The sequence below is a fragment of the Bacillus salacetis genome (genome assembly GCF_003581585.1).
GTDB classification, from domain to species: Bacteria; Bacillota; Bacilli; order Bacillales; family Bacillaceae_B; genus Rossellomorea; species Rossellomorea salacetis.
Window position 1 is genome coordinate 1 of the sequence record NZ_QXIR01000040.1, and the last position, 44185, is coordinate 44185.

The following is a 44185-nucleotide window of genomic DNA, read 5'->3' on the forward strand; positions in this document are numbered from 1 at the left end:
CCAGCCCCTCGGGGTCATAAGCCAATCCGCCAAGAAGGGAAAGAACACCCTTCCCGCCGGCTCGTCTTATGCCTGTCGGGTCTGATCAGGCCGCTTCCGCCTTAGTTCTCAAAATTGAAGAAATTACCTGAACAGGCTTACGTTTTTTAATAGGTTAAATGGGTATTTAATTATTAGAGAACAGCAGTATCAATAACAAATCTGGAGGGTTTTTTAATCATGGCAAACAATAATAATGATTCCAACAACCGCAGCGAGTATTTCGAAGATCGCGCAGGCACTGATGAAGCACGCTATCATGTCGTACCACATGATGAAGAAGGCTGGGCGGTGAAAGAAGAAGGGAAAGATGATCCGGTCTACACAGCCGGCTCCAAATCTGATGCAGTTGAAGAAGCGAAACAGAGAGCTAAAGATTCAGGAACCATGGCTTATATTCATAGTGAACATGGACAAATTGAAGAACAGGACAATTACACAGACGAATAAGATATTACAGAGAGGGACGGAATCGCTGATGATTCCGTCCCTTTCTAATTGTACAGTCGCTTTTCCTTTGTGAATCTTAAAGATTCACTTTGAGGAGATGGAAGGAGTAAAATATATTTAAATGAAAAAAATTAAAAATATCCCTTTACCTTCACGCGGCGTCAATGTGTAATGTTAAAGGTGTCAGGAGGTGACATCATGGAATACACGGTTAAGAAGCTTGGCGGACTCGCTGGGGTCAGCACACGTACATTACGATATTATGATGAGATTGAACTTCTTAAGCCGGCAAGAATAAATTCATCAGGATATCGAATATACGGGGAACAAGAGGTCGACCGCCTGCAGCAGATTCTCTTTTACAAAGAAATGGGAGTCGAACTGGAACAAATAAAGGGAATCCTTGACGATCCTGCCTTTGACATAGCAAGCGCTCTTGATGACCACAGGAAAAAACTGGTGGCTAAGCGTGAGCAGCTGGAAAGATTGATAGACAATGTTGAAAAAACAATCGCTGTGAAGAAAGGGAGATTGACTATGACAGATAAAGAAAAGTTTGACGGCTTCAAAAAGAAGCTGATTAAAGAAAATGAGGACCGATACGGAAAAGAAATCAGGGAAAAGTATGGTGAGGTAACTGTAAATCAGTCAAATGCCAAGCTGGAAAAAATGTCGCAAGAAGATTTCGAACAAGCGAACAAGCTTGCAGAGGAAATCCATTCAGTGCTTGCTGAAGCTATGAAAACTGGTGATCCAGCTAGTGCATCCGCTCAGAGAGCAGCACAGCTGCACAAGGAATGGCTGATGTATTATTGGTCTCAATATAGTAAATCCGGCCATGCAGGCCTGGGTGATATGTATGTCTCTGACGCTAGGTTTAAGGCTTACTATGACAAGGAACAAGAGGGAGCCGCTGAATTTCTGAGGGATGCAATATATGTTTTTACCGGAAAAACGCAATAAACCCCGGCATGCTTCTGTCTGAAAGAGGACATTCAGAACTAAATCCTTCTCTCTAAAAACCGTATCATTTTAGCTGCCAATAGTAAACAATTGAAAAAACCGAACTTTTTAGAGGCTCTTTTTTAGAGCTTTAGAAAAAGTTCGTTTTTTTCTTTATGCCCTGTTCAAAAGGCTGTTTTCGCATATATTGTTGCTTTCGGAAAAATCCCAGGTGCTGGATTTTCCCCCCTATATTCAAAGGTTTTACTCTCGAACATGAACGAGCAGCTCTTTTCTTCCCTGCTCACCGGGGCTTTTACGACGATTTACCAGTACTATATTTGAAATTTATAGTGAATAGCAACAGAGTTTACGAAAAGAGCCTTTCAAAAAGATTATCGCTAAAGATCCTTAGTCGACTACAATTCTTTTATCCGGCCACCTTTTTTGATCAATTAACATAAATAGAGAAGGAGGTCTATTTCAGAAAATTCCACCTATTAATACAGCATGAATTCTAGTACTATAGAATTAGGACATTAAGGAAAGGAGGCAGCAGTGATGAAAACCGAAACTGAATCGGTTATAGTTCAACATATTAGTGAGAGCAGTATGAAAGCGGTGTTGAGCTGGTTTGAAAAAAATAAAGGTTCTTTATATAAACTGGGATGGTTATACCTTAAGGAGACTTCCGCCATTCAAGAGGCTTTTTACCAAACCATTCTGAAAGTTCATGAGGATGCCAGGTACATAAGAGAGACTGAAGAGTTTGATTCATGGGTCACTGAGAAATTTATTAATGAGTGCCGCTCAAGGACATCTGACACAACAATCCAGTTTGCAGATATCGGGGACGAGGTGCTGAACAGTCTAGATAAATTGCCTTCAGCCGAGAAAGAAGCGATTTCCCTTATATACATAAAGCCGATGCCTGTTGAAGAGGCAGCTAAGGTGCTTAAGTTATCAGTTCATGAATTGAATTCACGCTTGTCCCGAGGGATTGGCACATTAAGCAAAGAGCTAAATGAAGATGTTGTGTTAGAAGGTTGTGCTGAATATAAGGATAGATTCATTGAATACTTGGGAAAGATGCTTAATAGAAGAGAAAAGATAGATTTAGAGATACATATTTATCATTGTCAGGCATGCCGGAAAAATCTATCCATTTTCCAGGAGATTATTTTCTCTTTGGAGAGAAGCATGGATGAATTGATGATTCCTCCTGAGTTTATGGTGAAAGTCAACGAGAAGGTAGCAGCCCACGAAAGAATGAAGAGGGAAAAAAGTAAAAAGAGGAGCAGGATGGGCTTGACGGCTGCCGGGTTGCTGACTTTCATGATTTGCACAGGTTTTGTCACTGGCGGATTTACAAGCATCTATTACTCCTGGATGGGGTGGACCCAGCAGGAGGATCAAGAAATCCTTTCTTACTATAAGGAAGGCATAAGTGAACCGCTGAATCTTGAGCAGGAAAGCAATGGAGTGAAAGTGAAAATCAAAACCGCCGTAGCCGATGATATACAGACACTCATCTACTATGAAGTAGAAAGTATGAATGATGAAAATCAATATTTCATCAACATGCCGGATGGGGCACGTATAGAGAATGAGTATGAACTACTGGACCAGCAGGCAGATCAATTATTTTATAATCCTTATGAACAAGGACTGTCCAATGATGAAAATGGAAAAGTTTTCAAAGGAAAGATCAGCCTGGCACCAATCACAAAAGACAGCGGAACAATTGAATTAAGTTTAATGAGGCTACAGGAAGCAATAAATGACCAGGAAAACCAGACAAACTTTAAATATTACCAGCAGGAATTTGTTGAAGGAAAATGGGACTTCGATATTCCAGTTACAAAGCATGAATCCACTGTGTATGAAATCAATAAGGAAACAGAAATCGAAGGAGTGCCATTCAGGATTGATAAATTGAAGCTTGCCCCTTCTGCGACTATATTGGAATACAGCTTTAAACAAACACAGGAAGAGCAAATGATAGAACATGTCACGCTGAAAGCGTTGGCGACAAAGGATAAGAGTGTTAAGGCGGATTTATTCGGAGGAGGGAGATTTGTGAATTCTTCCGGCGAATGGCTCTCGCTTCAATCAAAATTTGATTCTCTTTACTTTGACCGGCCAGAAGAAGTCGACCTTTCTTTTGATTCGTTGAATGTTTTTGTAGAAGATAAGAAGTCGATTGAAATCAAAGGGGCGGACCATTTCCCCCAGACATTTGAATATCAGGGGAATGAACTCTCAATCGATAATATCGTAATGGGAAACCCGACCAGATTGTACATCAAGGATGAGTATACTGCAAACCGCAAGTATGAAAGCATTCAGTTCAATGTGGTATCAAATGAGGGGCTTCAGTCATTTGGAATAGGCATTGGTGGAGAAGGCATCCTGGTCGATAAAGAAGGAAATACTTTTAAACCTGAAGAATATCCATTTACATATGATGAGGTGGAACAACCCCGCTATTTCAATATAAGTCATGAGGTGGAACTTCATCACGATAATTCCGATGAACCGCTGACCCCCAAAACTTTATTGATTGAGGGATACAGAACAACAAAGTACATTGAAGACAGTTTAAAGATCCCATTGGATTAGTGGGACAGGTCTTTAAGGGGGATTCTTTTTTTGGAGGTATATCAATGAGATCAGAAGAGGAAATGATGGAGGTAATTCTTGAAGCAGCCAAAGGTAATGATCTTGTTCGCGCTGTGTATATGAATGGATCAAGAACCAATCCGAATGTGCGAAAAGATATCTTTCAGGATTACGACATCGTTTATGTAGTGACAGAAACTGCTCCTTTCATCATGGATAAAAAATGGCTTGAATCATTCGGGGAAATGCTTATGATGCAAGAGCCGGATCAAAATGATCATATGTCAGGAGAAGATAAAGATTTTACAATGTCATACGGTTATCAGATGCTATTTAAGGATGGCAATCGGATCGACCTGCAAATTCAATCAATCGAATGTGCGTCAGAAAGGTTTCTAAGCGACAAGCTCACTATTCCGCTTATGGATAAGGATGGGATTCTTCCTTCTATAGAAAGTCCGACTGACCGACAATATCATGTGAAGACTCCAACAGAAGGGCAATATTTCAGCTGCTGCAATAATTTTTGGTGGTGCCAGCAGAATACCGCAAAAGGCATATGGCGGAACGAACTGCCATATGCCCGGTTTATGTTTGAATGTGTGATAAGACAAGAACTTGATGAAATGGTTTCATGGTGGATTGGCATAAGAACAGATTTTCAGGTTTCAGCTGGCAAACTGGGTAAGTACTTCAAGGATCACCTGCCGGAATCCTATTGGAATATGTATATATCAACCTGCTCAGATGGGAATTATCAAAATATGTGGGATGCTTTATTTACAGCAGGCAATCTGTTCCGTATGCTGGCGAGGGAAGTAGCGGAGTCCCTTTCATATAGATATCCAGAAGAGGATGACCGAAATATGTCCGCTTACTTAAATCGGGTTCGGACGCTGCCTGCAAATGCCGAAGTCATTTTTTGAGAAAGCTTTCTAAAGGGGATATTCGTAAACTTTTCTGCTTTTAATAATAGGCTCTTTTCGTAAACTTTGTTGCTATTCATTATTAATTTCAACTAATATCCTGGTGTATCGTCGTAAACACCCCGGTGTGAAGGAAAGAAAAGAGCTGCTCGTTCTTTTTCAAGAGTAAAATCTTTATATACAGGGGAAAAATCCGGTACCTGGGATTTTTCCAAAAGCAACAATATATGCGAAAACAGCCTAATAATTATATGGAGTATGGGGGGATGATATGATGACACCGCCGAAGCATATCGTTTCAGCAGCTGCTGTGGTTGTGAATGATAGAAATGAAGTTTTATTAATTAAAGGTCCCGGACGGGGTTGGGAAATGCCTGGCGGCCAAGTCGAAGAAGGCGAGTCATTAAAGGAAGCTGCCATCCGTGAAACAAAAGAGGAGTGCGGCCTGGATATTGAAGTGACTAGGTTTTGCGGGATATTCCCGAACGTCAGCGCCTCGATATGCAACACACTATTTCTTGGTAAACCGGTAGGGGGGGAATTGACTGTTACCCCCGAAGCTTTGGAAACGGGTTTTTTTCCTATTGAGCAGGCAATGGAAATGGTGACCTTTCTCAATTTCAGGGAGAGAATACAATTTTCCCTGGACGAAAATATGCAGCCTTTTTACGTGGAATTTTAGAAAGCCCCCTGAATGGTTACGTACAAAGAAAGAGGCACATTCCTGGAAGGTTTTGTAGCTGGCTTGGGATGTTTTCACAGCTTTGGAGCTGAGGCAATGTGTACAGGTCAGGGAGGTGTCTGATCGGTGAGATCGGAGGTTTTATCGAAGACCTTTTAGCAGTGGGAAGAAGTATAAAAGAAGCCAATGGAGAGTGAGAAAAGAAATGACCTTTCCAGTTATTGAAACAAGCAGATTGATTCTAAGAAAACCCACACAGGAAGATGCAGAAGATATGCTTGTTTATCTTGCTGATGAAGAAGTCGTAAAGCATATGGGCTTGGCCCCATTCAACGGGGTTGAAGATGCTCTATCTGAAATCCAATGGTACGATTCCATCAGAAGGGAAGGCAGCGGAATAAGATGGGGAATCATCCTCAAAGAAAGCGGGAGAATGATCGGAAGCTGCGGTTTTCATAATATGGATACGGCCCATTTCAGGGCAGAAGTTGGATATGAATTAAGCAGAGATTGCTGGGGTAAAGGGATAGCCAGCGAGGCATTGGGGGCAGTTTTGAGATTTGGCTTCGAATATTATCGGCTCGAGAGGATCCAGGCCCTTATTGAACCTGAGAATGCACCATCACAAAAACTTATAGCAGCAAAAGGATTCATTAGGGAAGGACTGCTTAGGCATTATGAATATACAAATGGCAAGTTTGATGACCTTTATATGTATTCATTATTAAAGAATGACATGAACTTCCTTGATTAGCAAACCCTCCAGGTTTTATCAATTTTTACTGGGGTAGAACAAAGGGACGGAGGAGGGTTTGAATGGATACTATCCTTTTTGGTTTTTTTTTGGCGGCTTATGTCGGACTTTTTCTATATATTACTGCCGCTTATAAAAAGTTCAAGGTCAACAGCTCTGCCATTCTGATTCCGGTGGTGCTTGGGCTTGTTTATGACAATACCATCATATCAACGGGGAAGTTCATTGGAGAAGGGACACTGTTAGAGAATTTAAACTTGGTACGATATTGGCTGCATGCATTCTTTACGCCTTTGCTCGTCCTATTTGCATGGAAGACATTAGAGCAGGCCCATATCGGCTGGGCTGATACTAAATGGTTCACCATTTCGGGCATACTTGTCACGATAGGGTTAGTCATATTAGAGCTTGTTACAGAAGTGTTTGGCCTGGTTGTCAGTCCTGAATGGGAATACGGCGTTCTTACTTACAGCAGTACTGATGCTTCTGGGGGTCCGCCAATTATGGTATTGATTGTGTCACTTATACTCTTTATTTCTTCAATCATTATTTGGCGCAAGCAGAAATGGGTTTGGTTCTTCATCGGTTCAGCCGCAATGATTGCCGGAAGCGCGGTGCCGCTACCGGTTGAAAGCGCTGCGGTCACAAACTTTTTTGAACTAGGACTGCTGATATCCCTCGCAGCCACCGCTGTATTTCAAGGAAAAAACAAGTGATGAGTTAGAAATTCACCTGACAGAGTTGGAGAGCGAATGCTACTCCTGCTCTGTCTTTCTATTTGCTTGCATGTTTAATCATGCAAGCCATCCACGGATCATACTTCGCTTTTGCTCAAATACAGCGATCGTTTCAGCTCAGGGTCTCTTTTCAAACCGCTCTTTTGTTGTTAATTTCTTGATTTCCAAAGGAAAGGATTCCATATTGGCAGTTCGTCCTTTATACTAGATAAGTATGCTTTCTGGCAAGTATGTAATTATACTTCAAAAATAAAACTTGATATATATCGCTATACCTTTGCATGAAGGAGGAAGTTGAATTGAAAATTGAAAAAGGTGAAATCATAGAAGCACAAATTCATCGCTTGGATGATAGAGGGGCCGGGCAGGCGGTTGTCTGGCGTGAAAATGAAAAGGGAAATATCGGAAAGTTAAAGTTGACCATTCCCCGCACACTGCCAGGAGAAAAGGTGAAAGTCGCAGTGGATGAACCTTTGAAAAGAAGAAGGAAGGCCATTCCGGAAGAAATCCTTGAAGCACATCCTGAAAGAACGGCTCCGCCATGCCCCCACTTCGAACGCTGCGGCGGCTGTGTATGGCAGCATTTGAGTTATGAAGGGCAGTTACAGCAAAAAACAGATCATGTCAAAGAGGCAGTTTCATCTCAAGGGTACGATCCTGCTCTAGTCTGGGATACAATCGGCATGGAGAACCCATGGCAGTATCGCAACAAAATGGAGTTCACTTTCGCGCCGGATGGTTCTCTGGGCCTGCATGAACAAGGAAACTTCCGAAAAGTCATTTCTTTGGAAACCTGCTTGATTGCCAGTGAAGATATGGTTGAAACAGCAATGGAAGTTGCTGAATGGGTTAACGCTCATGGTTTGAAAGGTTACGATAAGGATACCCATGAAGGATTGCTTCGGCACTTGATGGTAAGGCAATCATTTGCCACCGGTGAAATCATGCTGGGCCTATTTGCTACAGAAGCACCGGCAGGTAAATTAAAACAAGCTGCAGCTGACTTGGTGTACCGTGTAGAAGAGAAATTCCCGAAAGTAAAAAGCTTGTTATGGCTGGAAAACAGGGACTGGGCAGACAGGACTCAATCTGAAAATACTCATATTCTTTCCGGGCGTGACTATATTTATGACGAGATGGATGGTTACCGCTTCCGTCTTTGGTTTGACACGTTCTTCCAAACGAATCCTGTTCAGGCGCAGAAACTGGTCGACCTTGCCATAGAAATGGGGAAACCAAAGAAGTCGGAAAAAATGATCGATTTATTCTGTGGGGTTGGAACATTCTCTCTTCCGTTTGCAAACAGGGTTGGAGAGCTGGCCGGGATTGAAATCGTCGAAAGTTCCATAGAGTCAGCAAAGCGGAATGCAGATGATAATGGAATTCACAACACGACCTTCCTTGCGAAAGATGCAAGAAAAGGAATAGACCAGATCCTGGAGACATTTGGTACACCTGAGCTGCTGCTGCTTGACCCCCCTCGTTCAGGCGCCGGTGGAAAGGTCATGAGGAGAATCGGCCGTTCCCAACCAGAGCGGATTGTCTATGTATCTTGCAATCCTGACACATTCGCAACGGACATTAAAGAATTAGAGCAATTCGGATACACTTTGAAAGGCGTTCAGCCGGTTGACCTCTTTCCTCACACAGTCCATGTGGAGTGTGTGGCAGAGCTGGTCCGTGATAAATAACAAACTTGACACCTGCATTCAATGCAGGTGTTTTTCAATACTGGATTTAGGATTGCAGACAATTGTGGACTTTGCAATAATTGAAATCATCAAGGATGGGAGGGGTTATATGCTGAGATATAAAACTATTGATTTGAAAAAGGATGAACGGATTGTAACAAGCTTTAGAAAAGATTCATTTGCCATCAGTTTTAATGAAACCTCAGGATTTGAGAAAGCAGGGTATGTGCAATGGTTAGCCGGGAAAATCAAGGAATTTCCCGACGGATTTGTGATGGTCGATGAAGGGTCTGATCCAATCGGCCAGCTTGAGTTGTCCATAAGGGAATACGAAGGCAGGCACATCGGGTATGTACATTTATATTATTTGAAATCTGAATACCGGCGAAGAGGACTGGGTAATGAGATTCACCAATATGCTCTTCAATCTTTCAGGGATCACGATGTTCCAGAATATCACTTAAGGGTCTCTCCGAATAATGTGCAAGCGAAAAGATTCTATGAGAAAAACGGGATGATTGAGATAGGGCCTGAGATAGGTGATAAAGTTGTCAGGATGAAAGGGGAAGTTGAAAGATGAAATTCTATGTTGCTTCCAGCTTTCAAAATATTGAACAGGTCAGGTATTTCAGCCGGGAACTAACCAAAAGGGGTTTCTTCCATACATATGATTGGACAGAAAACATAAGAGCTTCGACTCTGGCAGAACTTAAACGAATTGGAGAGGAAGAGAAACGGGCTGTCAAGGAAGCGGATGTGGTCGTCATTTTGCTGCCTGCCGGGAAGGGCAGCCATATCGAGATGGGCATGGCCCTTGCTCTGAATAAAAAAGTCTACCTCTATTCTCCTAATGAAGAAGTGAAAAATCCGGCAGAAACCAGTACCTTCTATTTTCTCCCGGAAGTAGAAAGGTGCTCTGGCAGTCTGGAGGATTTGATAATAACGATAAGCTCATACAAGTATTAGAGAGTAGATTGCTTATAAAGAGATATAAACATGAGTAGTGGTTCTTAATCCTTTTAAAAGAAGGTACACCTTATTTTTTCAGAAGTAGTCGCTGTGTGTGAATCTACCTTTAGTATTAACGTGTCTTTTTGGCCAGAGCAGTTGAGCTATATGGAGAAAATCAGCATTGATTGATGAGGAGAAACAATTAACTTACAGGCAGTTGAATGATCAAGCGAATCAGCTGTCCCAAAGGTTCCAGGAGCTAGGCCGCGTATCTTGCTCCAAATACAATAGAAACGCTCGAAGATTTTTACATGGTCTTTAAGGTTGGCGGGGGGATGACTCCCTTAAACACTGGTTTAAAACCTGCGGATAATAAATTCAACTTGAATCACAGTGAAAGCAAGGTTCTATTCGCAAATGAAGAACTTTACCTGCTGGTTTCTCCTGTCTTATTCAGAGGATGAGATAATACAGTTCAGCACAGAAAAAATGGCAAACTTCAAAGCTCCAAGAGGAATCACTTTTGTACATGAACTGCCAAAAACAGCTTTGGGGAAAATTCAAAAAGCCGTCATCCGAAAAGATTTTTGGAAAGGAAGCGGCCGAATGGTCAACTGATTGTTTCCTTGAATGAAAAACAGTATTTGCTCTTATTCTATTAATATGGAATAAAAAAATCCAGGCTGGACGTCCAGCCTGGATTTTTTCTTCTTGATTTAATGTATCTGGCGGTATACTCCGATGACTTTACCTAAAATCGATACATGGCGCAGGATGATAGGATCCATAGAAGAGTTTTCAGGCTGAAGCCTGAAGAAATCCTGTTCCTTGAAGAAACGTTTGACCGTTGCTTCATCTTCTTCTGTCATGGCAACGACAATATCCCCATTATTCGCGGTTTGCTGCTGGCGGACTATTACATAATCCCCATCGAGAATTCCGGCTTCTATCATACTATCTCCCATGATCTCAAGCATAAAAACCTGTTCATCGGAAGGGGCAAGGTGCTGAGGCAGTGGGAAGAATTCCTCAACATTCTCAACTGCCGTGATTGGCTGACCTGCTGTGACCTTCCCGATCAGAGGAACATTGACAGCGGTCTGCCGCGGAATGGAATCTTCTTCAATATCCAATACTTCAATAGCCCTTGGCTTTGTTGGGTCTCTTCTGATCAAACCTTTGCTTTCGAGTCTTGCAAGATGACCGTGTACCGTTGAGCTGGAAGCGAGTCCAACCGCCTCGCCAATTTCCCTTACAGATGGGGGATAACCCTTCAATTTGACTTCTTGCTTGATATATTGAAGGATATCCTGCTGCCTTTTTGATAATTTTGTCATTTATTCCACCTCTAGACCGATCTTTTGTTCCCATTATAGCATGACTCACAAGGTGATACAAACATAAGTTCGAATAATTGTTGACACCAAACGAATGTTCGTATTATACTTGGATTAACAAAAGCGAACAAACATTCGTGCGGAGGTAATGGTATGCTAGTTTCTATCTGGAAGAATTATTCGTATGTTATCCTGCTAATGGGATTAGTGGTCGTCATGGGAGCAGTTGCATTGATTAATGCAGGTGGAACGGACTCTTATCATCAAGTAACAGTCCAGGAAGGAGACTCGCTTTGGACAATTGCGGCGGAACTGTCTGATGATTATGATATGTCTACAAATGATTTGGTAGAATGGGTAAGTGAGAAGAACAACCTGGCCACTGATATTATCAAGCCTGGTGACTCATTGATTGTACCAGGCGGAGAAGAACTCCATATCACTGACAACAATATTGAACTTGCAAGCGGAAAAGAATAGGAGTTTGATTTATGAGAGCAGCAATCTATTGCAGAGTCAGCACGAAGAAAGATACACAGGAAACCTCCCTTCAAAGACAGGAGGAGGAACTTCTTAAACTGGCTGGTAATTTTAATTTTGAGGTAAAGCATATCATAAAGGACCAAGCGAGCGGGTATGAATTGGACAGGGATGGTGTCCTTGAACTGCTGGACCTCTTAAAAAGGGAGGGAATAGAAGCAGTCCTGATTCAGGATGAAACCCGTATTGGAAGGGGAAATGCCAAGATAGCCCTCATCCACTGTATCATGAAGGAGGGAGTCAAAATCTTCAGTATATCCCATAACGGTGAACTTCATCTTTCTGAATCCGACTCTATGGTCCTCCAAATTGTCAGTATGGTGGAAGAACACCAAAGAAAGCTGCATAATCTGAAAATTAGACGCGGAATGAGAAGGGCTGTTGAAAAAGGATATCAACCCCACAGGAATCTGAAAAATAGGGGTAACGGAGAAGGTCGTGAACGAATAGAAGTCCCTGTTCAGGAAATCGTCAGATTAAGGAATAATAAATTGACCTTTGCAGAAATTGCAGCTACATTAAGGGGCTTTGGATATAATATCTCGAAAGCGACTGTACACAGAAGGTATCAGGAGTTTGTGAACTCTGCTGAAGAAGCCTGAAACTTGTATTTTTCCCCTATTTCTAGTAACATGTCGATATTCAATCGTTAATCCTGCATCGATTTAAGCACTGATTCTATTCTAGTGCTTTTTATAGTACGACAAAAAGGAGAGGGGAAACAGGTTATGCTTTCAAAGGAAAAAATGATTCGGATCAATACTCTCGCAAAAAAAGCAAAAGCAAAAGGTCTTACACCAGACGAAGCCAAGGAACAAACCAATTTGCGAAAAGAATATCTAGAGACTTTCAGGAGCTCCATGCGCTCCACCATTGAAAATACAAGGATGTTTGATCCTGAAGGAAACGAAGTAACTCCGGAAAAGGTAAGAGAGATCCAGAAAAATAAAAAGCTTCATTAATAAGAATTAACCAATTGGTAATTGATAAACATGCATTTTTTGCATGTTTTTTTATTTATCCCAATTATTCAGCATCAAATAGGGTATTAGGGCTATGAAAAGGAGCATTCTAAAAGATGTAACATAAGGTTCAGGAAAGATATTATCATGCAGGTGAAAGTTTATTCGAAAAAAATTCGACGAATTTTATAAGACCGGAAAATAATTTTCGTTCTTAAGAAAAGGCTTTCAAATCAATGAAGTAAACGTTTTCAAGGTTTAACCTTGGGGTTTTACAGTAAACAAATCAGTTGTATAAACCGGGTAAGAATATTAATATTAACAAGTAGTAACTGAAAAAAGGAAGGATGTTGATTAATGTTTGATGTAACTGATCAATTAGCCATTAATACAATTAGGACTCTTTCAATAGATGCTATTGAAAAAGCGAATTCCGGCCACCCGGGAATGCCGATGGGTGCCGCACCTATGGCTTATGCTCTTTGGTCCAGGGTAATGAACCACAATCCAAAGAATCCAGAATGGTATAACAGAGACAGGTTTGTTCTTTCAGCAGGACATGGATCTATGCTTCTATACAGTTTGTTGCACCTATCTGGTTATGATGTTTCCATGGATGACCTGAAGCAATTCAGGCAATGGGGAAGCAAAACACCTGGACATCCAGAATATGGCCATACTCCTGGAGTAGAAGCAACAACTGGCCCTCTTGGACAAGGACTTGCTATGGCAGTGGGAATGGCAATGGCCGAACGTCATCTTGCTTCTGTTTATAACCGGGATAACTATAATGTAGTGGATCATTATACATACAGCATTTGCGGGGATGGGGACCTCATGGAAGGCATATCCTCTGAAGCGGCATCACTTGCTGCTCATTTGAAGCTTGGCCGTCTGGTTGTTATGTATGACTCTAATGACATCTCATTGGATGGAGACCTGGATAAGTCTTTCTCTGAAAATGTAGAAGGCCGTTTTAAATCATATGGTTGGCAATATATCAGGGTCGAAGATGGAAATGACACGGAAGCCCTGACTAAAGCCCTTGAAGAATCTAAAATGGATAATGAGCGTCCGACCTTAATTGAAGTGAAAACAGTGATTGGTTATGGAGCTCCAAATAAATCCGGTAAATCAGATGTACACGGTGCACCGCTTGGTGAAGATGAGATGAAACTGACGAAAGAAGCCTACAAGTGGACATTCGAGCAGGATTTCCATGTGCCTTCTGAAGTGCAGGAACGATTCCAGCAGCAAATTGTTGATGCAGGACAGAAAAAAGAACAAGAATGGGAAAGCTTATTCTCTCAATACAAAGAAAAATACCCTGAACTTGCAGCACAGTTTGAGTCTGCAATGAAAGGTGAGCTTCCAGAGGGATGGGATAAAGAGATTCCTGTTTATGAAGAAGGCAAAAGCCTTGCAAGCCGTGCTTCGTCAGGGGAAGTGATGAATGCCATCGCAAAGAATATGCCTACGTTGATCGGCGGATCGGCTGATCTCGCCGGCTCCAACAAAACAATGATCAAAAACCAGAAAGATTTCACGCCTGAGTCATATGATGGCCGCAATATCTGGTTCGGTGTCCGTGAATTCGGGATGGGTGCAGCCATGAATGGTATGGCACTTCATGGAGGAGTCAATGTATTTGGCGGTACATTCTTCGTATTCTCTGACTACTTAAGGCCGGCAATCCGTCTTGCGGCTTTAATGGGGCTTCCTGTAACGTATGTCTTCACGCATGACAGTATCGCTGTGGGAGAAGACGGTCCTACACATGAACCGATTGAACAGCTATCTTCACTGAGAGCGATGCCAAACCTTTCCGTTATTCGTCCTGCAGATGGAAATGAGACTGCAGCAGCGTGGCGCACAGCTTTAACATCAAAAAACAAGCCGACGGCGCTTGTCTTAACGAGACAGAACCTGCCTACTTTGAAAGGCACTGACGCTAAAGCCCAATCAGGAGTTGAAAAAGGTGCATACGTTGTTTCGCCTGCAGGGAAAGAACAGCCTGATGCGCTCCTGCTTGCTTCTGGTTCCGAAGTCAATCTGGCCGTGGATGCTCAGGCAGTACTTGCAAAAGATGGGATTGCCGTTTCAGTGATCAGCATGCCATCATGGGATCGTTTTGAAGAGCAATCCAAAGAATATAAAGAGTCAATCATCCCTAAATCTGTTAAGAAGCGTCTTGCAATTGAAGTGGCTTCACCGCTTGGTTGGGATCGTTATGCTGGTGATGAGGGTGATATCCTTGCTATTAATGGATTTGGTGCTTCAGCTCCGGGAGAAAGAATTATGGAAGAGTACGGCTTTACTGTTGACAACGTAGTTTCACGTGTAAAAGCTTTACTAGAGAAATAAACTTAAAAAAGTACTTGAAAGCTGCTGTTTTTCAGCAGCTTTCATTGACTTTTAAATTTGTAAACGCTTTCGACAAAAATAGTGATTTTTTTCAACAGTTTTCTACAATCTTACCTTCGAGGGTTCTTTATACTTGGTAAAAAGGACAGGCTTTGGGGAGGAAGAGAAATGAAATTCTACCGACTCTACTGGATAGAAAATGAAATTGCTGATTATTTTTATGGAAGAGAGCGATCTTTTTTTAATTTGTTTCGAGAGAGCGGGTCAGCAGATGGTCCTTTGCGAGAAGTAATTAAGTCGCAAATAAACTATATTACACGCTGCATCCCTTTTTTGCCTTTTAATCGAGCCATTTCACAAGCTCTGGCATCTAAGCGGGAATTCAAGCAAAGTGAAAATCAATTTCATATTGAGTCTTCCTGCGGGCAGAATACAGCCAAAATACGTTTGCTGGACAGATATATAGAGGTAGAGCTGCAGGGACATAGCAGTGATTGGGATGCCTATATCTTTGAAGTGTTAAGAAAGCTTGATGGCCGGCTTTTTGCCATTGACATAGAAAATGAACAGTTTGGCTGGCTCAAACCGATAAAAGTCAGGAAATTTATTTGAAAAACATTCGTGGACATAGAAATTTTTAATTAAATTATTGTATAATCTTTCTTGGTTTAGTACACTTTTATAAGGACAACATGAAGGAGGAAATAGAACTATGCTTTGGCAATTCATTCTAGTCGGTGTTCTGGCTGCATTAGCTGGGGTAGCGCTAGGATTTTTCATCGCTCGTAAATATATGATGAGCTACCTGAAGAAAAATCCACCAATCAATGAACAAATGTTAAGAATGATGATGATGCAAATGGGGCAGAAACCTTCCCAGAAAAAAATCAATCAGATGATGAACGCAATGAACAAACAGCAAGGAAAGTAAAATCCCATAACCATATAAAGGTTGATTAGTGAAAAGGGAAGTTCTTGCTTCCGGATTGCTACATCTTTCTTGTTTGAAATCATTCAATTTGGTTACTTTTTTACTCTATAAAGAAGAAGGCCGCTTTTTTCAAAAGGAAAAGCGGTCTTTATTATTGTCTCCTGCCGTTCGTTAAGATTTTTTTTACTAGTCACAGAAAATCGGCACAGGCAGCGGAAGGGAACTTGTCAGGTGTTCCAGGCTCTCATTTAAAATGCCCATCTGAATGTCCCCTAATAATTTCCCCCTGAATATATTACTTATAGCGACTAATTCCCTAGTTTCGTTTCTTTGGTACAGGGAAATATAAGTATATCTTGAGATTGACCCCCTTTTTTGACCCCTCCCGTTAACGGAAGGGGTCCTTTTTATTTGGCTCTTTTCGAATACTTTGTTGCTATTCATATAAATTTCAAATTCAATCCTTGTAAATTGCTTAAAAACCCCGGTGAGCAGTAAAGAAAAGAGCTTCCCGTTCTTTTTCGAGAGTAAAACCTTTGAATACAGGGGGGGAATCCGGCACCTGGGATTTTTTCGAAAGCAACGATATACGGGAAAACAGCGTTTTATTCAGTTGTCTTCAGCCTGTTGTGTATAAAGGGAATTTCAGGCAGTACTGATGCTGAAGTGAGCCTATTGCTTGAATAAATCCTGCAATTATATTATTTTACTCTTAAATAATACAGTGGCTGGTCAACACCGGTCTTTTTTTGTGCTAAAATAATGGTCGGAGGGAGACCTAAATGAAAAAACGATTAATTGCAACAAGTGCAGGACTGCTGTTGGTATTATCCGGGTGTAACTTCTTAGGTATGCCTGGAAAGCAAGAGAACGAAAACACGAATCTGGTTACACAGCAGAGTACTTCTGAGAATGAGACAAATGAGTATTTGCGATATAAAGTGAAATCTTCTGTTTTCAGTGAAAATAGAGAATTGATTACTTATCAGGTGAATAACCGTGTGGACATGAATGAAATCGAGACAGGTCTTATGAGTATTTCAGAAGAATACTTTCCTGCTGATGAATTCATTTATCAGGAAGGACAGTATCTGAATGGAATCAGCAGCTGGATCAGGCGGAAATCAAATGATGAACTGGGCTTGAATCCTGCAATCGAAGTAACCGAGGATATGGGATGGGAAAAAGTAATGGAGCTCAGTAAAGATCATCCTATGTATCTCGGATATGTCCATGAACAAAACTATGTCGATCAAAAGGGAAATATTAAGGGCTTATCAATCGGCCTTGCCATGAAGTCAGTCGATTATATATCCGTGAATGACAATATGGGTTTAAGGCACTTCGATACTAAAGAAATAAGTGAAAAGAAAATGGTCAGTGAAGGCAAAAAAATGGCAGAAACAGTCATTAAACGGGTAAGGGAAAACGAAAAACTAAGGAATGTACCAGTTGTCATTTCCCTCTATCAACTTGAAAAGCAAAATAGTGTGCTTTCGGGTTCGTATTTCACCTATGCCTACTTGGATGGAAATGATAAGGGGATAAAAAAATGGCGTGACGTGGAAAAGAAAGATTATCTGTTCCCTTCGGATGAAGCGGAAGAACACGACCGGGTAGTGGCCAACCGATTTAAAGGCCTGGAAGAAGACATGAACTCCTTCTTCAGTGACAGGACGATCCAATTGGTGGCCAAGGGAACCTATATTGAGAGTGATCTTCAGAAAATGGTCATCAATGTAAACACAGACATGGCCAAGTACGGGGAGATCGTCGGATTTGTCCAGGCGTTCACACCTGAAATTCAGGATTTCTTCCCTCATGAACCAGTTTATATTTATGTGAAAACACCAGAAGGGACAGCTGCTACAGTCCTTATAGAACCAGAAGAAGAACCGGTTGTCCATATCCATGACAGTGGAAGCTGAAGAAAAAACGTGCCTGGCAGCACGTTTTTTCTTTTGGTCCGATTAAAGAAATCCTGTGGCATTTCATCTGATTATCCGATTTTTTCAGGCTTTTGGGAAACAATTCATTCAAAAAGCTTTTATTTTATTTTCTATTTTTGAAAAATTTGCTAAAATTAAGAGTCGCAAAATTTTTCGGGATTCGGAGGAAATCATCATGAGAGTCTTTCTTGATTTAATGTGGTTTTTTAAACAAGAAAAAAAGTCCTACCTTACAGGGATTGCTGTCCTGTTGGTGGTTGCTGTGCTTCAGCTGATACCGCCAAGAGTGATAGGAATTGTCGTTGATAGCATTAAAGAGGGGGAGTTGACATCCGGCATACTGCTGAAATGGGTCGTGATCCTGGCGGCTGCGGGAATAAGTATGTACGGGTTGAGGTATATTTGGAGAATCATGATTTTCGGTTCTGCTGTGAAACTTTCAAAATTGCTTCGAAACAACCTTTATCATCATTTTACTAAGATGACCCCATCTTTTTATCAGAAAAGGCGGGTCGGGGATCTGATGGCCCACGCAACAAATGATCTTCAGGCGATTCAAATGACAGCCGGGCAGGGTGTTTTGACCTTTGTCGATTCACTTGCTACAGGCGGGTTCGTGATCATTGCCATGGCAGCTACAATCAGCTGGAAACTGACATTGATAGCGCTGATACCCATGCCGTTCATGGCTTTGCTGACAAATTATTACGGAACATTATTACATAAGCGATTCCATAAAGCGCAGGAAGCATTCTCTGACTTGAATGACAAAACCCAGGAAAGCGTTTCGGGTATTAAGGTCATCAAGACTTTTGGGCAGGAAAAGGAAGATATCGAATCTTTCCGGGAGCAGTCAGAAGATGTCGTCCAAAAAAATATTTCCGTTGCCAAGGTCGATTCTTTATTCGACCCGACCATTTCCATCATTGTGGGAATTTCTTTTTTTCTTTCTGTAGCTTTTGGTTCCCGGTTTGTCATCTCGGGTGAATTGACAATTGGTGAACTGGTCTCCTTTACAACCTATTTGGGTCTGTTGATTTGGCCGATGCTCGCTTTCGGCTGGCTGTTCAATATTGTCGAAAGAGGCCGTGCGTCCTATGACCGGGTGGCAAATCTGCTTGCTGAAAAAGTGGAAATCGATGACACCCCTGATGCCTTGAACATCAAGCCGACAGGAGATATCCAGTTCAATATTGACCAGTTCACTTACCCTGACGAAGATGAACCTGTGCTGAGGAATATCCACTTTACTTTAAAAAGGGGAGAAACGCTTGGTGTAGTCGGCAAAACCGGATCAGGAAAAACGACATTGCTTAAGGTATTACTAAGGGAGTTTGAAGGTTATGAAGGTGAGGTCCTATTCGGAGGGCGTCCAATTAAAAATTACAAGCTGGAAAAACTAAGAGAATCTCTTGGTTATGTGCCGCAGGATCACTTTCTGTTTTCCGCAGCAATCTCTGAAAATATTGCATTCACCAATCCAATGGCAGATAAAGGAACAATTGAAAAAGCTGCATCATTGGCTCACATTCACCAAGACATTGAGCAATTTACAGAAGGGTATCAAACGGTTGTCGGTGAACGAGGGGTTTCACTGTCAGGGGGGCAGAAACAGAGGATTTCCATCGCACGTGCCCTCATGATGGAACCGGAAGTCCTGATTCTTGACGATTCATTATCAGCTGTGGACGCAAAGACAGAGGAATCGATTCTAAAAGCACTCAAAGAAAACCGGGAAGATAAAACCACTATTATCACCGCTCATCGATTAAGTGCGATTCAGCATGCGAGTTTAATTCTCGTTTTGGATAATGGGGAGATCACAGAGAAGGGGACGCATGAAGAATTGATGAGAAATGAAGGATGGTACAGGGAGATGTATATGCGCCAGCAATTAGAAGAACTAGTGGAGCATGGAGGATGACCGTATGGAAAAAACAAAGACAATGTCAGCAAAAGAACAGCGTCATGTATTAAAGAGATTAGTAAAGTATACGATCCCGCATAAGAAGTCGATATTGGCGGCGTTCTTCCTATTGGCCCTGACGACACTTGGAGACGTCCTTGGCCCCTATCTCATCAAGATATTTATCGATGACCACCTGACTCCAAGGAATTTCCCATATCAACCTCTGGTCTGGCTCGGAGCAGGATATATCGGTATTCAAATAGCTAATGTCGTCATTTCTTATTTTCAATTGATGAAATTTCAGGAAATTGCCTTGAAGATCATTCAGCAGATGAGGGTAGATGTCTTTTCAAAGGTGCAGAACCTGGGTATGAGATACTTTGACAGGACACCAGCCGGAGGCATTGTATCACGGGTGACAAATGATACTGAAGCTATCAAGGATATGTTTGTAAGTGTACTTGTCAGTTTCATCCAGGGAAGCTTCCTTATGATCGGGATCTTCAGTGCGATGTTCATTCTGAATGTTAAATTGGCCCTATTCTGCCTGTTCATCCTGCCTGTATTGTTCATGATCATTAGAACCTACAGAAAATACAGCTCCATCTTTTATCATGATTTAAGGGAGCGGTTAAGCCAGTTGAATGCCAAGCTGAGTGAGTCACTCCAGGGTATGGCGATCGTTCAGGTATTCAGACAGGAAAAGCGTCTGAGAAAAGAATTCGATGACATTAATGAAGAGCATTATAAAGCGGGGATGAGGAATATCAAGATGGATGGTCTGCTGCTTAGACCGGCCATTGATTTAGTATATATCTCAGCCCTGATACTGGTTTTATCCTATTTTGGGATCAGCTCGTTCAACAACCCGATTGAAATCGGAGTGTTGTATGCTTTCATCAACTACCTTGACCGATTCTTTGAGCCAGTCAACAACGTCATGTCCAGGCTTTCCATGTTCCAGCAGGCAATCGTTGCCTCTTCACGTGTCTTCACGTTGCTGGATGAAACAGAAGAGACTCCTGGCCAGACGGGGGAAGTGGCGGGAAGCATCACTGATGCAGAAATTGAATTCAAGAATATTACATTTTCATATGATGGAAAAAAAGATGTCCTTAAAAATATTTCCTTTACTGCAAAGCCTGGAGAAACGGTCGCATTGGTCGGTCACACAGGGAGCGGGAAAAGTTCGATCATCAACCTGTTGATGAGATTTTATGAATTCAATCATGGAGATATCCTGATCGATGGACATTCAATAAAAGAGTACCCAATGGAAGAACTGAGGGACAAGGTAGGTCTGGTCCTTCAGGATCCGTTCCTGTTTTATGGAACTGTCGAGGATAACATCAAGCTGCATGCCGCTAACATGACGGACGAGGAAGTGAGAGAGGCAGCGGAATTTGTTCAGGCTCATACTTTCATTGAAAAGCTTCCGGATGGGTATGAACATAAGGTAGTCGAACGAGGGTCGACCTTCTCAAGCGGCCAGCGACAGTTGATTGCCTTTGCCAGAACCATCGCAACCAATCCGAAGATTCTCGTACTGGATGAAGCTACAGCAAATATCGATACAGAAACGGAAGATGCTATTCAGCAGGCCCTGGCCAAGATGAGGCTAGGCAGAACAACTATTGCCATTGCACACAGGCTGTCCACCATACAGGATGCTGATTGCATTCTGGTTCTTCACCAGGGGGAAATTGTTGAAAGAGGGAACCATCAGGAACTTCTTTCGCAAAAAGGGTTGTACCATAAAATGTACCTCCTTCAAAATGGTCTTGTAGAGGGTATTGAAGATGCTGTAAGTTCCTAAAGAAGGAAGGCAGCCGTTGTCTTTTATTGGGTTAGTTAATTAGCTTAAGGTGTATAGGCTACTAAGGCATAAATCCCTAGGGATGGATTTTACGGAAAAACTATTGTGCCTGGCTGGGAATTCCATCTGCATAGCGGAAGCGAGAGGAAAGCTGTCGGCAGCGTATACAACTGCATGTAAAGATAGGAAGCAATAAGAATCGCTGAAATTCTGCTTTTGAAAAGGCTCTTTTCGTAAACTTTGTTGCTATTCAATAAAAATTTCACTTAATATGCTGGTATATCGTCGTAAAAACCCCGGTGAGAAGGAAAGAAAAGAGCTGCTCGTTTTTTTTCGAGAGTAAAACCTTTGTATACAGGGGAAAAATCCGGCACCTGGGATTTCTCCGAAAGCAACAATATAGGCGAAAACAGCCTTTGAAAATGAGGAAGCTTTGATTTTCCGGCGGGGTCCGAAGGTTTCTAACATTATTTTAGAAGTGCGGCATTTTTTGTAAACCGGGATTTTTCAAGTGAGTAAGGGCATTGTTTTTCAGGGTTCATTTGAATCGAGTTCAAGAAAAGAGCAATATAAAAAAGGCAAAAGCGTTAAATCGCTTTTGCCTTTTTTCAGGGCTGCTTTACTTGGCAACCAATGATTTTGATATGGATGATGTTTTAATGAATTTCCGGTTATAATGATTCAAAAGAGTATCAAGTTCTTGACTGTATTTTATAGCCAGAGGTGAATTAAGGCCATTTACAGCTGCAATATCTATTAACTGTGCGCGTTTATTTTCGATTCGATCAAGGAGCTCTTGTTTACACATGGCCTTAAGTCCTTTCTTGAAGAGTTTTCTCTTTTTCTATTTAATTCTATTCCTTATTCTGCTAATAATTGTAACTGATATATAATAGTATAGCGAAAAGTAACTGCCAATGAAAGAATTATTCACATTTTTTATGAAAAAAGTAAAGAATTGTAAAGTACCTTCATAATAAAAGTCTGTCATAACAGTCACCCTGCACCTGCACAAATTGTTCACAGGAGTGTAACACCAATCAGTTAGGAATGTCTGATACAATAAAATAACTAATAAAACTTTTAGGAGTTGGACTTATGGGTGATGTAAATATCTTTTTGGCATTCGGCGCGGGGTTCCTGAGTTTCATATCACCTTGCTGCCTGCCGCTCTATCCTGCATTTCTTTCATACATAACCGGGATGTCAGTAAGCGACCTGAAAAATGAGAATGTTAAGCTTCAAAAAAGGAGTTTAATCCATACCATTTTATTCCTGATTGGATTTTCCTCCATTTTTGTAGTACTGGGTTTCAGTACTTCCTTTCTGGGCAACATTCTATTTCAATATGAGGATATCATCCGCCAAACAGGTGCCATATTTATTGTCATCTTCGGTTTGATGGTCATTGGAGTGTTCCAGCCTAGGTTCCTCATGAAAGATCGGAAATTTGAATTCAAAAACAGGCCAGCCGGCTATATTGGTTCAGTTTTGATCGGGATGGCATTTGCTGCCGGTTGGACGCCTTGCACCGGCCCTATTTTGGGAGCCGTCATTTCCCTTGTCGGAACCAATCCCGGCTCAGGTATGCTGTACATGATTTCTTACGCGCTGGGCTTTGCCATCCCGTTTCTCGTCTTATCATTCTTTGTGGGCAGGATGCAGTGGATCCGAAGAAACAATGCAAAGATCATGAAGGTCGGCGGTTATATCATGATTGTTGTCGGAATCATGCTCTTCTTTGACTGGCTCACTGCAATTATCATTTTCTTCAGCAAAATCACTGGAGGCTTTACTGGTTTTTAATACAGGCTTTATCCGGATTACCGGGCCTTTGCATGGCTCCAAAATCCGGATTTTTTCCTTATAGTAATTGACCTGATGCTGAAAGATCCTTTTTGGGCAATGTTTGATTAAGAGCTTTGATCAAACACCACTTGATGATTTGTAAAGATTCAATTACAGGATTGAAAACAACTGGAAAAGAATGCTATATTAATAGATGTCATATAATTACATCTATTAATAAATCAATTCCAGGTCCATTGATGGAACGAGGAGGATCACCTGTGGCAACAGTACTGATAGTGGATGATGCTAAATTCATGCGAATGACTCTTGTAAATATGCTCCAAAACAGTGAACACCAAGTCATTGGAGAAGCTGAGACCGGCATCCAGGCAATTCAAAAATATCGCGAGCTTCACCCGGATATTGTGACAATGGATATCACAATGCCTGAGATGACTGGTATTGAAGCAGTAAGACAGATCATCAAGGAATATCCCCATGCGAAAATCATCATTTGCTCTGCAATGGGACAGCAGAAACTTGTGGTAGAAGCCATTGAAGCTGGAGCCAAGGACTTCATCGTCAAGCCTTTTGATGAAAGCCGCGTAGTGGAAGCAATCAATAGGGTGTTAAATTAGGATTTAAAACCTCTCAGGCAAAAGGCTGGGAGGTTTTAAATTTTTGTGAGTACTGTGTCCGGGTTTTCGGGGGTGTCTTTTGGGAGAGAGGGGAAATTTTCTATATCGCGGGATCTTGAAGCGCCACAGAAAGAATACAGTGAGAAAGTGGGATCAAGAAGGGGCAATGAAGCACCATAACGAGAAACAAAAGAGAAAATCGGCTGTATAAGTTATTACCGGAGCCATCCAATCTCTATGTGGTTGAACGGCAACTTGCGCTTTTGGTGTAATAGTCTATAATTAGTGACGATACTAGTAATTTATTTATAAAGGATGATGATTATGTCGATGACGATTGCTTCATCCATTATTGCGATTTGTATGGGCTTTTTTGTGATTTTTATTCGTATGAAAGCACAGAAGAAGCCTGTGACAGCCAGGAAAATCATCCTGCCTCCGATTTTTATGAGTACAGGTGCTCTTATGTTTCTTATCCCTATGTTCAGGGTGACGCTGGCAGAAGTAGTTGAGGCTTTGGTTGTAGGCATGATTTTTTCTATTTTCCTCATCAAAACTTCTCGTTTTGAGATTCGTGATAATGATGTGTATCTTAAACGATCAAAAGCTTTTGCATTTATATTAATCGGGCTGCTCCTGGTGCGGATTGCTGCAAAGATGGTACTGAGCAATAGTATTGATTATGGTCAATTGAGCGGTATGTTCTGGATACTTGCTTTTGGTATGATTGTACCTTGGCGGGTTGCCATGTATCTGCAATATAAGAAGCTGCTGAATGATAAAGATGACTTGACGACCAATACAATATGAGAGGACCGGTAACCTGTTGAAGGACAGGCAGCCGGTTTTTTGCTGAAAGGAAGAAAAAGGCTGTCACAGAAAACTCTGCTTCAGCCTTTTTTCTTTTTGTATTTTTTAAAAAGGACTATTCCGGCTCCGAAAAAAATGATGTATAGAATGATGGGGATGATCAAAATTGCACTCATTTACTCCGAATCCTTTCCTGCAGCTTCAAATAGATGTTCATAGGGTGATGCACTGATGTTCATCTCATCCAGCTTCTTTCTTAAGAACTTATGATCCCTTTTTGGAGTAGCAATGATATAACCGCGGATAATCAATTCTTGGGAAATCGATGATGCTTTCTCTTTAAGTGCGAGTTCTCCTATTTTGCCGGCAATTTTTTGTTTTGCCACGTCCCTGAACAATTCCGGGACAGGTGATACCAATTCATTTAACATTTCTTTCTCGTTCGGTCCCCATAATTGATAGGTTTGATTGACATAATACTCTTCCCAATCCAGATCCGACCGTCCATCCTCTTTCGGCATTCTTTTGAGAAACTTTCTGAACATGAAAAATCCGCCGATTGCGAATAAAGAAACGAGGATGACTACCCAGAAAAGGATGAAGATTAAAAACCAGCCTTCTAATTGCACACTTGTTCACCTCATAATTCTGTAAAAGCCAATTATCGTCTTTCATTATAGACAAGGGAAGGAATAGTGACAAGTATCAGTGCAAATTTTCTTTTTTTATTGAATGCTTTGCTGATAAATAGGAGAAGAATTTTCACCACTTTAATTCGTTATATGGAATTATCGTAAAAAATCATCAGGAAAATATTTCTTTTTTAAAGAGAAATGGTATACTGATTTTAGGATAATTGTGCGAAAATTGGGATAAAATAATATGATTGGAACGAAGGGTGACGAAATGGGTCGATATCGGGGTCGTCTTACAGCTTTCATCGTGGTTGCATTGTTTATCATCATCTGGGATTATATCTTTTATTATGTGCTGGGCAACCGTCTTATTCTATCGGTGGATATCATATATACCATCTTGATTTTGGGTGCTGCATTCTGGCTTGGGGGTTATTATGACAGCCACCAAAACAGTATTGAAAAGCTGAAGAAGAGCGAAGAAAAGTACCGCGCTTTATCGGATGAAATGAGCCTCGTACTGGAACAAATTGATGAAGTCGTTTTTAAGACGGATGAACAAGGACTCTTTCAATTTTTGAATCCTGCCTGGGAGAATTTCTCCGGTTATTCCGTACAAGAAAGCTTGAATGCCAATGCCCTTCATTTTCTGCCTCTGCAGCAGCGGCATGAGGTACTGCCGACTATCAGGGCTTGCATTAAGGATAAAGTGGACCGAAACAAAATAGAAATATCTTATCGGACAAAAGAGGGAGGAAATTACTGGGCTGAACTGCATATGAAATTCAACTATGATGAAACGGGAAAGTTCAAGGGAACCATAGGTACTATCTCAGATATTACCCATCGAATATATGCAGAAGAAGAATTGATGGAAATGAATGAAAACCTTGCCGTGCAGTCACAAAAGCTTTCAGTCGCAGGGCAGCTTGCGGCAGGCATCGCCCATGAAGTGAGAAACCCCCTTACAGCTATCAACGGCTTTCTTCAATTAATGAAAACAGACTCCAATTCAAACCACTACTATTTGGATATAATATTTACAGAAATAAAGAGAATTGAAATGGTTCTCAGCGAGCTCTTGATGCTGGCAAAACCGCAGGCTGTACACTTAAGGGAAAAGAATGTCGTCCACATACTTAAACAGGTGACGGCCCTGCTGCAAACCAATGCCACTTTATTCGATGTCACTATCCACTCACGTTTTTCAAGAGATGAATTGTTCATTCGGTGTGATGAGAATCAAATTAAGCAAGTATTCATCAATCTGATCAAAAATGCAATTGAGGCGCAGCCAAACGGAGGAAACATTTACATTGATGCAAGTGAAATGAACGGTCAAATCTTGCTTACATTTGAAGATGAGGGAGAGGGTATGGACAAAAATACCCTTAATAAACTGGGAGAACCTTTTTACACAACGAAGGAAAAAGGGACCGGATTGGGATTCATGGTTTGTCTGCGGATCTTAAAAGATCACCGGGGAACCATCACTGCCCAAAGCGAAAAAGGGAAAGGGACAACTTTTGAAATCATTCTGCCCTCTGCGCTTCCCAAAAAGTCAAAAAGGGCCAAAGAGGCTGCCAAAGGAGCTGCTGAGAAGCTGTAAAGAGATTTACAGCTTTTTTGTGTTGGAAAAAATGCCCTTAGTTACTTAGCAGCCATCAAAGTTTAATAAAGAAAAAAACGGGAAATAAAAAAATAAGTCAATAATAAAAATTTGTAGGAGGATGAATATTTATGACACAAACGGTTTCTTATAACAATTCCGGTGTATCCACAAATCAAGAAGAAAAGAATGGGAAGCTCGTTAAAGGAATGGTTCTTGGAGCAGTAGTCGGAGGAGCGATTGCCATGCTCGATTCCACAACGAGACAAAAGGTGGTTTCCAATACGAAAAATGTAAAAGACTCAACAATGGATATGGTAGGACAGGTCAAGGAAGATCCATCAGGAGTCAAACATGATCTTCAAGATCGCTTAAAATCTGCATCATCTGTATTGAAAGAAGCCATTCATGATGCGCAAAATCTTTATGAGAAGGTAAATGAAGATATCATGGGCCAGGTTAATCAGGTCAAAGACGAATCTACAGATATCCTTTCAACTGCCAAAGAAGCAACTTCCGACCTTAAAGATATCGGCGGAAAAGTGAAGGAAGCCGGTGAAGAGGTGATGGATGAAAATCACGACCAGTCACGCGGAGGCACCACAACTGGTTCGGTTAACTCCGCCAATTATAACAGCACCAGCTCCACCACAAATAATAATCCAAATACCAAGATTCCTGGCGAGCTTGGATAAAAAACCGGTTTTGACCGGTTTTTTATTTTGGAGAAAAATCCTTCTTTTCAAAAATCACTCACCTTGCGCCTCTTTATATCAGGGCAGTTGTATAATGAGTGACAAAAGGATTGATAATATGCGAAAATCTAGTGGGATGATATTAATAAGGACTTGAAATCGAAGCGCAAGAGAGGTGGAAGAAAAATGGGACTAATAGCAGATCTAGGCGGTGTCATCTTCGGCCTCGTGCTGTTATATGCTGCATATAGGATGTACAAAAAAGGGAAAGAACAATAAACAAAAAATCCTTAACGCTTTTGGCATTAAGGATTTTTTTATGTGTAATTCATTTTAATTGAAGTTTTGGCGGGACTGCCTGGGAATCGAACCCAGCGGAGACGGCACGCGCCTCCCAAGCGGTTTTGAAGACCGAGGCATGCACCAGCAACACAATCAGCCCCATATAATGAACATGCTTTATTATGGAGCAGATTCAGTTTTTTTTCAAGTAACGTGATTCAGGTCAATTTATTCAGAAAAAAGGTAATTTTTCCAAGATTTAAACTTTAGAGAAATGGAGGAATATTCCTTTACCTTTCCCAAGGAAGCATGGTACGATACATATCGGCTAAAAGATGGAAAGCTCCCTGAAAAAGGGAGTCATATAAATTTTGCCAATATTCTACTCAACAAGGGAATTTCAGAAAGGATGGAGAACATGAAAAAATTATGGTGGTTAGGATTGGCTATATTGTTAGCGGTTGCAGGCTGCTCTGATAACGGTGGTAATGACAATGCAGGCAATAATGCAGCAAATGATGCAGAGGGTACAGAAGATGCTGAGGAAACAGCTGATGCTTCCGGAGCTATGATGGACTTCTACTTGAATATGACAAGCACTTTAAATGGAATTGATAATGAATTGAATGATTACGAAGCGGCATTGGGCGGGGAAGAAGCTCCAAGCGCAGAGATGAAAACGGCAGCTGCTGAATCTGCTGCAGCTTCAAGCGAAGCAGTAAAAGGCCTTGAAGTTTCAGGAGATCTTTCAAAATATGAAGAAGAACTTGAAACATTCAAGACAACTTTAGCAGAGGCTTATGATATGAAGGCTGCTGAACTTGAAAAAGAGGAAGTCAACTTCGATGCTGCAAATGAAAAGTTTGCAGAAGCTGAAGAGCAGATCGCCAGCCTTCTTGAAGAAGCAGGACTTGTGAAATCAAGCCTTACAAATGATATCAACGGTTAATAGAATACACTGGAAAAGGATTGTCCCAATGCGGGACAGTCCTTTTTTTTGCGTTAAATTCCTCAGGTGAATATGGGATTTGTGCAGAAGTCTGCAATGCTGGCAGAATTGTATGCGATAGAAAACCCGGCTTGGACCATATTGCAGTTGAGACTCTCTTCCCTGCATAATGCGCACATTGGCAGGCGTAATTTTGTGTGAATACTGATAAAGCTGAGGCAGCACCTCTGAAAAAACAATTATAGCTGGTGTCCATTTCCGCTTCTTTTCCCTATATAAAAGGTGAAAGGAGGTGAGGGAGATGGCAACAGCCGATTTGAAGAGCATCAAGCTTAGAATGGTGTTTGATGAAGGGGTGGACCAGGAAGGGAGACCGAAGTACTCCAACAAGACATACAGCAATATCAATAATGCTTCGACACCGGACGAAATTCTTCAGGCGGGAGAAGCATTGGCAGGTCTCAGTGCAAAACCGCTTGTCCTATTGGAGAGGAATGACAGTTATGACATCAACGCTTAATTGAACAGAATACCGCAGAGAAAGGAGGTGAAAAGGAATGGCTAAAACATTGGAACTGCAATTTACCACAGAACTCGGAAAAATGGCCCGTCTTTCGGTTGAGGAGCCAATTGAACCGGTAGATCCAGCGAAAGTCAAACAGGTAATGGATACTATCATTGCCACAAATGTCTTCCTAAGCAACAGCGGATCGTTGGTTGCTGTCGAGGGAGCCAGGGTAATCGAGCGCAATATCACTGATTACGAAGTGTAACCTCAATAAAGGTGCCCTGCCGGCGTCAGTCAATGGGCGCCTTCTCGTAGAAGGAGGTGATAGTAATGGATCAATTGATTCCCTTCATCTCGGAAGTCGGTTTCCCAATTGTAGTGACAATGTATCTGCTTTATAGGATCGAAACGAAGCTTGAAGCGGTGATTGCTTCAATCCGGATGCTGCCTCAAGAGATGAAGAATCAATAATGCAACGGTGTTTAACCTGGTTTATGAAGGCCGGGTTGAACACTTTTTTTCGACATGGATAGGCAAGTGATGCTGACTGAATAGACCTTCCGTTAATTGATGCCAGCTGCAAGAACAGTAACAATCCAAGGGAAATCTTTGATATAATATTTAGTAGAATACGTGTTCGAGAGGTGAAAAAAATGAAATTTATACATACAGCCGACTGGCACCTTGGAAAGCTTGTCCATGGCATTTATATGACGGAGCAGCAGCGGGAAGTCCTCCTTCAATTTGTGAATCTGGTAGAAGAGGAGAAACCGGATGCAGTTGTCATTGCTGGAGATCTTTATGACCGGTCTGTTCCCCCAACCGAAGCAGTCGAATTATTAGATGAGATTCTTTACAAAATCAATGTTGAACTAAAAACGCCGGTGGTGGCCATTTCAGGCAACCACGACAGTGCAGAAAGACTTTCCTTTGGTACATCCTGGTATCGCCAGAGCCGTTTGTTCATTAAAGGAAAGCTGACAAATGACTTTACACCGGTGCATATTGAAGGAGTCAATTTCCATCTGATTCCTTATGCTGAACCAGGTATAGTGAGGCAGCTTTTGCAGGATGATTCGGTTCATTCCCATCATGATGCCATGAAGGCACTTATCGGTGAAGTAGAAAAGCACATGGATTCTTCTGAACCGCATGTTTTTGTCGGGCATGCTTTTGTGCTGGGAGGGAAAACTTCAGATTCAGAACGGACCTTATCAGTAGGGGGATCTGGCTGTGTCGGATCGGAACTGTTCGATCCCTTCCATTATACAGCCCTCGGACATCTGCATAGTCCCGATGCGATTAAGCATGATAAAGTCAAGTATTCTGGTTCACTATTAAAATATTCTTTTTCAGAAGCCAGGCAGCGCAAGGCGGTTTCCATTGTGGAAATCGATTCAAATGGCAGTATTTCAGTGGAAGAAAGGAGTCTCACTCCTAAACAGGATATGCGGGAGATAGAAGGTCATCTGGAAGAGTTATTAGATCCGGGTTTCTTTCAAGCGCAGAAAACCGATGATTTCCTGAAAGTTATCCTCCGGGATCAAGGTGCGTTGATCGATCCAATCAATAAATTGCGGCAGGTCTACCCCAATGTTCTCCATCTCGAGAGAAAAATGGAACAGCAAGACTTAAGGATGAGAGAGGATTATACAACGGCAAGGGATGAAAAGAAATCGGAACTGGAACTTTTTGAACAGTTCTATAACGACATGACCACTTCTGATTTTACAGAAGAAAAAAGGCAGATCATGGTCAGTGTGATAGAGAAAGCCAAGAGGGAGGATGGAAAAAAATGAAACCAATGAAGCTAACAATGCAGGCGTTCGGGCCATATCCTTCTGCTGAAACAATTGACTTTCAGCTTCTTGGGAACCGCACAATGTTTGTGATATCAGGCAAAACAGGTGCGGGTAAGACGACCATTTTTGACGGCATTTCCTTTGCTATTTATGGCAAGGCATCCGGAGAAGACAGGAACGGGAATGATCTCCGCAGCCAATTTGCAAGTGATGATGACCTAACGGAAGTTTCCTTGACCTTCTCACTTCGAGGAAAGACCTATCATATTGTCCGGTCTCCCCAGCAGGAAAAGAAAAAAGCGCGCGGTGACGGTTTTACGACAGTCACAGCCAAGGCTGAGTTCTATGCAATCGACGAGGATGGAGAAAAGCAGCTTTTGGCTGCAAATGTGCGTGATGTCGATGAAAAGATCAAGGAAATCATCCAGCTGGATGCCAACCAGTTCAGACAGATCCTGATGATCCCGCAAGGAGAATTCAGGAAGCTGTTAATTTCGGACAGTAAAGATAAGGAAGCGATTCTGCAAAGGCTTTTTCATACGGAATTTTACAAGACTGTACAGGATAAGTTGAAAGAAGAAAGCGATCTGTTAAAACGTGATGTGGAAAAATCCGTGGAGGAGCGAACGAGGAGACTCCTGGGTATTCATCCTGAAGAAAATGATGGCTTGAGGGCACTGCTGCTTGAGGACCCATTAAAGGATCAGATAATTCTGGAGGAACTGGAAAAACATATTCAATTGATGAAGGAAAAGCTGGCTGACCTGAACAAGGCTTTTGATGAAAAGCAGAAAGAAAGGGACCAGCTTCAGAAGGAGATTGTCCAGGCTCAAAAGCTTTCAGAACAATTTGAGAAAAGAAGGGCTCTCCAGGAGGAAAGGCGGAAACTTGAAAGCAAGCAGGAGGAAATCAATCGTCTGAAAATGGAAATCAAGAGAGCCTATCAGGCGGACAAGCTGGTCAAACAAGATGAATATTGCCATAGATTGAACCGGGAATTGAAAGCTGTGGAATATGAACTGGAGAGACTGCATTCTAAACAGAAGGATCTTACTGAACAGCTGGATGCTGCCACAGGGAATTGGAAAAAAGAACAGCAAAAAGAATCAGAAAGGAATATTGCTGTTAAAAAGGTGAATAACCTTGAAAATCTGAAGGAAGATGTCTTCTCGATGGGACAGCTTGAAGATGAGATTAAGAAACTGGAAAACCAGCGGCAGCAATTAGTAAAAGAGATAAGCAGGACATCCGAAGAGTTGAATAGGAAAAGAACTCTTCTGGAAAAGGATGTAAAAAGAAAAGCTGATTTGGATAATGTACGGCTTATGTCGTTTGAGAAAGAGAAAGCGGTCACTCAAATGCAGGCTGAAGAGAAGCTTCTGAATCAAGTGCAAAGGTTGATGAATGAAAGTGAAAGCATGAATGCCGCAGCGGCAAAACAAAATGAACAGCATCATGCGGCATCACGGGAACTTGATGATGCACGTTCCACGCTGATATTCCTGGAGGAAAAATGGAATAAAGCACAAGCTGGAATACTGGCATCTCAGCTGGCCCAAGGGGAAAACTGCCCTGTATGCGGTTCAGAACATCATCCAAACCTTGCTCATTTACAAGAAGACCTTCCGGATGACTCGGACATCAAAGCAGCAAAATTAAAGGTGATGGAAAAGGAAAAACTTTTGAATGAAAAAAGCAAGTCTTTCTATGAAGCCGAAGCAAAATTTGCAGCTATCATGTCACAGAAACAGGCAGCTATTGATGAAGTGAGGAAACTCCAAGAAGGTTTTGAAGAAACAGCTCTCGACGCGGAACTGAATTCCATAAGAAACAAGCTGAGCGGTGAAAAACTTCTACTTGATGATTTCAGGCAGCGATTGGCCGGTCTGGACCCTTTGTTGAAGGAAATGGAAGAAAGCAGGAATGCCGCTGCAGCGTTGGAAACCCAATTGGAAAGGCGTAAGACTGAAGAAGCCTCCCTCTCTGAAGCTTATTATGCAAAAAAGGGAGCGTTAGACAGCAGACAGTCAGCTATCCCGGAAGAAATCCGGTCAAGGGATACTTACACTGCTGCTCTGAATAGCGCACAGAAAGAGCTTGAAAGGTTAAAAATATCCTATCAAAAAGCTCAGGAAACATATAACCAGCTGGTTAAAGAAGTATCTGTCAACGAAGCTCAGGTGAAAGATAAAGAACAAACTGTATCAAGAGTAATGAAGGAAATGAAAGAAGAGCGGAAGAAATTCCTGCAAATCCTTGATGAGCAAGGTTTTGAAAATTATAAAGAATTCCAGGAAGCAAAGAGAACAGAAGCTGAAATCGATTCTATGGAAAAGATCGTCAGCCGCTTTGGTGAAGAAGTCCGCTCTGTCCATGACAGGCTTGGTGAACTGGAGCAATCCCTGAATGATCTAGAAGAGCCGCGGCTGGAAGCACTTCAGCAAGCTTTTACAGAAATGGACGAAGAGCTGAAGGAATTGAATGATCAATGTAATTCAATGAAGATGAGAAAGATTGAAAATGAATCCATTCTTTCCTCTGTCCGAACACTGAATGATCAGATGAAAGACCTTGAAGAAAGGTACAGTGTCGCAGGTCACCTCGCGGAAATGGCAAGGGGACAAAATGCCCACCGCCTTACCTTTGAACGGTATGTGCTGGCTTCCTTCCTGGAGGATATCCTGCTTGTTGCAAACGACAGGCTTATGAAGATGACGTCGGGAAGATACCGGCTGATCAGGAAAAAGGACCGGAGTAAAGGGAATGTACAGAGCGGCCTGGAACTTCTCGTTTTCGATCAGTACACAGGCCAGGACCGGCATGTGAAGACGCTCTCCGGCGGGGAAAGCTTCAAAGCGGCTTTATCATTGGCATTGGGTCTGGCGGATGTAGTCCAGCAATATGCTGGAGGCGTTTCACTTGAAACAATGTTTATTGACGAAGGTTTTGGAACTCTCGATCCTGAATCACTTGACCATGCGATAGAGGCTCTGATGGATATTCAAAGCAGCGGACGCCTCGTCGGTCTCATTTCCCATGTCCCCGAGTTGAAGGAGAGGATCGATGCGCGGCTTGAAGTCATCTCTTCCCAGAACGGCAGTACCACACAATTTCAGTTTCTGGCATAATGATAATTCCAGTAAGGGATAAGGGGCGGCTCCTTATCCCTTTTTCCCATCTAATACTTTATGTTGGCATTAATTTCTAATATGATAGAGGTATCTTAAAAATGGCAGGTGGTCATAATTATGGAATTATTCCTTTTTGTATTGATTATCATTCTGGCTGCTGCAGTCTCTTTCATTTGGAGTTGGAAGCGTCTGCTTGATTTCAACAGTTATAAGAAGCCCTTCATGGAAGGGACGATTTTGAATTTCCTGGTTCTGTTGCTTGGATCGATATGGTGGGGCTTCGCTGCCGGTTCATCCGAAGAAAAGCTTACCGGCATTTTTTATTTCCTGGTCTCTTTCCTGATAATCATGGTACTGAATGGATTGATTCTTGCTTTTCTATTCTCTAAACGAAAGGATGCATCGTCATGAACAGGATCGGAATTGATGCTGGCGGAACACTGACCAAAGTAGTCTATTTTGAAAGAGATACAAGGCATCATAGATTTTTTCAGACAAGCGATCTTGATGGGTTGGGAAAGTGGATTAATTGGCTGTCGCCAGACTCTGAATATTATGTTACAGGCGGGAAAGCAGGCGTACTCAAGAATATCCTTGCGAACAGCACACTGGTGCCTGAGTTTGAGGCAGTATGCAGCGGTTCTGCCTATCTTGTTTCAGAAGAACACCAAATTAACAGGCCATTTATTTTGGCTAATATCGGGACGGGCACATCATTCTTTTATGTGGATTGGAAAAACAATGAATACCGCAGGCTTATGGGAACGGGTTTGGGAGGAGGTACCATCCTTGGGCTTGGTAGAATCTTGACAGGGCTGGATTCGTTTGAAGAAATCATCTCCCTTGCAGCAACAGGAAAGCGAGAGAAGGTGGATTTGCTGGTAAGGGATCTTTATGAACATGAAGAGCCGCCTATTCCAGGATATCTGACTGCAGCAAACTTTGCGGGAAAGAGGACAGGTGATGAAACACCGAACGATTCACTGAGAGCGCTTATTAATATGGCTGCTGAAAACACGGTCCTTCTTGCTGCGCGAGCTGCCGAGGCTGAGGGAATCAACACAATTGTATTTACTGGAGGGGCATTGACCGGCAATACTTTATTGAGGTCAGATCTTTCCCAGTTTCGAAATCTAATGGATTATGAACCTGTTTTTCTAGAGAATGGAGCTTTCGCCGGAGCGGTTGGCTGCATTCTGAACAGCTAATATCCTTTCACAAAATGGTCAAGTATAATCTTCTGAGCAGATTGTATTCATCCGGTGATTGAACTAACATAGGAAATGAAGATATTTGTAAAGTGTGTGGAGGGATTTCTTTGGTTAAAAAAATTAAGCTGCCCGCTTTAATATTGGCAGCTGCAATGATTTTGGCAGCGTGCGGCAACGGAGGATTTGAAGCCGATCATCATTGGGATGTTCAGGATTTCAGTTATACCAATCAAAATAATGAAAAAGTGAACCTTGAGGATTTAAAGGGTGAAGTGTGGCTGGCCGATTTCATTTTCACGAATTGTGAGACGGTTTGTCCACCAATGACTTATAATATGACACTTCTACAGGAAAAGCTGAAGGAAAAAGGAATTAAGGATTACCGCATCGTTTCTTTCAGTGTCGATCCAGAAGTGGATACACCGGAAGCCCTGACTGAATATATCAGCAAGTATGATGCCGATATGAGCAAGTGGGACTTATTGACAGGCTACTCACAGGATCACATTTCCAAGTTTGCTGAGAAATCGTTCAAATCCCTTGTAGCTGATGACCCCAATACAGATCAGGTCGTCCACCAGACAAGTTTTTACCTTGTCAACCAAGAAGGAGAAACGGTAAAAAGCTATAGCGGATATGAAGATGTGCCGTATGACCAGATCGCTCTTGATATCGAAGCACTGTTAAAAGAAGGAAAATAAGGTTTGGAAAGGCCTGCCTTGCAGAGGCGGGCCTTTCATTTGCATTCATCCTTTACCGCATTAACGCGATGAGGGGCAGTCCCCTGTTACTTTAAAGTAACAGGGGACTGTCCCCGGCTCAGCGGCCGGGCGGGTAGGTGATCTGGCATGGCGGATAATGGAGGTTCGGTGCGTAAAATGACATCTTTTTCATGAAGTAGCAGGCTTCCGGAAAATGATGGAAGAGAAACCTTCTGGTTGATTGATTGACAAGTGATTTTTCATTATACTTCTCTAACGTATAGCTCATCAGGTTATTGAAGGCAACGACTGATTCTGCAACTTCATGGGCAAATCGTATTTGGATGGGTGAATTGGGAGGAAGGAACCGTAAATACCCTTTAATGGCATTATTTTTGACAATATATTGAGAGAACTTAAGTTTTAACCCCTCAGCCTGCCGGATAATATCGAACTCTATGCCATCGACCACCCTAACCAAAAGTGCTGCATGGCCAAGCTGATCTTCCAGCCATAAGGACAGGAGGTCAACCAAGGAAAGCGGCGGCGCCTCCTGACCCTGCATATAATATTGAAGGATTCTCAGGTATTCTGCATTTTCATTTAATGTCCCGTTGAAATAAGTTGGAGTCAGGTTAATATTAATCTCATTCCTCAGCCTTAAGTTTAATAGATTGCCTTCAAATAAATAATATTTCCCTGCTGTCTGATAAGCAAAGCCGGCTAACTCGATCATCTCTTTTGAAGAATGGGCTGCATTTCTAGGAATAGAGTATAGCTGCTGCAGGACAGCCTCGAAGCTCCGGATGAACATATCGGCTTCTGACACGTATTTTGTTTCGGCAGGGGATAAATAATCCCTGGCAAAATAGGCATGATCCTGAAGCATATTTAACCAGAATTGATGTTCCTCCCACAGGGAAATAGGTTGTTCAGGCATCTTCATCCTCCGCTCTTTTATCGTTTATTAAAAAGTTATTAATCTAAACGCTGCGTTATTCTTCATAAAGGAAAATAGAAGAGGAAACATACAGAAAGGCAGCAGAAAAAAAGAACGTTATAATAGCTCTGGGTTCTTTTAAATAGCCGGTGCAAAGAATGACGAGGGTTCCAATCCCATGGGAATGACATGCTGGAGAGACTTATCTAGAAATCAAATTTCAGAGAAAGAGTATGACAATAAGTCGAGGATTGATAGCGGCAGAGTGCACTCAGGGTAGTATTTGCAAGTGAAGCGGTGCCGCAACTCTTTTTTAAGTCCGGATTCAGGAAAAAGCAAACTGGAATATGGTATCATAACCAAGTATACATAGTAAGCTTATAAAGCTATTTATCAAAGGGTCCTTTCCAAAAAAGACTTAGAAAGGATGAAGGTGAAAAGATGAAAGATAAGACCAAAAAGCGATTATTCATGTTTGATATAGTATTTACCGTTTTTATTTTTCTCTGGGTCGTGAAGACATTCATGGAAGGAGATGTGAAGAAAGGTTTGATTTTTTCTGCCATGCTTTTGCTTATGGCAGGTGTCCTGATCTTTAATAGACGGAAACAATAAATTTTTTTACTTGAAAGAAGGTGAGGGAATGGCGAAACGATATTTTACAGTCGGGATGGCCGGCCATATCGATCATGGGAAAACCGCATTAGTCAAAGCATTAACAAATAAAGAAACAGACCGTCTAAAGGAAGAGCGGGAGAGAGGGATTTCCATCGAACTGGGGTTTGCTCCCCTTCTTGAGACAGGGGAGTTGGAAATATCGGTTGTGGATGTACCTGGACATGAAAGGTTTATCAGACAGATGATTGCCGGGGTGGCTGGCATCGACTTGGTAATTCTTGTTGTAGCAGCAGATGAGGGTGTTATGCCCCAGACCAAAGAACATCTTGAAATCCTTTCGTTCCTTGGTGTTGGACAAGGCATTGTCGTGTTGAGCAAGATTGATAAAGTGGATGAGGATTTACACAGCCTGGCACGTGAAGAAATCATAGAAGAATTGAAGGGGACGGTATTTGAAGGATCTCCAGTCATATTGGCGGACAGTATCTCCGGAAAAGGCATAGCTGATGTGCGGACTTCCATTCTTCGATTCCTTGAAGAAGTTCCTTCCAGGAGTATAACAGGTGATTTCCGGATGCCTATTGATCAGGTGTTTACCGTTAAGGGGCAGGGAACAGTGGTCAGAGGCACTGTTTATGAAGGAAGTGTCAGGGAAGGTGACTCCCTGATGCTTCTTCCTTCAGGAAAACAAACAAAAGCCAGGCAGATCCAGGTCCATCACAAACCAGCTTCTCAAGCATTCGGAGGTCAACGCACAGCAGTAAACCTATCAGGGGTATCAAGAGAAGAAGCCGTACGTGGAGATGTGCTGGTGAAATCGGAATTCTTCACGGTGACAGACACTATCGATGTCAGTATGACGATGGTGAAAGATCTTGATCATCCGGTGAAGCAGAGAATGCCTGTGAAGCTGCATACTGGAACATCGGAAACCATGGGCAGGATCATCTTCTTTGACAGGAATGAAGCTGAAAGCAGCCAAGAGGAAATTCTATGTCAAATACGGCTTGAGGATGAAATTGTGGTGAAACGCAACGACCGCTTCATACTTAGGAGACCGACACCAGCTGAAACGATTGGCGGAGGAAACATTATCGACCCTAATGGCGGCAGGTATAAATTTGGACAGGACACAATCCGCTTCTTGCAGCAGAAAAAGAATGGTACCCCGCTGCAGCGGGCCGAAGATGCTCTATTACAACATAAAGTGTTGAGCAGAAGCGGGCTCTTGCAGGAAACATCCATATCATCAGGTGTCCTTGACGGGCTCGTGAAGGAAGGAAACCTCCTTTCGCTTCCCAATGGTGAGATTACTTCCATACAAGTGCTAACAAACCTTGAGCAGTTGATTGAGGAAGAGCTGGCAGCAATTCATGAAAATTTCCCTTTGAAATCGGGCTATGACAAAGCCAGTCTGATACAACTGTTTAAAAGCAGCTACACTGATTCATTGGTTAACCAGCTGATTAAGCAGAACCTGAAATCGGGAAAATGGACACAAACGGGACATTTCATTGCCCGGACTGGATTCACTCCATCTGTGCCTGCTCAGTGGCTGAAAAGGTCTGATCAAGTACTGCAGTCCCTTAAAAGCGCTGGACTTAAGCCGGAAGATATGGAAGCATATTTGATGAATGCAGGAATTCCTGCCGAAATGCAGCCGGGTCTGCTTCAATATTATCGTGAGCAGAACAAAGTCATCTTCATAAATGATTCCATTGCTTTTGACAGGGAGGTCTTTGAACATGCTGTCCAGCATTTGATGGAAAAGACGAATGAAGACTTTGCTTTGCCCGAGGCCAAGGAAATCCTGGGGTTATCAAGAAAGTATTTAATCCCGTTTCTTGAGACACTTGATTCCATCGGGCTTACCATCAGGATTGAAAACAAGCGAAAGTGGAGATCGGCGGCACAGTAATGAAGACAATGGAATAGGGTACGATAGAACTCAAAATTAGGAGTGAAATCATGTATCCTGTATATCCTTACTACTCATATAAAAGAAAATGTAAAACCATGCCCGTCCCATTTCCGCCTCAGCATCAAATGCAGCAGCCGGGTATGGAATACCTTATGAATCCCCAACCCATATCTGAAGATCCTTCTTACCGGGGCAGCCAAAAGCTGAAAGGAAAGGTGGTCATCATGACAGGCGGTGACAGTGGTATCGGCCGCGCAGCTGCCTATGCTATGGCAAAAGAAGGCGCAGATATTGCCATCATCTATCTAAATGAACATAGGGATGCAGAGGAGACCAGGAGAAGGATTGTAGAGATCGGTAGAAGCTGCCTGTTGATCAGCGGGGATTTGCGATTTCCTCAAACTTCAAGGGCTGCAGTAGAGGAGGCACTTCGGGCATTTGGAAAACTTGATATTTTAGTGAATAATTGTGCTGTGCAGGTTCCTCAGGAGAGCATTTTGGATATTTCAGATGAACAGCTTGAGAATACATTCAGAACCAATATCTTTTCCTTTTTCTATATGACGAAAGCTGCGCTTCCTTATCTTAAGGAGGGAAGCTCCATCATTAATACAGCATCGATTACAGCTTATCGGGGCAATAAGGACCTGGTCGATTATTCTGCGACCAAGGGTGCAATCGTGACGTTTACAAGGTCTCTGTCAAAACAGCTGGTTGCTCAAGGCATCAGGGTCAATGCCGTAGCACCTGGTCCAATATGGACACCGCTGATTCCTTCAAGCTTTTCAGCGAAAAAAACGTCAACATTCGGATTGGATGTTCCTATGAAAAGAGCCGGGCAGCCATTTGAGCTCGCTCCCACATATGTATATCTGGCGTCGGATGATTCAAGGTATGTCTCTGGACAGGTGCTTCATGTCAATGGGGGAGCCATGGTAGAATCATAGGAAGGCAGGGCGTTGCTTCGCCCTTATTTACATATCTGCAGGTGATAAAATGAAATGGAAAGAGTATGAGACACAGTTATATACAATGGTAATGATTGAGCAGGGGGACCATTTGTTATTTATTGAAAGGCCATCTGAAAAAGGATTTCCCGGCTATATTGCCCCAGGTGGGAAAGTGGATTTCCCTGAAAGTCCTGCACAGGGTGCGGTAAGAGAAGTAAAAGAGGAAACAGGTTTGACTGTTGAGAAATTAAAGTTTAAAGGAATCGATGAATTTGTCATCCCCGACCAAAAATACCGCTATGTTGTCTATAATTACCTGGCGACTGAGACAAGTGGAGATTTACTGAAAAATCCGCCTGAAGGAGACCTGAAATGGATAAACCGGAAAGCTGCAACAGAGCTGCCAATGCAGCCATGGTTCAGGAGGAGGCTTCCTTACTTTTTCAAAGACGGCGTGTTTGAAATCCACTCCAACTGGGATGGGAACGACCGGCACGAAGCAGAAGTCACCATTAGGGAACTGTAAAAAAGCCTGCTGGCTTCTCGGAATAGAGAGGCCGGCAGGCTTTTTTTCATTACTATTAAATTTTCACATCGATTGAAGCATCCTTCTTGAGGCGCTCCACTTCAGCTGTTAAAACGTCCTGTGTATTCTGGTTTTCAAGCTGTTGTTTGATTTGATCTTTTATTTCTTCATATTCCGGCACTTGTGATTTGGCTTCTTCAGAACCGCTGCTTTGTTCAGCATATTTATCATAGTAGGCTTTGACGTCTTCTTCTTTTACTTCTTCAATAGTCAATTCATTTTCAACATAAGCGGTATATTTGATATTATTGGCGATTTCGCCCTTGAGTCCATCCATGGTAAGGCCGCTGCTTTTCAGCGTTTCCTCAAATTGTGCATCGTCTTCGTAGTTTTCTTTAATAGTATCCAATTCTTTCTGGATTTCTTCTTCTGAGGCTTCATACCCTTTTTTGTCAGCTTCTTGAAGGAGAAGTGTCTGGCCGATAAGGCTGTCCAGAGTGCTTTCTTTTAATTGAGCGGCAACTTCTTTGGTAGTGGGGTCTTGTCCCATCTGCTGATATCTTATCTGAGAATCGCTCAGAAGTGCATTGTAGGCTTGTCCCTTGATATCCTCTTCATTGACGACAGCGACAGTAGCCTTTTCATCAACCTGTTGTTCTTCCATTTTCTTTTGCATTTCTTCCATTTGTGCTGTTTGTTCTTTAGTTTGTTCTGTCTGTTCTTGTTTTGCATTATCTTTGTCAGCTTCCTTGCTGTTTTCATTGTTATCCCCGCAAGCTGCCAATCCTATTGAAATCATGCCGGCAAGCATGGCTAATGTCCATTTTGACTTCATGTGAATACCCTCTTTCGTGAAAATTGGGTTATTTCGTTGGAACGGCCCCCGCTCGATAAATAGGGGACATGTAAAAAATAACCTAGTGGAAGTGTATAACATTCCAGGATAAAAGGAAAGCTATAACAGGCAATTTAATCAGATTGAAACATATTTTATAGAAAGGGGAGTAGCAGCCTATGTCAAATGGGCTTACTGTAATGCTGAATAACCAGCTTTCAAACTGGAATATCCTGTACACTAAACTGCATAACTATCATTGGTATGTTACAGGCACAGAGTTCTTTACTCTTCACGAGAAATTCGAGGAATACTACACGGAAGCAGGACAATACATAGATGACATTGCTGAAAGGATCCTTACCTTAAAAGGAAAGCCTGCAGCCACTTTAAAGAAGTTCCTGGAAACGGCAACAATAGAGGAAGCGTCATGCAGCGAGAATGCCAAGGAAATGGTTTCAGTCCTGATTAAGGATTTTGAACAGGTAATTAAAGAATCCAAGAAACTCATTGAAACGGCAGAAGACCTCCATGATCAGCCAACTGCAGACATGTTCATCGGCATCAAGTCCTCACTTGAACAGCATGTCTGGATGCTGAGTGCATACAATGAATGAAAAAAATCCCCTCGACACCACGTTCGAGGGGGATTTTTTTAATCTGATTTTTTGTCAGCAGCCAATTGGGCGCAATATTCTTTTACCATATCAAGGGTGACATATTTGCGTTCAGGAACGATCCCAAGCCGTGCTTCATCATTGATTCTTTTGGTTATTTCGTTAATTTTATCTGTTGAAAATGTTTCACCTTTCAGGCAGCGGCCGACAGCTTCCTCAATATAATATTCCCTTTGCTGATCCAGCTTAAGGAATTCTTTCGCGATTGCGTTTTGTTTATTTGAATGCTTTGTAATCGCCTTATGTACACTCATTTCCATTTCACTCCTGTCAGAAGTTCTTAATTGTCCCTTATTATTATGAGCATTTCATTCAATCCCCGCAACTACTTTAAAGGAAAAAGTAATTTCCTTTAAGTTTAGCTTGAATCATATCTGATTTTCAATGAAAATAGTAATCGATGGTTAAAATTGAAAGTATATATTCTAATAGAATTGAAAAGTATGAAGATTAGAAAGTAGGCTGAATATGATACAGCTCTGGAGGCAGTTCAGTTGGGTCATCCCGATTTTGGCGTTAGTGACTGCTGCGCTTGTTACCGTTGTGTATATCTGGAAAAACCATAGAGGAAAAGGAGAAGCAAGATGGGCTGATCTTATTCCTGTTCTGTTTACACTCATTTCCACAGGAGGAATTTTCCTTATTACTTTATCACCGCTGGTCCCTGGTGTTGCTTTAGAGGGCGGAACCAATTTTCGGCCATTTGATAATCTGAGACTGAATCTGGTGTATCGAACACATTTGGATATCCCGATCAGAAATTTATCAGCTAATATAGTTCTGTTCATTCCGTTTGGATTTTTTTATTCCTGGTGGATCAGAAACCGTAGATGGATAGTTATTAAAAGTACAATCGCTGGAAGCGTCCTTTCTATTATAGTGGAAGTAACACAGTATTTTCTTCCTTTGGGAAGGTCGACTGATATAGATGATTGGATGATGAACACAATCGGTGCATTTCTGGGTGGAATTCTTTTTCTCCTTTTCATCAAGGGTTATAAACAGGTGATGAAGAGGAAATAATAAACGTGATTATTCCGGCCCTGAAAGGGAATCTACATAATGAGCACCCTTGAAAGGAGGAACTTAAATCATGAGCGGTAATCAAGAACGATCTGAATCCGTAAATGCAAACGAGAAATTGAACCGGGAATTGGATGGTAAGAACTCTCAAAGTGCTGAAGGTACCAGTACAGAGAAAGCCAACAAAAGGATAATGGAGCGGTTAGAGAGCGGAGAGACATCCAAGGGAGTGGACCCTGATCATTATCTTGCCAATAGCCAAAACTCCCTGGTTACAAGAGGAAAAGACAGGGGCGGACAGTGATTGAGCATGGAAATCATGCTCTTTTTA

The 44185-nt window shown here is 42.0% G+C and carries 47 protein-coding genes, 1 tRNA gene and 1 pseudogene; 42 read left to right on the forward strand and 7 right to left on the reverse strand.

The genetic code is table 11. The features are described from left to right. Nucleotides 1–219 precede the first annotated feature (219 nt). From D3H55_RS20790 to D3H55_RS23885, 12 genes and pseudogenes are all read left to right on the forward strand, one after another. Nucleotides 220–489 carry a DUF2188 domain-containing protein gene (locus tag D3H55_RS20790; RefSeq protein WP_119549228.1) on the forward strand — a complete coding sequence of 90 codons (270 nt, stop codon included), beginning with the start codon at nucleotides 220–222 and terminating at the stop codon, nucleotides 487–489. Nucleotides 490–687: 198 nt separating this feature from the next. After that, the gene (locus tag D3H55_RS20795; RefSeq protein WP_119549229.1) at nucleotides 688–1452 is read left to right on the forward strand and encodes a MerR family transcriptional regulator; all 765 of its coding nucleotides are present in this window, start codon (nucleotides 688–690) and stop codon (nucleotides 1450–1452) included. Nucleotides 1453–1992: 540 nt separating this feature from the next. After that, nucleotides 1993–4053, forward strand: a complete 2061-nt coding sequence (locus D3H55_RS20800; protein WP_119549230.1) for a DUF4179 domain-containing protein — start codon at nucleotides 1993–1995, stop codon at nucleotides 4051–4053. Nucleotides 4054–4097: 44 nt separating this feature from the next. Continuing rightward, the gene (locus D3H55_RS20805) at nucleotides 4098–4979 is read left to right on the forward strand and encodes an aminoglycoside 6-adenylyltransferase (RefSeq protein WP_119549231.1); all 882 of its coding nucleotides are present in this window, start codon (nucleotides 4098–4100) and stop codon (nucleotides 4977–4979) included. Nucleotides 4980–5253: 274 nt separating this feature from the next. Continuing rightward, entirely contained in the window at nucleotides 5254–5661 is a 408-nt protein-coding gene (locus D3H55_RS20810; protein WP_119549232.1) for an NUDIX hydrolase, read from the forward strand. 205 nt (nucleotides 5662–5866) lie between these two features. Continuing rightward, complete coding sequence (locus tag D3H55_RS20815; protein WP_119549271.1) at nucleotides 5867–6415, forward strand: GNAT family N-acetyltransferase; 549 nt, start codon at nucleotides 5867–5869, stop codon at nucleotides 6413–6415. A gap of 62 nt (nucleotides 6416–6477) precedes the next feature. Then, nucleotides 6478–7131 carry a hypothetical protein gene (locus tag D3H55_RS20820; protein WP_119549233.1) on the forward strand — a complete coding sequence of 218 codons (654 nt, stop codon included), beginning with the start codon at nucleotides 6478–6480 and terminating at the stop codon, nucleotides 7129–7131. 320 nt (nucleotides 7132–7451) lie between these two features. Then, the gene (gene rlmD / locus D3H55_RS20825) at nucleotides 7452–8843 is read left to right on the forward strand and encodes a 23S rRNA (uracil(1939)-C(5))-methyltransferase RlmD (protein ID WP_240628728.1); all 1392 of its coding nucleotides are present in this window, start codon (nucleotides 7452–7454) and stop codon (nucleotides 8841–8843) included. A 109-nt stretch (nucleotides 8844–8952) separates the two neighbouring features. Beyond that, a complete protein-coding gene (locus tag D3H55_RS20830) occupies nucleotides 8953–9423 on the forward strand; it encodes a GNAT family N-acetyltransferase (protein ID WP_119549235.1) in 471 nt (156 codons plus the stop codon). Next, nucleotides 9420–9809 (forward strand): nucleoside 2-deoxyribosyltransferase, encoded by a 390-nt coding sequence (locus tag D3H55_RS20835; protein WP_119549236.1) that lies wholly within the window; start codon nucleotides 9420–9422, stop codon nucleotides 9807–9809. The genes D3H55_RS20830 and D3H55_RS20835 overlap by 4 nt, the downstream gene beginning before the upstream one ends. A gap of 97 nt (nucleotides 9810–9906) precedes the next feature. Continuing rightward, nucleotides 9907–10243: pseudogene (locus tag D3H55_RS25510) on the forward strand (AMP-binding protein); the annotation flags it as partial. Beyond that, nucleotides 10212–10412, forward strand: a complete 201-nt coding sequence (locus D3H55_RS23885) for an AMP-binding enzyme (RefSeq protein ID WP_136035764.1) — start codon at nucleotides 10212–10214, stop codon at nucleotides 10410–10412. The pseudogene D3H55_RS25510 and the gene D3H55_RS23885, both read left to right, overlap by 32 nt. Before the next feature lie 98 nt (nucleotides 10413–10510). Here the strand turns inward: D3H55_RS23885 and lexA are convergent, their stop codons facing one another. Then, on the reverse strand, nucleotides 10511–11131 hold the full coding sequence (lexA, locus tag D3H55_RS20840; RefSeq protein ID WP_119549237.1) for a transcriptional repressor LexA: 621 nt from the start codon (nucleotides 11129–11131) through the stop codon (nucleotides 10511–10513). A 153-nt stretch (nucleotides 11132–11284) separates the two neighbouring features. Between lexA and yneA the strand changes: the two genes are divergently transcribed. The 9 genes from yneA (at nucleotide 11285) to D3H55_RS20885 (ending at nucleotide 21602) form a co-directional block, all read left to right on the forward strand. Continuing rightward, complete coding sequence (gene yneA, locus D3H55_RS20845) at nucleotides 11285–11611, forward strand: cell division suppressor protein YneA (protein ID WP_119549238.1); 327 nt, start codon at nucleotides 11285–11287, stop codon at nucleotides 11609–11611. A gap of 11 nt (nucleotides 11612–11622) precedes the next feature. After that, nucleotides 11623–12273, forward strand: coding sequence for a YneB family resolvase-like protein (locus D3H55_RS20850; RefSeq protein WP_119549239.1), 651 nt, complete (start codon nucleotides 11623–11625; stop codon nucleotides 12271–12273). A gap of 126 nt (nucleotides 12274–12399) precedes the next feature. Then, the gene (locus tag D3H55_RS20855; RefSeq protein WP_119549240.1) at nucleotides 12400–12633 is read left to right on the forward strand and encodes a DUF896 domain-containing protein; all 234 of its coding nucleotides are present in this window, start codon (nucleotides 12400–12402) and stop codon (nucleotides 12631–12633) included. A gap of 357 nt (nucleotides 12634–12990) precedes the next feature. Further along, nucleotides 12991–14997 (forward strand): transketolase, encoded by a 2007-nt coding sequence (gene tkt / locus D3H55_RS20860; RefSeq protein WP_119549241.1) that lies wholly within the window; start codon nucleotides 12991–12993, stop codon nucleotides 14995–14997. 168 nt (nucleotides 14998–15165) lie between these two features. Beyond that, a complete protein-coding gene (gene sirA / locus D3H55_RS20865; protein ID WP_119549242.1) occupies nucleotides 15166–15609 on the forward strand; it encodes a sporulation inhibitor of replication protein SirA in 444 nt (147 codons plus the stop codon). A gap of 100 nt (nucleotides 15610–15709) precedes the next feature. Further along, on the forward strand, nucleotides 15710–15928 hold the full coding sequence (locus D3H55_RS20870) for a YneF family protein (RefSeq protein WP_119549243.1): 219 nt from the start codon (nucleotides 15710–15712) through the stop codon (nucleotides 15926–15928). Nucleotides 15929–16710: 782 nt separating this feature from the next. Beyond that, nucleotides 16711–17856: a CamS family sex pheromone protein gene (locus D3H55_RS20875; RefSeq protein ID WP_119549244.1), complete on the forward strand. Its 1146-nt coding sequence runs from the start codon at nucleotides 16711–16713 to the stop codon at nucleotides 17854–17856. A 196-nt stretch (nucleotides 17857–18052) separates the two neighbouring features. Further along, the gene (locus D3H55_RS20880) at nucleotides 18053–19801 is read left to right on the forward strand and encodes an ABC transporter transmembrane domain-containing protein (RefSeq protein ID WP_119549272.1); all 1749 of its coding nucleotides are present in this window, start codon (nucleotides 18053–18055) and stop codon (nucleotides 19799–19801) included. Nucleotides 19802–19805: 4 nt separating this feature from the next. Beyond that, nucleotides 19806–21602: an ABC transporter ATP-binding protein gene (locus D3H55_RS20885; RefSeq protein WP_119549245.1), complete on the forward strand. Its 1797-nt coding sequence runs from the start codon at nucleotides 19806–19808 to the stop codon at nucleotides 21600–21602. Nucleotides 21603–22221: 619 nt separating this feature from the next. On the opposite strand, the gene D3H55_RS20895 is transcribed toward D3H55_RS20885, so the two are convergent. Then, entirely contained in the window at nucleotides 22222–22410 is a 189-nt protein-coding gene (locus tag D3H55_RS20895; protein WP_119549247.1) for an aspartyl-phosphate phosphatase Spo0E family protein, read from the reverse strand. 290 nt (nucleotides 22411–22700) lie between these two features. On the opposite strand from D3H55_RS20895, the gene D3H55_RS20900 reads away from it, so the two are divergent. The 3 genes from D3H55_RS20900 to D3H55_RS20910 all read left to right on the forward strand — a co-directional run bounded on the left by D3H55_RS20900 (nucleotide 22701) and on the right by D3H55_RS20910 (nucleotide 24841). Further along, nucleotides 22701–23408 (forward strand): cytochrome c biogenesis CcdA family protein, encoded by a 708-nt coding sequence (locus D3H55_RS20900; RefSeq protein WP_119549248.1) that lies wholly within the window; start codon nucleotides 22701–22703, stop codon nucleotides 23406–23408. Nucleotides 23409–23671: 263 nt separating this feature from the next. Next, nucleotides 23672–24031, forward strand: a complete 360-nt coding sequence (locus D3H55_RS20905) for a response regulator (protein WP_119549249.1) — start codon at nucleotides 23672–23674, stop codon at nucleotides 24029–24031. A gap of 315 nt (nucleotides 24032–24346) precedes the next feature. After that, the gene (locus D3H55_RS20910) at nucleotides 24347–24841 is read left to right on the forward strand and encodes a CcdC family protein (protein ID WP_420808780.1); all 495 of its coding nucleotides are present in this window, start codon (nucleotides 24347–24349) and stop codon (nucleotides 24839–24841) included. 176 nt (nucleotides 24842–25017) lie between these two features. Here the strand turns inward: D3H55_RS20910 and D3H55_RS20915 are convergent, their stop codons facing one another. Continuing rightward, entirely contained in the window at nucleotides 25018–25470 is a 453-nt protein-coding gene (locus D3H55_RS20915) for a DUF2621 domain-containing protein (RefSeq protein WP_119549251.1), read from the reverse strand. Nucleotides 25471–25723: 253 nt separating this feature from the next. Here D3H55_RS20915 and D3H55_RS20920 point away from each other — a divergent pair, with 253 nt between their 5' ends. Together D3H55_RS20920 and D3H55_RS20925 are read left to right on the forward strand one after the other, a co-directional pair. Next, nucleotides 25724–27085, forward strand: coding sequence for an ATP-binding protein (locus D3H55_RS20920; protein ID WP_119549252.1), 1362 nt, complete (start codon nucleotides 25724–25726; stop codon nucleotides 27083–27085). A 131-nt stretch (nucleotides 27086–27216) separates the two neighbouring features. Continuing rightward, a complete protein-coding gene (locus tag D3H55_RS20925) occupies nucleotides 27217–27780 on the forward strand; it encodes a YtxH domain-containing protein (protein WP_119549253.1) in 564 nt (187 codons plus the stop codon). A gap of 346 nt (nucleotides 27781–28126) precedes the next feature. Here the strand turns inward: D3H55_RS20925 and D3H55_RS24575 are convergent. After that, nucleotides 28127–28223: transfer RNA gene (locus D3H55_RS24575), tRNA-Sec, on the reverse strand. 257 nt (nucleotides 28224–28480) lie between these two features. On the opposite strand from D3H55_RS24575, the gene D3H55_RS20930 reads away from it, so the two are divergent. The 9 genes from D3H55_RS20930 (at nucleotide 28481) to D3H55_RS20970 (ending at nucleotide 36364) form a co-directional block, all read left to right on the forward strand. Further along, entirely contained in the window at nucleotides 28481–29011 is a 531-nt protein-coding gene (locus D3H55_RS20930; protein ID WP_136035766.1) for a hypothetical protein, read from the forward strand. Between the two features lie 301 nt (nucleotides 29012–29312). After that, the gene (locus tag D3H55_RS20935) at nucleotides 29313–29531 is read left to right on the forward strand and encodes a DUF1659 domain-containing protein (RefSeq protein WP_119549255.1); all 219 of its coding nucleotides are present in this window, start codon (nucleotides 29313–29315) and stop codon (nucleotides 29529–29531) included. A 37-nt stretch (nucleotides 29532–29568) separates the two neighbouring features. Beyond that, nucleotides 29569–29784: a DUF2922 domain-containing protein gene (locus D3H55_RS20940; protein WP_119549256.1), complete on the forward strand. Its 216-nt coding sequence runs from the start codon at nucleotides 29569–29571 to the stop codon at nucleotides 29782–29784. 65 nt (nucleotides 29785–29849) lie between these two features. Then, entirely contained in the window at nucleotides 29850–29990 is a 141-nt protein-coding gene (locus D3H55_RS20945) for a YvrJ family protein (RefSeq protein WP_119549257.1), read from the forward strand. Nucleotides 29991–30172: 182 nt separating this feature from the next. After that, nucleotides 30173–31318, forward strand: a complete 1146-nt coding sequence (locus D3H55_RS20950) for an exonuclease SbcCD subunit D (RefSeq protein WP_119549258.1) — start codon at nucleotides 30173–30175, stop codon at nucleotides 31316–31318. After that, nucleotides 31315–34449: an AAA family ATPase gene (locus tag D3H55_RS20955; protein ID WP_119549259.1), complete on the forward strand. Its 3135-nt coding sequence runs from the start codon at nucleotides 31315–31317 to the stop codon at nucleotides 34447–34449. The genes D3H55_RS20950 and D3H55_RS20955 overlap by 4 nt, the downstream gene beginning before the upstream one ends. Nucleotides 34450–34569: 120 nt before the next feature. Then, complete coding sequence (locus D3H55_RS20960; protein ID WP_119549260.1) at nucleotides 34570–34863, forward strand: hypothetical protein; 294 nt, start codon at nucleotides 34570–34572, stop codon at nucleotides 34861–34863. Further along, nucleotides 34860–35660, forward strand: a complete 801-nt coding sequence (locus D3H55_RS20965; protein WP_119549261.1) for an acetate and sugar kinases/Hsc70/actin family protein — start codon at nucleotides 34860–34862, stop codon at nucleotides 35658–35660. Before D3H55_RS20960 ends, D3H55_RS20965 begins: the two co-directional genes overlap by 4 nt. A gap of 110 nt (nucleotides 35661–35770) precedes the next feature. After that, nucleotides 35771–36364 (forward strand): SCO family protein, encoded by a 594-nt coding sequence (locus D3H55_RS20970; protein ID WP_276310259.1) that lies wholly within the window; start codon nucleotides 35771–35773, stop codon nucleotides 36362–36364. A gap of 118 nt (nucleotides 36365–36482) precedes the next feature. On the opposite strand, the gene D3H55_RS20975 is transcribed toward D3H55_RS20970, so the two are convergent. Further along, the gene (locus D3H55_RS20975; protein WP_168413196.1) at nucleotides 36483–37304 is read right to left on the reverse strand and encodes a DUF2935 domain-containing protein; all 822 of its coding nucleotides are present in this window, start codon (nucleotides 37302–37304) and stop codon (nucleotides 36483–36485) included. A gap of 441 nt (nucleotides 37305–37745) precedes the next feature. On the opposite strand from D3H55_RS20975, the gene D3H55_RS24580 reads away from it, so the two are divergent. The 4 genes from D3H55_RS24580 to D3H55_RS20990 are packed head-to-tail and all read left to right on the forward strand — an operon-like array spanning nucleotide 37746 to nucleotide 41319. Then, the gene (locus D3H55_RS24580; protein ID WP_168413197.1) at nucleotides 37746–37919 is read left to right on the forward strand and encodes a hypothetical protein; all 174 of its coding nucleotides are present in this window, start codon (nucleotides 37746–37748) and stop codon (nucleotides 37917–37919) included. 28 nt (nucleotides 37920–37947) lie between these two features. Next, nucleotides 37948–39840: a selenocysteine-specific translation elongation factor gene (gene selB, locus D3H55_RS20980; protein ID WP_119549263.1), complete on the forward strand. Its 1893-nt coding sequence runs from the start codon at nucleotides 37948–37950 to the stop codon at nucleotides 39838–39840. 50 nt (nucleotides 39841–39890) lie between these two features. Continuing rightward, a complete protein-coding gene (locus tag D3H55_RS20985) occupies nucleotides 39891–40790 on the forward strand; it encodes an SDR family oxidoreductase (protein ID WP_119549264.1) in 900 nt (299 codons plus the stop codon). 49 nt (nucleotides 40791–40839) lie between these two features. After that, the gene (locus D3H55_RS20990; protein WP_119549265.1) at nucleotides 40840–41319 is read left to right on the forward strand and encodes an 8-oxo-dGTP diphosphatase; all 480 of its coding nucleotides are present in this window, start codon (nucleotides 40840–40842) and stop codon (nucleotides 41317–41319) included. Nucleotides 41320–41374: 55 nt separating this feature from the next. Here D3H55_RS20990 and D3H55_RS20995 read toward each other — a convergent pair whose 3' ends face one another. Beyond that, a complete protein-coding gene (locus tag D3H55_RS20995; RefSeq protein WP_119549266.1) occupies nucleotides 41375–42154 on the reverse strand; it encodes a SurA N-terminal domain-containing protein in 780 nt (259 codons plus the stop codon). Between the two features lie 179 nt (nucleotides 42155–42333). On the opposite strand from D3H55_RS20995, the gene D3H55_RS21000 reads away from it, so the two are divergent. Next, nucleotides 42334–42771 carry a Dps family protein gene (locus tag D3H55_RS21000; RefSeq protein ID WP_119549267.1) on the forward strand — a complete coding sequence of 146 codons (438 nt, stop codon included), beginning with the start codon at nucleotides 42334–42336 and terminating at the stop codon, nucleotides 42769–42771. A gap of 38 nt (nucleotides 42772–42809) precedes the next feature. Here D3H55_RS21000 and D3H55_RS21005 read toward each other — a convergent pair whose 3' ends face one another. Further along, on the reverse strand, nucleotides 42810–43085 hold the full coding sequence (locus tag D3H55_RS21005) for a YpbS family protein (RefSeq protein ID WP_119549268.1): 276 nt from the start codon (nucleotides 43083–43085) through the stop codon (nucleotides 42810–42812). 214 nt (nucleotides 43086–43299) lie between these two features. Here D3H55_RS21005 and D3H55_RS21010 point away from each other — a divergent pair, with 214 nt between their 5' ends. After that, complete coding sequence (locus D3H55_RS21010) at nucleotides 43300–43854, forward strand: VanZ family protein (protein ID WP_119549269.1); 555 nt, start codon at nucleotides 43300–43302, stop codon at nucleotides 43852–43854. 70 nt (nucleotides 43855–43924) lie between these two features. Continuing rightward, nucleotides 43925–44158 carry a hypothetical protein gene (locus tag D3H55_RS21015; RefSeq protein ID WP_119549270.1) on the forward strand — a complete coding sequence of 78 codons (234 nt, stop codon included), beginning with the start codon at nucleotides 43925–43927 and terminating at the stop codon, nucleotides 44156–44158. Nucleotides 44159–44185 lie beyond the last annotated feature (27 nt).

What these genes read in the sequence shown, in the direction of transcription:
- D3H55_RS20885 (WP_119549245.1), top strand. Translation starts at nt 19,806, where the DNA reads ATGGAAAAAACAAAGACAATGTCAGCAAAAGAACAGCGTCATGTATTA.
- D3H55_RS20985 (WP_119549264.1), top strand. Translation starts at nt 39,891, where the DNA reads ATGTATCCTGTATATCCTTACTACTCATATAAAAGAAAATGTAAAACC.
- lexA (WP_119549237.1), bottom strand. Translation starts at nt 11,131, where the DNA reads ATGACAAAATTATCAAAAAGGCAGCAGGATATCCTTCAATATATCAAG.
- D3H55_RS20950 (WP_119549258.1), top strand. Translation starts at nt 30,173, where the DNA reads ATGAAATTTATACATACAGCCGACTGGCACCTTGGAAAGCTTGTCCAT.
- D3H55_RS20850 (WP_119549239.1), top strand. Translation starts at nt 11,623, where the DNA reads ATGAGAGCAGCAATCTATTGCAGAGTCAGCACGAAGAAAGATACACAG.
- D3H55_RS21000 (WP_119549267.1), top strand. Translation starts at nt 42,334, where the DNA reads ATGTCAAATGGGCTTACTGTAATGCTGAATAACCAGCTTTCAAACTGG.
- D3H55_RS20880 (WP_119549272.1), top strand. Translation starts at nt 18,053, where the DNA reads ATGAGAGTCTTTCTTGATTTAATGTGGTTTTTTAAACAAGAAAAAAAG.
- D3H55_RS21015 (WP_119549270.1), top strand. Translation starts at nt 43,925, where the DNA reads ATGAGCGGTAATCAAGAACGATCTGAATCCGTAAATGCAAACGAGAAA.
- D3H55_RS20935 (WP_119549255.1), top strand. Translation starts at nt 29,313, where the DNA reads ATGGCAACAGCCGATTTGAAGAGCATCAAGCTTAGAATGGTGTTTGAT.
- sirA (WP_119549242.1), top strand. Translation starts at nt 15,166, where the DNA reads ATGAAATTCTACCGACTCTACTGGATAGAAAATGAAATTGCTGATTAT.
- selB (WP_119549263.1), top strand. Translation starts at nt 37,948, where the DNA reads ATGGCGAAACGATATTTTACAGTCGGGATGGCCGGCCATATCGATCAT.
- D3H55_RS20965 (WP_119549261.1), top strand. Translation starts at nt 34,860, where the DNA reads ATGAACAGGATCGGAATTGATGCTGGCGGAACACTGACCAAAGTAGTC.
- D3H55_RS20820 (WP_119549233.1), top strand. Translation starts at nt 6,478, where the DNA reads ATGGATACTATCCTTTTTGGTTTTTTTTTGGCGGCTTATGTCGGACTT.
- D3H55_RS20830 (WP_119549235.1), top strand. Translation starts at nt 8,953, where the DNA reads ATGCTGAGATATAAAACTATTGATTTGAAAAAGGATGAACGGATTGTA.
- D3H55_RS20945 (WP_119549257.1), top strand. Translation starts at nt 29,850, where the DNA reads ATGGATCAATTGATTCCCTTCATCTCGGAAGTCGGTTTCCCAATTGTA.
- D3H55_RS20855 (WP_119549240.1), top strand. Translation starts at nt 12,400, where the DNA reads ATGCTTTCAAAGGAAAAAATGATTCGGATCAATACTCTCGCAAAAAAA.
- D3H55_RS20900 (WP_119549248.1), top strand. Translation starts at nt 22,701, where the DNA reads ATGGGTGATGTAAATATCTTTTTGGCATTCGGCGCGGGGTTCCTGAGT.
- D3H55_RS20790 (WP_119549228.1), top strand. Translation starts at nt 220, where the DNA reads ATGGCAAACAATAATAATGATTCCAACAACCGCAGCGAGTATTTCGAA.
- D3H55_RS23885 (WP_136035764.1), top strand. Translation starts at nt 10,212, where the DNA reads ATGAAGAACTTTACCTGCTGGTTTCTCCTGTCTTATTCAGAGGATGAG.
- D3H55_RS20940 (WP_119549256.1), top strand. Translation starts at nt 29,569, where the DNA reads ATGGCTAAAACATTGGAACTGCAATTTACCACAGAACTCGGAAAAATG.
- D3H55_RS20920 (WP_119549252.1), top strand. Translation starts at nt 25,724, where the DNA reads ATGATTGGAACGAAGGGTGACGAAATGGGTCGATATCGGGGTCGTCTT.
- D3H55_RS21010 (WP_119549269.1), top strand. Translation starts at nt 43,300, where the DNA reads ATGATACAGCTCTGGAGGCAGTTCAGTTGGGTCATCCCGATTTTGGCG.
- D3H55_RS20810 (WP_119549232.1), top strand. Translation starts at nt 5,254, where the DNA reads ATGACACCGCCGAAGCATATCGTTTCAGCAGCTGCTGTGGTTGTGAAT.
- D3H55_RS20795 (WP_119549229.1), top strand. Translation starts at nt 688, where the DNA reads ATGGAATACACGGTTAAGAAGCTTGGCGGACTCGCTGGGGTCAGCACA.
- D3H55_RS20875 (WP_119549244.1), top strand. Translation starts at nt 16,711, where the DNA reads ATGAAAAAACGATTAATTGCAACAAGTGCAGGACTGCTGTTGGTATTA.
- D3H55_RS20870 (WP_119549243.1), top strand. Translation starts at nt 15,710, where the DNA reads ATGCTTTGGCAATTCATTCTAGTCGGTGTTCTGGCTGCATTAGCTGGG.
- D3H55_RS20800 (WP_119549230.1), top strand. Translation starts at nt 1,993, where the DNA reads ATGAAAACCGAAACTGAATCGGTTATAGTTCAACATATTAGTGAGAGC.
- yneA (WP_119549238.1), top strand. Translation starts at nt 11,285, where the DNA reads ATGCTAGTTTCTATCTGGAAGAATTATTCGTATGTTATCCTGCTAATG.
- D3H55_RS20815 (WP_119549271.1), top strand. Translation starts at nt 5,867, where the DNA reads ATGACCTTTCCAGTTATTGAAACAAGCAGATTGATTCTAAGAAAACCC.
- D3H55_RS20910 (WP_420808780.1), top strand. Translation starts at nt 24,347, where the DNA reads ATGATGATTATGTCGATGACGATTGCTTCATCCATTATTGCGATTTGT.
- D3H55_RS20960 (WP_119549260.1), top strand. Translation starts at nt 34,570, where the DNA reads ATGGAATTATTCCTTTTTGTATTGATTATCATTCTGGCTGCTGCAGTC.
- D3H55_RS20955 (WP_119549259.1), top strand. Translation starts at nt 31,315, where the DNA reads ATGAAACCAATGAAGCTAACAATGCAGGCGTTCGGGCCATATCCTTCT.
- D3H55_RS20805 (WP_119549231.1), top strand. Translation starts at nt 4,098, where the DNA reads ATGAGATCAGAAGAGGAAATGATGGAGGTAATTCTTGAAGCAGCCAAA.
- D3H55_RS20930 (WP_136035766.1), top strand. Translation starts at nt 28,481, where the DNA reads ATGAAAAAATTATGGTGGTTAGGATTGGCTATATTGTTAGCGGTTGCA.
- D3H55_RS21005 (WP_119549268.1), bottom strand. Translation starts at nt 43,085, where the DNA reads ATGAGTGTACATAAGGCGATTACAAAGCATTCAAATAAACAAAACGCA.
- D3H55_RS20895 (WP_119549247.1), bottom strand. Translation starts at nt 22,410, where the DNA reads ATGTGTAAACAAGAGCTCCTTGATCGAATCGAAAATAAACGCGCACAG.
- D3H55_RS20925 (WP_119549253.1), top strand. Translation starts at nt 27,217, where the DNA reads ATGACACAAACGGTTTCTTATAACAATTCCGGTGTATCCACAAATCAA.
- tkt (WP_119549241.1), top strand. Translation starts at nt 12,991, where the DNA reads ATGTTTGATGTAACTGATCAATTAGCCATTAATACAATTAGGACTCTT.
- D3H55_RS24580 (WP_168413197.1), top strand. Translation starts at nt 37,746, where the DNA reads ATGAAAGATAAGACCAAAAAGCGATTATTCATGTTTGATATAGTATTT.
- D3H55_RS20990 (WP_119549265.1), top strand. Translation starts at nt 40,840, where the DNA reads ATGAAATGGAAAGAGTATGAGACACAGTTATATACAATGGTAATGATT.
- D3H55_RS20975 (WP_168413196.1), bottom strand. Translation starts at nt 37,304, where the DNA reads ATGCCTGAACAACCTATTTCCCTGTGGGAGGAACATCAATTCTGGTTA.
- D3H55_RS20835 (WP_119549236.1), top strand. Translation starts at nt 9,420, where the DNA reads ATGAAATTCTATGTTGCTTCCAGCTTTCAAAATATTGAACAGGTCAGG.
- D3H55_RS20995 (WP_119549266.1), bottom strand. Translation starts at nt 42,154, where the DNA reads ATGAAGTCAAAATGGACATTAGCCATGCTTGCCGGCATGATTTCAATA.